This is a genomic window from Shewanella sp. 8A (assembly GCF_023475945.1).
GTDB classification, from domain to species: Bacteria; Pseudomonadota; Gammaproteobacteria; order Enterobacterales; family Shewanellaceae; genus Shewanella; species Shewanella xiamenensis.
In genome coordinates, this window is sequence record NZ_JAMDJP010000008.1 from 57,672 (window position 1) to 115,342 (window position 57,671).

A 57,671-nucleotide genomic window follows, 5' to 3' on the forward strand; every position below is an offset into this window, starting at 1 on the left:
TCTGCTTGGATTTTTAAACTCAAAGGTTTCACGTTATTTTCTAGCAGCAATGTCACCTACTTTAGATTTCAATGGTGGGGTTGTTTCTCGACTTCCGCTTATAGAAATAGAACGCAAGTTAATATTCATTGATACATTGGTTTTTGAGGCGAGAAATGACTGGGATTCAAATGAGATGTCATGGGGCTTTTCTAAGCATTATTTGTTAGGGATAGATAATAAGACTTCTACGCTTAAAATCATCTATCAAAAATTAGTCACTAAATGGATTTTAACTATTCAGAAAGTGCAGCGTCTGGAAGAGGAAAACAACCGTATTTTTATTGATGCTTATGGCCTGCAGGATGAGCTGACGCCCGAAGTACCCTTAAGCGAAATCACCCTGACCTGCAACGCCCACTACCGCTATGGCGAAAATCTCACCGATGACGAGCGTGAGGCGCGCTTGCAGTCCGACACCATCAGCGAACTGATTTCCTACGGCATTGGCTGCATGATGGGCCGCTATTCTCTGGATCGCGACGGGCTGGTCTACGCTCATGCCGGTAATGAGGGCTTTAAGGCGTTGGTAGAGGAGGGGGCCTATGCCACCTTTGCCGCCGATGACGATGGCATCTTGCCGTTAACCAGCGAAAACTGGTTTGCCGACGATGTGGCGGCGCGCATCGAGCAGTTTGTCGCCAGCGTGTGGGGCAAAGAGCTGCTCGAGGAAAACCTTAACTTTATTGCCGAAAGCCTTAATCTTTACGCCATCAAGCCGGTGAAAAAGGGCGGCGAAACCGCCCGCGAGACTATCCGCCGCTACCTCTCGAACCAGTTCTTTAAAGACCATTTGAAGACCTACAAGAAGCGCCCCATCTACTGGCTCTTTAGCTCGGGCAAGGAGAAGGCCTTCGAGTGTCTGGTCTATCTGCATCGTTATAACGAGTCCACGCTGCCACGGATGCGCACCGAATACGTCACTCCGCTGCTGGGGCAAATGGCAAGTCGCATTGAGCGTAAGCGCATGGAGCAAACCGAAGCCAGCACCGCGGAGGCTAAGCGCATCGCCAAAGAGATCGACAGCCTCACCAAGCAGCTCAGTGAACTGCGCGCCTTTGATGACCAGCTTAAACACCACGCCGATATGCGCATCACCCTGGATCTCGATGACGGGGTCAAAGTGAACTACGGCAAGTTCGGCACCCTGCTCAGTGACGTCAAAGCCATCACCGGCGATAAGGGCGAGTGATGTGTTTAGCGTTAAGGCGACAGTTTGCTATGCGTTGAGTATTAAACAGAATGTGTTATCTCCAAGGAAAATCACCAAAAAGGAAGCGATATGAGTGGGTTAAAATGTAAGACTGTGGGTATGGTGTTATTGTCACTGGTGCTGTTAAGTGCATGTGATATGCAAAAAAAGCTGACACCAGAGGAACAGCAGCAAGTAAGTGGCCTAAAACAGGAATTACAGAAGGTAGACACTGAAATCGGCATAGAAACCACAGAACTAGCGCAGTACTCAGGTGGATTGATTAAGAATATTAAACAAGCTCGGCTTGAGACACTTAAGTTAACCCGCGATATTGTGAATCAACGTATTCAAGCGATTGAGTCTGGGGCTAAGGTCACCATTACCGTGCCTGTTACTCAGCCGTCAATTGAGCGAGCAACTGCATTATTGTCAGAGATTGACCAAGCAAAAGCGCAATTGACCGTTGCAAAGGAAAATGCCAGCCGCTATAGCGGTGGTTTAGTTGCGGCATTGAGTCTTTCTACTGTGGCAACGCAGGAGCAAACGTTGGCGATGTTAGAGCAGCAATATTTGGTGGCTAAATATGGCTTGAGTTTTGCGCCATTCACCCCAGCGGAGAATATTGCCAAAAGTGCATCTTCAACTTCTTCATCGGGTTCGGTCGCGGGCAATTATGGTGCGGATAGCTCTGGTGCAAATAGCTCTGGTGCGGTAGCTTCGCCGCTCCCTGATACCGCACAGGCCAATGCTCAAATCCCAGAGGCTCAATCTTCCCATGAGCAAGCTATGTTGGTCGCAGATGGACCTTTTGGTTTAGCCATGGGGATGACTAAAGAGATGTTTAATGGGCGATTAACTCAGGCTAAGACGGGGCTCTATTTTTTGGATAAACCACCTATTCCGCATGATCAATTTGAATCTTATGTTGTTAAAATAGGCGAAAAATCAGGTTTATGTTGGATTAAAGGGATTGGAAAAAGCGTTGCCTCTAATAGTTATGGAATGCAGCTAAAAGGGGCGTTCGATGAGTTTGAGACTAAGTTAGATAAACGCTATGGCGTGCATGAGCGTACTGACTTTTTAATGCCAGCATCTATTTGGAAAGATCCTCAGGATTGGATGATGGGGTTACTAAAGGCTGATCGATACTTATTGTCTGTTTGGAAAGGTGATAAAAAACCACTGCCCAATGATCTTTCATCAATTGGATTGTTAGCACAAGCCGAGTCTTCGAGTTCTGGGTATTTAGCATTGGAATACAGTTTTTCCAATAAAGAGGCTTGTGATACGGAAATTAAACAAGTCGATGATTCTGGTCTTTAACGCGTTAGCAGTTTTACAGTAAACTATTGGATTTAAAATGGATATTACCCAGTTACAAACGGGTTTAAACAAAAAATTCGAAGCCAGCCGGATTGTGTTTTGGCACGATCCTGACCAGAGCTTTACCGCGGTGCTTAACGAGTTGTCGCTGTGGCATCAAGATGCACCTGTGTGTGTGCTGAATATGGCCGAGGAGTCACAGCTGGCGGTGCGCTGCCGGATTGACTTGTCGAATGTATCGGCGTTACAGAATTCGCAGGATTTGCACCAACAGCCATCTTCATTTTCACAGGCACAAGCACAGCCACAGGCGTTTTTGCTGTATTGGCCGAGTGCTGAGCCCGTTGCTGCCGAGGATTGGCTGCTGGATATGCGCTGCTACAGCGAGACCTTTTATGCCGATGCGGCGTCGATCATTTTAAATGAGCTTGGGCTGCATGATATGTCACTGCGGGAGCACATTGCGGCGCGGCAGATTTTTTTTGCCAGCCAAGAGCGGCTTAAAACCTTAAAGGCCAGAGTGGATGGCCGTAGCGGCCAAGAAACGCCATTATCGCTGGACATGAAAATCATCAGTGTGCTGCTGGGGTGTAAGCCCAATTACCCAGATATGCTGATGACGCTGGGCAGCCTGATGGTGGATGAAGATTCATCGGCCATTGAGAAAGAGTTGGCCCTGCTTGAAAAGCATTGTGTGCTGATAAGCTTTTGGGCACTGATGGCGGAGCATTTTGATTACCTTGGCGTGACGGATGACACGGCAACGCCAAGCCTGAATGACTTACTGCGCCGAATGCTGGTGAGCGAGTGTTATGAGCTGATGGACGGCGCACGGCCACAATGGATGAAAGGCCAACTGCTGGCTAACCCATCGGGACGCGCCAATGCCATGACTTTGCTAGGCTTATGGCGAGATTCGAGCCGCTATAGTGAGGATTACCGCCAATTGTCGGCGAAGATCGCTAAGCAGTTAGAGCTGAGTAACCGTTTAACGACCTTAGACACCTCGCAGTTGCTGGCGGTAGAAACCTTTGAAGCGGTCGAACAATGGCTGATTCGGGCGTTAGTGGAGGATTTGCAGGCGGGGGGATTGGCGTTTTCTCGAGCCGATTTTGCCATGTTACTGTCGCGCCGTCGCCAAATGTACTGGGCGCGAAGCACACCTAAATACCGCTATTTATACCAAGCACTTAGCCATGCAGAGCAGCTGTTTGAGTTAAGACGGCGCTTTGTGGATGGCTTCCATTACCCTAGCGCTCAGGCCATGTATTTGGCCTACGAGAAAGAACTGTTTCTGTTTGATGCCTCCTATCGATTATTTAACGAGGCGGTAGATGAGTTGCAGGGGCAGGCGGTGGAGATCCTCGCCAGCCTCGATGCCGCGATTGAAGACCTGTATGTGAATTGGTATTTGTACCAGCTGGGACTGTGCTGGGATGGGCTACTTGCCAAAGAGCAGCGCCTCGATCACTGGCAGTTGGGTATTCCCTCGCAGCAGCACTTTTTTGAAACCTCGGTCCGCACCCGTTTGGCGCAACCAGGGGTTCGCCGCCAGTTTGTGATTATCAGTGATGCGCTGCGCTACGAAGTGGCCCATGAGCTGCAGAGCGAGATTAATCAAGCCAAACGCTTTACGGCGCAACTTAAAAGCCAGCTGGGGGTACTGCCCAGTTACACTCAGCTTGGGATGGCAGCATTGTTACCCCATAAGCAATTAGACTATACAAGCGACGGTACTACGGTACTGGTGGATGGTAAAAGCAGTGCTGGGCTGGCTAATCGCGGCAGTATTTTGGCCAGCGTTGGCGGGCTGGCTATTTCTGCCAAGGATCTGCTTGGTTGGACCCGTGCTCAGGCCGTTGAAGCTGTGGGTGAGGCCAATGTGATTTACATTTATCACGATGTGATTGATGCGATTGGCGATAAAGCGGCAACGGAACACCAAACCTTTAGCGCAGTGCGTAAAGCGATTGAGGAACTGCAAGCGCTGGTGACAAAAGTGATTAATGGTTTAGGGGTGACCCGAGTGCTGGTGACGGCTGACCATGGCTTTTTGTTCCAGCAGGCAAGCCCAGAAGCTGCAGTTAAGTCAGGCTTACTGCATGAGCCCGCTGGCACGGTTGAAGCCAAAAAACGCTATTTACTGGGGCGCAATTTGCCACAAAACGATGAGGTTTGGCATGGCCGGTTGGCACAGATTATTGGTGGCACCACTAATATGGAATGTTATCTACCGCGCGGCGTAAGCCGATTCCATTTTGTCGGTGGGGCGCGTTTTGTCCACGGTGGCGCTATGTTACAAGAAATTTGTGTGCCTATTGTTGAGGTGCAGGAGCTGCGTGGTAAAAAGTTACAGCAAAATGAAAAGCAAAAAGTGGGTGTTGTGCCTGCGCATCAACCCATTAAGTTGGTGAATGCCATTGATAAAGTTCGCTTTTTACAAACAGATGCCGTGGGTGAAAAGTTTATACCACGCAATGTGCGCTTTGGTCTTGTGGATGACACAGGTTTAAACGTGTCGGCTATCGAACGGGTGATGTTTGAGTCTACATCTTCAAGCCTCGATGAACGAGTTCAGGACGTGAGACTTAAGTTAACTGGCCAGCAGTATGACCGTAAGGTGCATTATCAGTTAGTGATCACCGATGATGATGAGGGCATTGAACTTGCCCGTTACCCTGTGACCATTGACTTGGCTTTTAGTAATGATTTTGGTTTTTAAGGTCAATTAAAAACCAATCAATCACTAATATCTTATTGATATATAAAAATTAACAACAGGGCAGTTAGTGCCCGCAAGGTGAACGGCATGTCGACACTTGAAAATCACAATCCTGACGGCGAGTTTTTAGGTAAGGCCGATCAAGCAGAGCCTGTATCTGTTACCCATGTGACCAATAATGTGGTGATCCAGCAAATGGATGTGTATCAGAGCGGCGCCGCTGGCCTCGATGGGCAACATACACAAGATCCAGAGGCAATGCCCAGTATTGGGGCGCCGAAATCGGCAGCGGATGAAATTGCTGAACTGAATTCGGCAGATCTCGATACTCGCCTTAATCGTTTTTTTAAGGGTAAAGTGGTTCGTAAAGACCTAACCAAGCAATTAAAAGAGGGCGCTAACGTGCCAGTGTATGTGTTGGAGTACTTGCTTGGGATGTACTGCGCCTCTGACGATGATGAGGTGGTGCGCGAGGGACTTGAAAACGTTAAGAAGATCTTGGCGGAAAACTACGTGCGTCCCGACGAGGCTGAAAAGGTTAAATCGCTGATCCGCGAGCGTGGTAGCTTTAAGGTGATTGATAAGGTGGGGGTAAAACTCAACCAGAAAAAGGATGTCTACGAGGCGCAGTTATCCAACCTAGGCATTAAGGATGCGGTGATCCCATCGAACATTGTTAAGCAGAATGAGAAGCTGCTGACGGGTGGGATCTGGTGCATCATCACCCTCAATTATTTTTATGAAGAAGGCCAAAAAACCTCACCGTTTTCAGTGGCTATGCTCAAGCCCATTCAAATGCCGTCGATGGATATGGAGGAGCTGTTTGCCGCTCGCGCGAAGTTTTCAACCGATCAGTGGCTAGATGTGCTCATTCGCTCCATAGGTATGGAACCCACGAACCTAAAGCAACGGGTTAAGTGGCATTTATTGACGCGGATGATCCCCTTTGTTGAAAACAACTATAACGTGTGTGAGCTCGGCCCCCGTGGTACAGGTAAAAGTCATGTGTATAAGGAGTGCTCGCCCAACTCCCTGTTAGTTTCCGGCGGGCAAACCACGGTTGCCAATTTGTTTTATAACATGAGTTCTCGACAAGTCGGCTTAGTGGGCATGTGGGATGTGGTGGCTTTTGACGAGGTGGCGGGGATCACTTTTAAAGATAAAGACGGCGTGCAAATCATGAAGGATTACATGGCGTCGGGCTCCTTCTCCCGCGGTCGTGATTCGATTGAGGCGAAAGCGTCGATGGTGTTTGTTGGCAATATCAACCAGAGTGTCGAAACCCTGGTCAAGACCAGCCATCTGCTGGCGCCGTTCCCGGAGGCAATGATCGACACGGCCTTCTTTGATCGTTTTCATGCCTATATTCCCGGTTGGGATATTCCCAAGATGCGGCCGGAGTTTTTTACCAACAGCTATGGCCTGATCACCGATTACCTTGCTGAATATATGCGCGAGATGCGTAAACGTAGTTTTTCTGATGCCATTGATCGCTATTTTAAGTTAGGTAATAACTTGAACCAGCGCGATGTGATTGCCGTGCGTCGTACTGTGTCTGGATTATTGAAGCTGCTGCATCCCCATGGTGTATTTGATAAAGAAGATGTGCGCCGTTGTTTGACCTACGCACTGGAGCTACGTCGGCGTATCAAGGAGCAGCTCAAGAAACTCGGCGGGATGGAGTTTTTTGATGTGCATTTTAGTTACCTTGATAATCAGACTCTCGAAGAGTTTTTTGTCAATGTACCAGAGCAGGGCGGCAGCCAGCTGATCCCCGAAGGGTTGGGTAAACCTGGTGTAGTGCATATGGTGACGAAAGGGGGCACGGGTCAACTGGGGCTTTATCGTTTTGAAACTCAAATGACGCCAGGTAATGGCAGGCACTCAACCTCAGGCCTTGGCTCAAATACGCCTGCAAAGGAAGCCATTCGAGTCGGGTTTGATTACTTTAAGGGTAACCTGAATCGAATTAGTGCCACCGCTAAGTTTTCAGAGCATGAATACCATCTTCATGTCGTAGAGCTTCACAACTCAGGCCCAAGCACTAAAACCAGCCTTGCTGCGCTGGTGGCATTTTGTTCCATCTTGATGAGCAAACCTGTGCAGGAGCAAATGGTGGTTCTTGGGGACATGACGCTCGGTGGTGTGGTCAATCCGGTAGAAGATCTGGCAGGCAGTTTACAGTTGGCCATGGACAGCGGCGGCAAGCGAGTATTACTGCCCATGGCCTCCGCCTCGGATATTCCAACCGTACCGGCGGAGATCTTCTCCAAGTTTCAAATCAGCTTTTATGCCGATCCTGTGGATGCAGTTTATAAAGCACTGGGAGTGAATTAGCCATTTGAGGTGATGCCGACCAGATAAGACAGATAATCTTTAGGTTCTTATATCTCAGATTGTCAAACTAGGCCTGGGGTCTGTCATGTTTAAAAGATCTTCATTGGCTTCGTCTATCGCGTTAACAAGAGAGCTCAGTTTAGGCTAATGGTCCTGCGATGTTGGCAAATCTGGTTGGTTGAATAGAACGTTAAAAGTTTCAAAAGGAGTATTAATGGAATTATCGACCTTTTCTGATTTACAAGTTGCGCTTGATCATTTTAATAATGACTATCCTAGACCACATGGTAAAGTTGAATTGACCGATCTCTTGGATATATCTGTCGAAAAGAATGCAACTTGGCCTAGTAACGAAAGCCCTGGAGTGTATATTTTTTTGAATAGAGAGAAAAAGCTCACTTATATTGGTAAGGCTTCGTTTGGTAACTGCATTGGTGCTAGATTAAATTCAAGATTTTACACAACCTGGGTCCCCAAAAAATCTGAGTCTGAAGGTTGTGTTTATATCACGACGATTCCTCTACCCAGAGAGTTTGCATTTGAAGCTCCAGCAATAGAGGAATACTTGCTTGGGGCATTAAGAACTAGGTCTAATCATATCGGAAGTCGTTAACTAAATCACATGCAGTGGGACTCAGCACATAGATCGAGTTGAGTCATGTGCAATTCATACCACCAGCAATTCACTTCAGGTTTAAGGTTAACTCGCTAAGGAGTAAGCTAATCTCTAAATCAGTAGAGTTAAACTTGCCAGCCGCATGATTACTGCTAAAATAACTGTATATTTAACCAGTGGTGTTAGTTATGCGTATCATACCAATCTATGCAAGTGCAGGGCTCACAGGGTTTGAAAGCCCTGCAGAAGAGTATCGCCAGCTTGGCCTGAGTTTAGATCAACTCCTGATTATTCATCCAAACGCGACCTTTATGGGGTTTGCTCGGGGGGATTCAATGCAGGGCGTTGGCATTTATTTTGGTGACTTGTTGATAGTCGATCGTCATGAAACGGCCCGTGATGGTGATGTGATTGTTGCCAATTATAACGGCGAGTTTGTGTGTAAAATTATCGATAAAACTCGCCGCTTACTGCTATCCGCAAATGAGCAGTTTCAACCTAAACCAATCCATGATTACGACACCTTTAACATCGAAGGCGTAGTCGTGAGTTCAATTCGTTTTCATCGACAAAATCCAACACTCGCTAATCTAAAATGTTTGCTTTAGTCGATGCCAACAGCTTTTATTGCAGCGCCGAGCAGGTGTTTCGCCCTGACTGGCGCGGCAAACCTATCATTATCCTTAGCAATAATGACGGTTGTATTGTGGCGGCTAATCGTCAGGCTAAGGAGTTGGGGATCCCCAAGTTTGCACCTTACTTTGAATTTAAGGACCAGTGCCAAAAATTAGGGGTAATTGCCTGCTCAAGCAATTATGAACTCTATGCAGATCTATCCACCAAGATGATGAATATCATTGGCCGTTTTGCACCTGAGCAGCATGTCTACTCTATTGATGAAAGTTTTTTGTCTTTTAAGCATTGCCCCGCAATCAAGTCGTTATTTGAACAAGGGCAGTTAATTCGCCGTGCAGTGTGGAAAGAAGCCCGCTTACCCGTCTGTGTTGGTATAGGTGCTACCTTAACGCTGGCCAAGCTGGCAAATCACGCCGCCAAAAAATTACCCGGTTATAACGGTGTTTGCGTAATAAATAATGAGCCAGACCGACTCGCTATTTTAAAGTCGGTAGAAGTGGGCGAGGTATGGGGGATTGGTCGCCGCATCAGTAAAAAGCTGGCACTAATGGAAATTAATACCGCTTATGATCTGGCAAGAATGCCGGCAGGACTCGCCCGCAAACAATTTAATATCGAGATTGAACGCACCGTAAGAGAACTCAACGGCCAAGCATGTAAACAATGGGATGAGGCAAGGGCAGATAAAAAGCAGATATTCTCGACTCGCAGTGTGGGTGAACGCATCACTGATTACCAACAACTCCACCAAGCCTTAAGCAAGCATATTGGCATTGCGGCCGTTAAAGCCAGAAAGCAAGGTTCGTTATGTAAAACCATGCTGTTGTTCGCCAATAACTCACCCTATGATGAGCATCCAACAGGGGCCAAGATATTAGTAAATTTTCCCTGTGCCACCAATTGCAGCGCCGAGCTCACCCACGCAATGAGCGCGGCCGCTCCTAAATTGTTTAGGCAAGGGGTACGCTATTATAAAATCGGTGTGGGCTTGTTAGATTTAGTCAGCGAAAAACACAATCAGTTTGATTTATTTAATGCACCTACCGCCAACCCTCAATTAATGCAGGCCCTCGATAGCATTAATCATCGCTATGGCACCGATACTTTATTCCTTGCCGCCCAAGGTATCGATCAAAAGTGGGCCATGCGCCGCGAACTACTTACCCCGCAGTACACAACAGACTGGGGATGTTTGCCACAGATTAAGTGCTAGAGTCAGGCTGAGGTTACCTTCAAGGAAAGTAACACGAGTCTTGAATTACAACACTATCGGCTTTTAATTACCGCTAAAAGACACCTTTGATACTGGCTGATGCACAAAGCAGTTATTCGTGAAAAATAATGAATAAATTATGAGTTTAAGATATAATTATTAAAATTATTGCATAATTACAAGTGTTTAACTGTTGAAATTTTTTCATGTCATAACAGTTATCTAAGTTGTTGCAGATTTTGGGAGGTATTAATGATTATCAAGCGTCGCAAGGTCAAATCGACCGCTTTCTCTGATTTTGTGCGTAACGCATCATCTAGGGAGAAAAGTGATTTTTTTGAAAAAGTTATCGAAGAGGCGATTCAAAAGCAAAAAGAGGTGATAGCCAAAGCGAATGAGATCGATGGTTAGGTAATGTGTTTGTGTTACCTCAATGTGGTTACAGTGTAGTGCTGAAAAATGTATATGCAGCAAAGATGGAAACGTTTTAATTTATAGTGCAAATATTTATTAAAAATATGATCTTAGTGAGTAGTAAAGGTTAAGCCTTATTGTGTAGCATGGGTCACATACAAGCTTGCGTAAGGATTACCATGCCAGTTCTTCCCTCCTGCAGACATTTATTTGTTCGCATTGCCTCTGGCAAAAATCAGTGGTGTTCAGAAGTGATGTCATTACGCGTGGCTACAACTGATTTGATATATGTCCTAAGTGTCGTGCTGGATGAGTACATCAACGCCCAGAAACAGGCCAATGGATTTGATCTGCGCTACACCGAAACCATGTCACCATCCGAAAAAGATTGGCGGGATTGCTCCAACGTACTCTCACGCCGTGATTTTACTGAACTGAAGACATCCGGGTGGAGTGAAAGCAAATGAGTTCTGGAAAAATGGTGACTTACGATCAGCTTATGCTGCCTTTAATGAGGGCGCTGGTTAACTTGGGAGGCTCAGGTAGCATTGATGAGATTTATGAGTCAGTGGTCGAGCTTGAGAAGTTCGATGAAGAAACGTTGGCCATTTTGCACAACCCCGAAAAAAGCAGCCAAACAGAAATCGGTTATCGCTTGGCCTGGGCACGTACTTATCTGAAAAAAGCCGGTTACCTTGAGAATTCGTCGCGCGGTGTCTGGGCGCTTACGGAGAAAGCGAAGCTAGCGCCTGACATTGATAGCCGAGAAATTGTGAATTCTGTGCGGTCACTGGATAAAAAGGTCAGCCAAGACAGCAATGATCCAGTCGATCCAGCCACATCTTTCGATGAATCACCGGAAGAAGTCCTGGCCTGGCGTGAGAGGTTACATCATATCTTGATTGATGAGATGAGCCCTGACGCTTTTGAGCGGCTTACACAGCGGATGCTCAGAGAATCAGGTTTTGTTCACGTTGAAGTGACTGGTAGGACTGGTGATGGCGGTATCGATGGGAAAGGTATTGCTCGTATTAATGGACTGATGAGTTTCCATATTGCATTCCAGTGCAAGAAATATAAGGGATCAGTTGGGGCACCTGAGATTAGAAATTTTCGGGGGGCTATAGTTGGTCGAGCAGACCGAGGAATGTTTATCACAACAGGCAGTTTTACCAAAGCGGCGGTAGAGGAAGCTAATCGTGATGGCGCTGCCCCCATTGATCTTGTAGACGGCGACCAGCTTGCTGACAAGTTGAAAGAGTTGGCTTTAGGGATAAAGACAGAACTTGTGGAAAAAATTACCGTAGAATCTCATTGGTTTTTAAGCATATAGTAATTCGGAACAAAATATTGTTACTGCTACGTTAGTATTGAAACGGATAATGCGAATCCAGCGCTAGAAAATGACATTATTGCAATTATAGAACAGTGGAAGTGATTAGTTCTTACATGATCTGTACTAGCTTAGATGTATTTAGTTAGAGAGTATAATTCTCCAATGTGGTGAGTCAGGACAAGGAGCTTCGATGCCAACAGTAGGATGGGTTCAAGAGTCGGCAACAGACCGGTATTACGAAGGGCGTTTAACTTCACACGCTGTGGATCTTAGCCCGCAGCTCTTTTGTCGAGAGTGTGGCGCGGCATTTTTTTCAATCGCAGAACGTGACAAGCATGAATTGATCCATCCTGTTGCTAATCCTGTGCTGAAAATATTGGGTCGCGAAGTGATAAGCGGTACTTTCAGGCTCACCCATGCTGTTATACCAGAAGATATTGAACTTGCTTTTGTTGAGCAGGTAAGAGTAAACGATGTTGTGCTGTCCACTCCTGCGGCGTTAGTGGATGTGATATGCGAAACACAACGGGGTTTTTTTGATATTGAGCTGTTTCGTCAAGGCCAACCTCCAAAAAAGTTTAGGCTTGATCTATGCCACGTATCTGATGCGCAGTTGCAGGCAGTCGATGGCATCTTCGTGAGATGTTTAAGTTCTGAGCTCGTTGATGGCAATTCCATTGGACGATTTGAGCAAGAAACAAACTCATGTAGCGAGGCACTCTGGTACCGAGATGGTCTGGTTCAGTACCTTTTAGGAGTGTTAGCGAAAGACCATCGAACTGAACAATTAACCTACAACCAGTTCAATCAGCGCTTTAATAGAGCATTACAGAATTTGCAGCCGTACAACACGCCGCTTGCCAATTCATTGAGAAGGCTTATTGAGTTCAATTCAAATGATTTTAGTGTGGGTAGGGCAACGTTAATTCCTACATTGGATGTGGCTTTTGCCTTATTCAGAGGGGAATCATATAAAACAGTTCGTCATGATGGAAAACTAAACAATGTACTTCCCGTTGATCACGCGACGAGTGAGATTTTGAATGATTTAGTACCTTATTTTGAGGACTATAGCCTGAGTGAACTGGAGCAGAGAACACGGGGTATCAATCCAATAAGTAGTTCATTACAGGACCGACAGAAATTACATTATTTGTGTTATCGCAAGGCATTGGCTGAAGGCAACGTGATTGCTAAGAGAGCTTACGCCAGAAAATTGAAACATGATGATGCATTTAGCCACATGGTGCAGGAGTCAGAATAAATTGAGTAAAAACCAAGATAAACATCAAAGCGGAACTTTGTCGCTAAAACGAGATCCGGAGCGGAGCACGACGGCCTCAACACCAGGGTCAGCAATTCCTGCTTCCGGTGTTTCGGCTAGTGAACCAGACGCAGTTCCGATTGCACAAAGCGTGGAAACTGTGAAAGCCGATTCGATGGTACATGGTGCGAAAACGGTGAAGTCGGATAAAAAAGACCCGCTGAAAGAAGAGTTAGGTTCGTTAGGGAAGCTGCTATCTCTCGTTTTTGTTCCAGAAATAAAAGATGGCAAGGAAAAAGTAGCTCTGTTCACTCAAAAATTGCAGGCAGCTCTGCAGCAGGTGAAAACTGCGGATGATTTGACGCAGGCTGTTATTGATGCTTGTACCAGGTCGATTCTTATCAGTGATCCTGATTTTTCGAAACTGCTTCAAGTGTTACTACTTACTCAGAATATTGATGCTACAGTACGGCATAAAGTTCTCGGATTCTGCGTTGAGGCCGTCAGTGCAAACTGGATTGAAAGCCATAGAGGAAACACAAACCTTTTTATCGATGTAGCTGGCGATATTGATCTGAACAACCCAGGATTACTGGCACTATTAACTCGTGCTATAACAGAATGCTATAAAAAACGCATAGACATACTCAAACAGAGTCTGAAAGACGAGGCTCGTGAAAGGCACGAGTTCAGGTCTTTAAGTCCGGTTCAGTTGCAAGGCCAGTGTGAAAACCTTATTACAATTGCTTATTTGTGGGCAGTAGAGACCGGCAAGTGTTCGTCAGAGAAAGCCATCAATCAATTTGAAAAGCGCTTAGCAATAAACGTTAGCGAATTTAACGCCGATAAACGCGCCTGTTTCTTTTTGGCTGAGCAGATGAGAGACACTAAAAGCGGCATTGCTGAAACCATTAGTTTCTTTCAGCGACAAATTAAGGAAATCAAGGATAAATCTCACTTTTACGAAGGTACCCGTGACGCTTTGCAGAGGGATGTGACTACGCTTTCTCAGCAAAATCAAGAGATACAGTCTCATGTGGTTTCTCTTCAGTGTCAAATTAATGAATTAAAGCAACAGCTTGACAAAGAGAAGATGATTGCTCATGAGCAGCAGCTGGATGAGCAAGCCGAAAGAGTGCATCTGAGAGATGATGTCGGCAAGGCTAAGGCAAAGGCCTACAATCTATTGCGTGAAGAAGTTGTAATGCCGTTGGAATTATCTTTAAAAGCGTTACAAAGGGAGGTGCCTAAAGTTGCTAACGCTGAGCACCAAATCGAGCTGGTACTTGAAAGTATTGAGAGAGAAATAGAATGGTTCAAAAAATAGGCATTGATTTTGGAACCACGAATAGCCTGATATCAGTAATTACCAGAAAAAATCAGGTTCGTTCTTTTGATTCGTTAGCTCGACCTCATCCCTCAGTAGTTCGCTATGAGGGCGAAAGGGTAATTTGCGGTAGACGTGCCAAGGAAAAGCTGGAACAGGCTGGGGTGGGTATTTTAGGCAATACGGTCCGCGGTCCGAAAAAGCTGCTGGGACAAGAGTCTATTAATATTGAAGGCCGATTGATGAGCCCGAAGGAAGTAGTAACAGAATACATTCGTTACCTTGTCCAACATGCCAAGGATGAGATGCACAATGATCCGGATATAAGTGCAGATCTACAGAATGCGGTAGTGACTATCCCGGTTGCGATGGATGGCCGGCAGCGGCAAGTGCTGCGAGAGGCTTGTCTTAATGCTGGGGTCTACATTGAGACTTTTGTCCATGAACCCTTGGCTGCATTGTATGGTTATTTTAAAGGGCTCGCAGATCCTGAAGATGCTTTACGACGCTATGAAGGGCAGATGCTGCTTGTTTTTGACTGGGGAGGCGGGACGCTCGACCTAACTCTTTGCAAAGTGGTCAATGGCGTCATCATGCAGATTTTGAACCGAGGGAATAATCAGGTCGGTGGTGATTATCTCGATGAGATTATTCTCAAGCATATAGAACAAAAGCACGCAGAGACTCATCACTGGGACGATGAGAGTATGCTGGAAGTGAACCCTGGGATGCGTGCCAGACTGCTTGAACAATGTGAGAAGGCTAAGATCACACTCTCTAGTAGAGATGAGACCAACATATTCCTTCCTGATTACTACCATGGTAAAGGCGAGCAAACTGAAATCGACTACTGGCTTACTCGCAGTGAATTGGAGGACATTACCAAGCGGCTGGTTCGTCAGGGGATCAACGAAATTGATGTGTTGTTAGATACAAATCATGCGGATATTGACCGACAAACCATAGCCTTGTGTTTGGCTACGGGGGGGGTGGTGAATATGCCAACAATTAAACATCAGTTAACTGAGCTGTTTGGTATTGCGTCTTTAAAAGTTGCCGAAAATGGTGATCGCATAATCTCGGAAGGTGCGGCCTGGGTTGCAGCGGATAATCTTGATTTGACTCTGGCAAAGCCAATCGAGTTATTGGAAGCAAGAAACTCACTCATTAACGTGTTGCATGAGGGAACTGTGCTACCTCGGCGGGGTAAGAGTATAGCTGCAAGGCAATCTTTATACTGCACCGACCCAAGAGACGGAAAAGTTAGCATAGTGCTTAAGCGCCCACAAATGGTTGGTAAATGTGGTGCTGCTGATCCTAGAACCAACTTTGGCGAATTATCCGTCGAAGTAAACCCGGAATTCCCTCCGCTAGAGGAACGAATCGAGCTGAATGTGAATATTGATCAGAATCTCATTGTCCATGTTAGTGCTATCGCAAGTGATGCTGGTATGGAACGGCAAACAGAATTCTACGATTTGGAGTTTGGATTGGCGGTAAAGATTCAAAACGTTGTGGAAAAAAAAAAGCGTCTCACATTAAGAAAGAAGGACCGACTGCCACCTGGATTAATGATACGAGCAAATATCACTATCGATAGCAATGCTTGGGATTTGGTACCGGGAGAAGTTTTGAAGGATTACAACGATGAGCATGTATACCACCGTAAAACGATGACTGATGTTCAGCGACAAGAGTATGTTCGCTATCAGCCCTGCTCACTATGTGGGACACCTTGGGGTAGGAATTGTTGTGAGAAACAAGTCGTAAAGGGTGTCGTGTCATAGATTGATGGTCTGCCCTTATGCGAAGTCGTACGTATGGAATTACCATAAAGTAAGCAGTTCAAGTTTTTGCCAGTGTGTCTAATGTGTACTAGCTCAGACCTAATTTGACAGTCGCCCATTCTTTAGGGAGAAACTGTCAGTTTAGATTTGAGCTAAATTCTTTCTGCCCAAACCGTATTCCCGTCGATTAACCTGTCATAGGTGTTCTCCATCGCTGGCTCAGTTCAGTATTCCAGATAGCCAAAGCGAATGAGAACGATGGTTAGTTATATGGCATGTTTATTGTTACACACTTAAAATTAAACACATGCAAGCAGTATCTCATGCTTGCCTTTTAGTGATAAAGTGCCGTTACTCAAGCAATGTAAGATCTTGGCATTGAGCCATCAAAATAAATCACAGATGTGTGCAAAACAGTTAAATATGGCGACTAGTGTTAGTTGTAGTTAAATTTTTATTGACTTCCCAATAATTTGGTAAAAACCAATTAATTCAATTGGTTATGTTGTTATTTTGAACTAAAATTGAGGAGTCGGATTCCCAGGGTAAGTCATTGGTCTAATTGAAGAAATTATCAAAAATCGGAAGTAATGCAAAAAGTAATGCAGCCCTGTGTTACGTCATTATTAACGATACTTTTCAATGCGTTATGCCATGAAGTAGACTCCCTCTCTCACCGCCACATTCTAAGAACCCGATCACATGGTCGGTTTTTTCTTTTCTATCATAACCTATGAATTATAGTTGCTAAATCCAATGGCTCACCAACCTTTGGCACCTTAAGGTGGTACAAAAGGGTGGTACAAAACGATGGCATTTATGACTCAACCATACCGCGATCTAAAGTCTGGGATCTGGAAAATCCGTAAGGAAATTTCAGTGCATTTACGTCCGTTCCTTGATGACAAATTCGAGCTTAAGTGAAGTCTAGAGACTAATGATGCCTATACTGCCAAAACAACAGCGGGTGGTGTGATTGTGGAGTTTGAGTCAGCTATAGCTTTGTTACGTCAAGAAAAAGAGCAGAAATAACACCAGTACTGTTAGTTTGAGGGGGCAAAGCCATCAGGAGGATTACCATGGACGTGGCGGTCGATCTCGATAAACAAAACGCCTTCAATTGCAGGCGTTCTTCGATGGGTTTAGTCGGTGCTCAATTGTCATTAAAAAAGGCTATTTCTTAACCCATTTGCCTTGAGCATTTTGCACATAGTTGCCTTTGTCTGTAGCAGCGATGGCTTTTTCACCAGCTAATTTGGCGACATCTGCGGCAGAAATATTATTCTTTTTGGCGATGGTTTCGTAGTGGGCGCGGCGCTTGTTGTTGACTTCATCCATCACGGCTTTGGCATCGCTATTATTTTGCACTAGACCTAAATAGCCATTGAGTTGCTCACCTAAGTAACCTTGGGATTTGGCTTCCTGCAATGACATGGCAAAGGCGTTTAAGCTGAATAAACCTAGGCCGAGCAACAGGAGTAATGTTGGCTTTTGTAGCAGGGTCTTGAGTGACATTGATTTCATCGTATATTCCTTAATTCTTTGTGATTAGAACAACTTATCATCTGACAGAAGCTGGTCTAGCTCCTTGTCCACTTTGATTTTTATCTCGTGTTCAATTTTCACATTGAGATTAATCACAATCGGTTTATCCGGCGGCTCAATTTTTACTGTAGGCGCACAGCCTTGCAATGTGCCCAGTAGCAGCAATGCACCTAAACCGACTTGCTGTAATTGAATGATCTTCACTGAGGGTTCCTTTTACTTCACGGATTTTTCGATTCTATCCTGCAGATCGTTACCAATCTGAAGGCTCCTGAATAATTGCAGCATGTTCTCTTCATGAGAGTAATTCAAGTGGATAGGGCGTTCAATCCCTTTGCTGCGACCTTTGACTTCCACTAATAGGTTGGCATCACCAGTTTGATCCATATCGAAACTACTGGATAACTGGCTGTATTCTAAGTGTTCGAGTGCCGAAAATACAAAGTCGAGATAAGGCTGTGATTGACGCATTTGATCGACCGCCGGATTGCCAGATATGGCAATTAAACCGCCAGGCGCGCGGGCCGCTAATTGGCCGCCGCTGATCGACACTTTACCATCGACTAAGTCCACGGGTAACACGCCATCGAATATGCCATCGGCATAGATGCCTATTTGGGGTTGAATTCGCAGTACTTCTTCAAGATTCATGCCCTGCAATAACAAGTAAGCGTGGGATTTATCCTGTAGTTTTAAATTAAAATCCGGTAGTAAAAATTGGCCGTTCAATACTTTACCCTTGGCGGTCATCGACACGTCGGTATCACTTAAGCCCGTGAGTTGTTGCAGCCAATTATCGGGAAGCTTCTCTGCATCTTTGCCTAGGACAATATCGGCCTCTACTTCGATATCGGTCAAGGGGAAGCCGGGATCAAACAAGTTAAAGTTTATCATGGTCTGCGGGCAGTTCAGTCGACTTAAACTGCTGAAATCACCTGATGCTTGCGGCGTTTTATAGGATTGTCCCCAAGTGAACTCGCATTGGGCCTGTAATTTACCGCCCTCGAAGAGAATGTCTTTGTAAAAACCTTCCAGCTCGGTCATCGATTGGGTAATTTGCATCGCAAATTGGGTTTGTTCGGGCTGATGTGTCAGTTTAAATTGTGCCTGTAATTGGTTATGCCCGGTCATATTAAACTCAGTGGGTAACGGCTGGGTTTGATTAAGCAAAGATAGTGCCTCTGTCATGCTGGTATCGGCAACCCACTGGCCAGTTAACAGCAGCGGCAAGTTTGCATTGGCGAACTGCAATTGGTGATGGCTTTGTAGTTGAACATTGCCGACTTGCCAGTGTTCATCGCCGATAAGCGTGCTATTTTTCCAATGTAAATCTTGCTCTAGGACTAAGTTATCCAGCTTAAGCACAGTTTGTTTACGTGTACGTCCCTTCGTCGAGAGCTGCTTTTCAATTGATAACTGTTTGGTTTGCCAGTGGAGTGTATTTTTGATTTGGCTCGATTGAATCGCTGTTAAAAAAGGGTCTTGGCTCGAAAAGTTCACTGCCACGCCCTGTGATACTCCAAGGGAAAAATCCTGCACTGTTATATCGCTGCGGCTACTCAGACTGGTTTTCGTGCTGTTATTTAAGGTCTGCGTTTGGTGTTGTGCATGGGTATTGTCTATTGCAAGTGTTTCTACCGCTTGGCTAAAACGCAGTTGTGCCAGCGCGAGTGACACTGGGGGCAAGTTAAGCGCAAATTGACTCCCCGCCGTGGTAGTCGCATCCTGTGCTGAAAATGATGTCGAGCTAAATGTGAGTGGAGCCTTGGCGTTTAGTTCAATATTGCCTAAGCCCAACTGGGTTTGTTTATTTTGAGGATCAGATGCTCGTGTTGCCTTATCTAGCTGAATATCCCTAAGTGTTAATTGCAGTGTATCCGTTGACTCAGTAGAGAAGGGCGCTGTCTTAAGTTGCCAATCGATGCCTTGGACTGACTGTTTAAGATCCATCGTTCCGGCAGTTTGCAAAGCGCCAGAGCCCCAATTTAACGCTTGAGGTGCATCTTGCCAGCGCTTGTGTAAGTCAAGGTCACGTAAGTTGAGCGGAGTATTTTGTTGAAGCGCGATGTGCCACTGCGTTTGCAACATCCAAGCATCCGACTCTTTGGTTAAGTTATTGTTATTTAAACTAGTGTTGGAGAGGCGAATGTGCGTCTCGAGTTTACTGCCTAAGGTGGATAATTCCACCGTGGGTAAGGTTAACGGCTCATCTGATTTTGCTAATGCATAATGCAGCGGCTCAGTCATCAAGAATGCCAGTCCAATGGGGGACTCGGTGCTTTTAAGCCCTGTGAGTAAAGTGTTAAGCGTTTGATAGTCAGCAGCGTCTAACTGCAAAGAGTGATTTAGGGCATCTAATAACAGCGCTTGTTGGGCGGCATTGGGCGTTAACGCAAGGCTAAAAGGCTCGAGTGTTAGATTCAGTGCTGCTAATGAACCACTGAGATTAAACGCCAGTGTTGGTTGTGGTGCTAAGGTGAAGTCTGCAAAATGCGCCAAAGTGACACTCGGCTGGATAAACTGATGCTCACTCTTTATATCGCCCGTCGGGAGCTTGAAAGTACTTTGCGAGACTAACTGACCACTCAGTGTCATGCCAAGCGCTTGCCATTGTTGATCCCATTGTATCAATTGGCTAAGAATACTGGTTGGCGTTTGGCGCAGGCTAATTTGATGCAGGCTCTCCAGCAGCGGCGCGATGTTCAGTTCACTTTTTAACGTCCATTCATCGCTGCCGAGTGTTGCAGCTAAGCTGATAAGCGACTCGTCTTCATGGCTGAAGGCGGTAGTTAATTGTCCATAATGATTAAGGCTAAGTTTTTCCATCACCAGTTGATAGGCGCTGTGATTGGCTTGTGCCTTTAGCTTCAGTGTGGTTTTACCTATCTCAATTAAGGGTAATGAGTTGATGTTTAGCGCTATTGCGGGCGTTTGTTCATCGGCAATGTTGGGGCTTCGCTCAAAGAGTGATTGACCGAGCTCCACTTCAATCTCACCTGTACTAATGCGTTTGATTTTTTGGCTCAAGACATCAAGCTGGCCCAACTGGAGTAGTTCTGCAATACTTTGGGGCCAGCTTAATGCCAGTTGAATATCCAGATTTTTTACCACTAAGTGCGAGTCATGCACGCGCAGGTTGGCAGAACTGACTTGCCAATGTGCTAAGCCCATTTTTCCTAAGCGAATATCGGTCAGCTCACTGTCCATGCCGCTTAAGGCATAATTGGCGGCACGCAGAATAAGGGTTTCGGTCTCACTATTGACAATCCATACAGTAAGCGCAATACCCACTAACATACCTGCCACTGTGGTGGCGATAAGGCTTTGTTTGACGCGCTTTTTGATTGTTGTTTTGCGTCTAGGCACGCCAGTTCCTACCGCTTGGGAATGTGACGTAGCAGTCGAGCTTGCCTGCGGTGCGGGTTCGGCGCTAGCCTTTTTCAGTGGTATTGGCGTCTTAACCATGTGAGTCGAATATCATCCTTATCATCAATGCGCTGTCGTTCACTCTAGTGCTGGCGATTGGAATACCAGCGATAAAGGGGCGTGGGATGAACGCCAGTTTAACACTCCACTACGTGGCTGACTAATTTTGCGATGGGTCTTGCTATGGGCAAATGAGGTTGAGTGCCTACTCAATCATCTTGATTTTACAGGCACTTATTCTGTAGTGACCTAAACCGATGTTAACCGAATAATTGGGCGCCAATGACGGCAAGGCCTGAGACGAGTGCAAGCACTAAGCCTAATGTTCCCCCTGCGACGCGGTAGCCTTGGGGAAGATTGGCGTTATCCCGTTGTTTTCTTTGTACCCATACCATGGAAACAGGTAAAAAAATCGCGAGGATCACTAGGGCAATTGCCGCATAACCTAGTGCGGTAATAAATCCCTGTGGGTAAAAAAGGGCAAAGCCTAATGGCGGCACAAAAGTGATCGCCGCGGTAATACTGCGACCCGTCGCATTATCTTCTTGCCTTAAGTTGGCGGCTATAAAGTCAAATAGACCTAGGCTAACCCCTAAAAAGGAGGTTGCCAGCGCCAGATCGGCAAACACACTGATCGCTGAGCTTAAGGATTGACTGTGCAGTACACTGGCTAACTGATTGATAAAGCCTGAAAGACTCTGATTTGTCATCAGTTGGCTTTGGCTGAGCACGCCTTGGCTGCCCAGTTGCCACAGCAGGTAAATCAGCAGCGGTAATGCCGAGCCGAGCAACATGATTTTGCGCAGGCTGTTAACCTCAACGCCTAAGTAGCGCACCACGGATGGAATCGAACCATGAAAACCAAACGAGGTAAAAATCACTGGGATGGCCGACACAATAAGCCCTTGCTCCAGCGGCAATTCGAGTAAATGTGTGCCTTCCACCTGCGGCAGTAATAACGCCAGCATCAAGATCAACGCAATGATTTTTAAGCTAAAGAGCAGGCGGTTAATTAAATCGACGCAGTGGGTGCCTAAGCCCACAATCGTACCAACTAGGAGGGTAAATAAGATGGCGCCCGCCTGTGGCGGCAGTGCTAACCCTAACCAAGAGTTGAGTTTTTGATGAACTTGCTCACCACCACCCGCGATGTAGGCGGCGCACAGGGCGTAGAGTAAAAACATCAGGGGACACTGGCAACCACTTGGCCCTTAGCACCCAAAAGCGTGCGGGCTAATTGGTTGAGGCTGGCATCACTCGGGGCAAATTGGTGAATTTCGACCATAAGTAGGGCGGTGTAGGCCATTAATGCCCAGAGGATCAGCATAATCATGCTCGACATGCCAAAGCCTAAGCCTGCAGATGCGATGGGGAGTGCGAGCATGCCCGCGCCAATGGTGGTGCCTGCGATCAGCAGCAAACTGCCGAAAAATTTATTTTGTGTCATAACTTACGCTCAAACGTCTTAATTAATGGCTCGAATATCTCAGCTAAAAGAGATAAAGGCTTAAGCAGAATGGCGGCGCGATACAGCGGCTGAGAGCTGTACCAGTACCAGTACAAAGCGTTGGGTTCGTGGCGCAATCTGCGGATCGTTGGGGATATGGCCACAATGGAAGGTCAGGCGAGTGTGCCTATCTATGCCATTGCGGCTACAGATAGGGATAATAAGCTGTTGTAATACACATAAAACGCGCCTTTGATTGGGGTTAATTCGACACTTAAATTACATCTAATGACTTAATCACATCTAATTGCTTGGTCACATCACATAACGAAGGCAATTCGGCCTGTTTTTAAAATTTGTCTTAAATGTTAATAAGTTGAGTCAACGCCTCGATGCAGGTATCGAGTACGCTGGCTACGATAGGCAGTTAAGATGTACTTGTCAACCATTACAACAGTATTTTGCTGATTTTTTGTCAATTACGGTGTGATGGCTGATGAGAAACTGTGCGGTTTTAGGATTCACTATTTTGGGGGGAAGGATTGTAAGGCGCATGATAGAGCGTGGGATGTGGTGTTGGCTAACACTGCGTAAATAGAAGGTTGTCTGCCGCAGACCAAAAAGGCTTGCGGCAGATACTGGTGCAGTAGTGCTTAGTTTTTAGTTTATTTTTGCAGTGCTTTTTGATGGCGAGCGAGTAGATTAGCCGTGATATCACTTAAGCTCAGTTGTTGATCTTCAAGTAGCACTAATAAGTGGTACATGAGATCTGATGCCTCATTAATCAGCTCTTCTTTATCGTGAGTCGCAGCGGCCAAGGCGGTTTCTAGTCCTTCTTCACCGACTTTTTGGGCGATGCGTTTGGTGCCGCGCGCAAATAAGGAGGCGGTATAGCTCGATTCTGGACTTTGCCCTTTACGTGAGGCGATAAGTTCGGCCAGATTGTTCAAAAACGGGTGAGCTTGACCATCGAGCCAGCAGCTTTCGGTGCCTTTATGGCAGGTTGGGCCATTGGGTAATACCTGCACCAGCAGGCTGTCGTTATCACAGTCTTTATCGATGGCGACCAGTTTTAGGGTATGGCCCGAGGTTTCGCCCTTGGTCCATAAACGTTGCTTAGATCGGCTAAAAAACGTCACATCACCGGTTGCCAGAGTCTGTTCCAGTGCGGCTTTATCCATATACCCGAGCATTAATACCTTGCCTGATAAGTGGTTTTGGATAACAGCAGGGATAAGTCCATCCTGTTTGTCCCAATCCAGCTTGCTAAAATCCGACTTAGTGTTTGTTTGCGTTGACATAGTATTTACTCTTAATCTATTTGTAGAACCTAGAACCTAGAACCTAGAACCTAGAACCTAGAACCTAGAACCTAGAACCTAGAACCTAGAACCTAGAACCTAGAACCTAGAACCTAGAACCTAGAACCTAGAACCGCTCTAGCGTCTAATCGCGATGCCTTCGGCCGCTAAATACTGTTTTAACTCGACGATATTGATAATGGCTTTATGGAACACGCTGGCCGCCAGCGCTGCATCCACCTTAGCCTCGATAAACACATCGCGAAAATGGGCCATCGTACCCGCGCCGCCCGAGGCGATTAAAGGCACGTCGCACAGCTGGCGTATTAGGCTTAACTGTTTGATATCATAACCACCGCGTACGCCATCTTGGTTCATCACGTTGAGCACGATTTCGCCGCAGCCGCGTTTTTGCACTTCTTCAACCCAGTCTTGGGTGTACCAAGCGGTTTCTTTGGTGGCGGCTTCATCGCCGGTGAATTGCTTCACTTTATAACTGTCGCTTGCCGCATCATAAAACGAGTCTATGCCAATAACGATGCATTGACGGCCAAATTCATCCTGTAGGCGTGAGATTAAACTCGGATCGCTAAGAGCTGGAGAGTTGACCGAAATTTTATCCGCGCCAAAGGCCAGTAACTCACGGGCCTGACTGATGGTTTTAATGCCGCCAGCGACGCAGAAGGGGATATCGATTTGCTCCGCCACTCGGCTCACCCAAGACTTATCGACTACACGGTCGTGGGCACTGGCGGTGATATCGTAAAACACCAATTCGTCGGCGCCCTCTGCGGCGTAACGCGCCGCGAGTGGCACTATGTCGCCAACAATTTCATGGTTGCGAAACTGTACGCCTTTGACAACGCAGCCATCTTTCACATCTAAACAGGGGACTATTCGTTTGGCCAGCATTGGATTGCCTCCGCCACATTAAACTGATTGATAAGTAAAGCTTTACCGATAATGATCCCCGCAGCACCACTGTCTCTGACGGCGGCAACATCCTCAAGGGTGGCAATGCCGCCAGAGGCTTGCCACGCGATATTGGGATAGCGGCTGGATAGCTCGCGGTAGAGCTCGGTATTGGCGCCTGTGAGGGTGCCATCACGGCTGATGTCAGTCACCAGCGCATGTTTAAGCCCAACTTGGCTAAAGTCTTCAACGATAGATTCTAAACTCTTACCGCCACCGCTTTGCCAGCCAGAAACCGCAACGATTTTCTCGCCGCTCTGATTGATATTGATATCCAGAGCGAGGCAAATTGCCTCGCTGCCAAACTTGTTAAACCAGCCTTTGACTAACTCGGGCTCTTTGACGGCGAGCGAGCCTATCACCACACGTTTTACCCCAAGGGATAATAACTCGGCGACTTGCTCTTCAGTGCGGATCCCGCCGCCCACTTGAATATTGGCACTTAGCCCCGCTGTCAGCTTGGCAATCAAAGTCGTTTGGCGTTTAGCGGGTTCTTTGGCGCCAGTTAAATCCACAATATGCAGCCATTTCGCACCTTGGTCTTGGTAAGATTGCAACTGGGCCAGTGGGCTTAAATCGAAGGTGGTCTGCTGCCCATAATCCCCTTGGTAGAGCCTAACTACCTGGCCATCAATTAAATCAATTGCTGGAATGATCATCTGTTGTCCTTAATTCCTTGTGTGCATTTGCTGCCGCGCTTTATTGCTGTATGTTGTGGCTGAAAAAAGCTGGCTCAGCCAAACTTAGCGCCCCCAAACTTAGCTCAGTCAAAACTTAATAAGCGATTTATTTACTGCATTTTTAAAAAGTTACCTAGGATTTGTGCGCCCACGGCGGCGCTCTTCTCGGGGTGAAATTGCACGCCCATAAAGTTGTCTTTACCGATGGCGGCGCTAAAGTCCTCACCATAACGGCATTGTGCCAAGGTGTAGTCGCTTAATGGTGCGCGGTAGCTGTGCACAAAATACACGTAACTGCCGGCTGGAACATCGGCAAACAGCGGGTGAACCTGAGACGGATTGCTAAAGGTCAGTTGGTTCCAACCCATGTGCGGCAGAGGTAAACCTTCGGCCTTAAGCGTTTGACGGTCTAGCTCGTCAATTTCGGTTGGAATAATGCCTAAGCATTGGCAATCCAGCGCTTGGCCGCCGCGTTCTTTAGAGAGCAGGGTAAGCATTTGCATCCCTAAACAGACGCCCAGCACGGGTTGAGTTAACCCTTGAATTAATTCGACTAAGGCTTTTTCCGTTAATGAAGCCATGGCGGTGCCAGCGCTGCCGACACCTGGCAGTACTACACGTTTGGCGGCTTTAATGCTGGCTTTGTCATCGGTGACTAACACCTTAGCGCCGAGGCGCTCAAAGGCGAAACGGACCGAGCTTAAGTTGGCGCAACCTGTGTCTATGATGACAACATCAAATTCATCTATGTTTGCTGACATTGGGTTTTCCTATTGATGGGTCAGTGGGGAAGTGGTTTGTCGCCGCATTTCCGAAACTGCCCCTCGTTAAAATCATCAGGCTTTATGTTATTTGCTCACGTACCTATTTTCAGTCAAGAAGCAGATAACAAATGTTTTAGCACGGTGTTAGAGCACGCCTTTACTCGATGGCAACACATCACCTTCGACTTTTACGGCCTGACGCAGCGCGCGGCCCAGTACTTTAAATAGCACTTCGACCTTGTGGTGATCGTTGTCTCCCTCGGCGGCTACATGCAGGGTGCAGCGTAGGCCATCGGCAAAAGATCGGAAAAAGTGCGGTACCATTTCGGTTGCCATTTCACCGACTTTTTCACGTTCAAATTGGGCGGCGAATTTAATAAAAGGCCTGCCGGAAAGATCCAGTAAGCATTCGCCCTTGGCCTCATCCATCGGTAAACTAAAGCCAAAACGGGCAATACCGCGTTTATCGCCAAGCGCTTGGCGCAGTGCATCCCCAATAGCCAATGCGGTGTCTTCAACGCTGTGGTGATCGTCTATCTCGAGATCGCCATCGACATTCACCTCCATTTTGAAATTCCCGTGGGTGGCGATTTGATCCAACATATGGTCGAAGAAACCAATGCCAGTGTTAATGGCGCCTTTGCTGGGATTGTCGAGATCGACAGTCACGCGAATATCGGTTTCCTTGGTGGTGCGTACCACAGTCGCGGTGCGGCCCTTATTGAGTAAGGCATTGGCAATCGCGTCCCAGCCTAGGCTGCCACGCTGATATTGAAAGCTTTTAATCCCCATGGCATTACCCAGTTCCACATCTGTGTGTCTGTCACCAATCACCGCGGACTGGGTAAAATCGATGGTGCCTTGGGTCAAAAAGTCTTTTACAAGTCCTAGTTTGGGTTTGCGGCAGCTGCAATTTTCATCGTTAAAATGCGGGCAGATGAGCACATCTTCAAACTTAACCCCTTGGCTAGACAGGATTTGCATCATCATATTGTGCGGCGCATCGAAATCTTCCTGCGGGAAGGAAGGGGTACCGAGTCCATCCTGATTGCTGACCATTACCAACTTAAAACCGGCTTTTTGCAGGCGCAATAAGGCGGGGATCACTTGGGGCTCGAATACCAGTTTGGCGAGGCTATCGACCTGTTTGTCGGTGATGGGCTCTTCAATCAAGGTGCCATCACGGTCGATAAAAAGTATTTTCTGGGCGACATTTGGGGTAAATACTGGGTTCATGCTGCTACCTTTCAATTCAGTTTGTTATCTTTATAAAATCAGTCTATTAGGCCAATGCTGTTACAATACTTGCACCCAAAGCTCACAGCTTTTGCGATTCAAAGAGTGACACTAAGCGGTCGGTGTCAGACTGAGAGCTAAAGCTAAAACGAATGGCTTTAGCTAGCCTTGGGTCCTTATAGGCCCGCGCGACAATGCCATTGTCGATAAGCAGTTGTGCCACTGTTGCTACGTCGTCAAACTCGGCTAAGACATAGTTGCCATTGGGTTTTAGCACGGCGCCGCCCCATTGCTCGCAGTACAAATTCAGCGCCGCCGCGAGTCGCTCTCCCTGAGTATTGAGCGCTTTGACTTGGGTTTTCATCCGCGCAATCCCAGCCGCTGACAGCGCTTGCACGGCCACTTCACTCACGGGAAGTGGCACGGGATAGGGCGCAATTACCCGCATGATGATTTCGATAATTTCTTCATTGGCCAGTAAAAAGCCGCAGCGCGCGCCTGCTAAGGCAAAGGCTTTTGAGAGGGTGCGCAGTACAACGAGATTTGGGTAAGTCTCAAGTAAATCCGCCACGCTATATTCTGGGCAAAACTCGATATAAGCCTCATCGACGACAACAATGGCATCGGGCAGGGCTTGGATGGCTTGCTCTATGCGCGCCTTGTCAATCACAGTGCCGGTTGGGTTATTAGGATTGCAGATAAACACTAACTTAGCGCCGCGCGTGGCCGTTGCAAAGTCGGCAGGGAGACCGTATTCAGCCGTTAAGCTTAATGCCTTAACGCCCACATTAAAGGTTTGCGCGCTAATGGCGTACATGCCGTAAGTGGGCCCAAAGGTCGCAATGGAATCGATGCCTGGGACACAAAAGGCCCGGATCAGCAGTTCGATGGCCTCATCGGCGCCGCGACTGGCGACAATTTTGCTCTCCGCTACACCGCTGTATTGGCTGTAGGCATTGATTAACGCGGGCGGTTGGCACTCTGGGTAACGATTTAACTTAGTTAAATCGAGTTCGGCAACGGCTACATTATTGAAGGGCGATTCGTTAGCGTTGATCCAAATATCCCCACGACCACCTAGCCTGCGAGCACTTTGGTAAGGCGTTAACTTGAGCAGTTCGGGCCGCGCAAGACGTGCGGCAAGGGTTGTTGGCTCGATGCTTGTGTTATCGAGAGTATTGTTATCGAGAGTGTTGCTGGCGCTATTGGCGCTCGAAACCTTTGTTACTGGCACATTGCTCGTTGGCGCTTGGCTAATTGGCACTTGGCTCATCCTATATCATCCTAAGTCTTGCTACGGCTTTCATTAACGCTGAAGCGTACTGTTATTTCGTCTTGCTACTATCAGTCCTTAAGACTGGCTAAGCGTATCGCGACCGCATTTTTATGAGCATCGAGTAACTCATTGCTGGCAAGGGTCATTACCGCTTGCCCGAGTCCGAGTAGGCCCTTAGCACTGAGTTCTTGCACCGTAAAGCGGCGGCTAAAGTCTGCCAAGGAGAGGCTCGATACCGCGCGGCTGTAACCGTAAGTCGGCAATACATGGTTAGTTCCACTGGCATAATCTCCAACCGATTCAGGTGTATAGGCGCCTAAAAACACTGAGCCTGCGGCACGAATATGCTTGAGTACGTCCCGTGGGAAGCGGGTTTGAATAATTAAGTGTTCAGGCCCGTAACGATTCGATACCTGTGCTGCTTCCAGCATATCTTTGACTAAAATGGTGCGGCTACTGTTTAGCGCGGTTGCGGCAATCTCTTGGCGTGGCAGAGCGGCCAGTTGTGACTCGAGTGCTTGATTCACAGCTTGTGCTAATGGCTCCGAATCCGTGACTAAAATGACCTGCGAATCTGGGCCGTGCTCTGCTTGCGAGAGTAAATCTGCGGCAATAAACTGCGCATTGGCATCGCTATCGGCAATCACTAATACCTCAGAAGGGCCTGCGGGCATATCAATAGACACAGTGCAGCGACCGTCCTGCGAGACTAAGCGCTTGGCTTCGGTGACATAACGATTGCCTGGGCCAAAAATCTTATCGACGCTGGGAATCGTTTCAGTGCCAAAGGCCAGTGCGGCAATGGCCTGCGCGCCGCCCACTTGATAGATTTCGGTGATCCCACAGGCGTTTGCCGCATACACAATTGCATCGTTAATCGGCGGCGGACTCACCAATACGCGTTTTTCGCAGCCAGCAATTTTGGCAGGTAGGGCCAACATCAGTACGGTTGAGATTAATGGGGCGCTACCACCGGGAATATATAAACCGACTTTTTCAATCGGTTCGCTACGAAGCTCGCAGCGAACCCCCGCTTGGGTTTCAATGTCGATGGGGCGAAATTGCTGCGCGCTGTGGAACACATCAATATTGGCCATCGCTTGGGCAATGGCGGCTTTAAGTTCGGTCGAGACTCGTGCGCTGGCGGCGCTAATCTCGCTTTCACTTAAACGCAGACTGTCGATATTGGCGCTACTGATATTTACAAGCTTGGCGCCATCAAACTTTTGATTAAACTCTTTTAGCGCCGCATCGCCACGGCTAGCCACGGCATCAACAATGGCCCGAACACTTTGTTCTAAGCCGCTGTCACCAATTAAAGGTGAGCGTTGGAGCGCGGCTTTTTGTTCATCGACGGATAACGCTGCCCAAGTCAAAATATCCATAGATCACCCCATCATTTTTTCAATTGGCATGACGAGGATTGAGCTGGCACCGAGCGCGGTGAGTTCTTCCATGGTGTCCCAGAATAAATCTTCGGTACTCACGGCGTGAATGGCCACTCGATTAGTATCGTCGTTTAATGGCAATACAGTAGGATTTTCGGCACCGGGCAGCAGGGCGACAATTTGATCTAAAGTTTCAGTGGGCGCGTGCAGCAAAATATATTTACTTTCGCGGGCGCGGATCACGCCGTTTACGCGGGATAAAATGCGATCGATTAAGGCTTGTTTGCTCGGCGTTTGGGTTTGGGTTGATTGAATAATGCAGGCCATGGAGCGGTATATGACTTCAGTCTCGTATAAACCATTGGCTTCAAGGGTTGCGCCAGTGGAGACTAAGTCACAAATGCCATCGGCAAGCCCTGCACGCGGCGCAACTTCAACCGAGCCTTTTAACATACAGTCGCGATAATTTATGCCTTTTTGTTGCATAAAACGGCGCAATAGATTGGGGTAGGAGGTGGCAATTCTCAAGCCTTCTAGGGATGAGGCATTGGCATAGCTAAATTCGGTTGGTACGGCTAACGAGAGACGGCAGGCGCCAAAATCTAATTGGCGTAATTTTACATATTCAGCTGGCTTATTTAGGGTTTGACGCTCAATTTGCTCTTCTTCGAGCACGTTCTCACCAATAATGCCTAAATCGACCACGCCATCCATCACCAGTCCTGGAATATCATCGTCACGTACTCTGAGTAAATCGATAGGCATGTTATCTGCGTGTGCGATAAGACGTTGTTCGTTAATGGAAAACTTAACACCGCAGCTCTTGAGTAATTGCTGAGAGTCGGTCGATAGGCGACCCGATTTTTGAATGGCAATACGTAAACGGTTTGATTCAGTCATAATTTTATCTCGCTCAAAGTTAACAAATTCAAAATGATATTCTTTCGTTTCACGCTTTAACTGGTTTATCGGCACCGCCAGTAAATGTGGCGGTTAACATATTGAAATTAATTACTAATTATCTATTAAATCGTTAGTTAAAAAGCCCAAAAGCAAAAACCCCCGGAATTCCTTCCAGGGGTTTATGATCATCTTTGAATCAGTCCGCCAGAAGGATATAGTCCTTCGGCAGTGAGCGTCCGAAGGCTACCGCATATGGTGGTGATGATGGTGGATAGCGTTCAGTAATGGGCTCATATGACTCTCTATACTCTATTCTGTTGAATTCGGTGTTGATGGATACTTATCCATCGAACGTTTTTTTAAGCTAACCGCTTTCTGTGCCGTTTGCAACAGCTAATTTTAACTAAATAAGAATATTTATGCGCTTTATGAAAATGTTTCATCTTGGTGGTCGCAGGACGATAATCTGCTTATCGCAAGGAGGGGCGAATACTTGAGGTTATTTAGGGGATGGGCACAAAGCCGATGCTGCGTTTAGACAAATTCGGCTGGCGGTAAGTATGGTAAATCTTGTCTAACAGCGTTCAATCTAGACTGGCGGTTGTGGCTAAGTGTCAGTCACAGCGCTAATGCAGGATTAGCGCGTGACATCCCTTTTACCCTGTTAAATATTCTCCAAACAGGCGATCAACTGTTTGTTGGCAATATTTGTCTTCACCACGCCAATATTCGGCAAATACCCAGTCATTTTTGCCTTGGCGTTGTCTATCGACAGTATTGGGTTTTAATATTCCCAGACTGGCTAATATTTCGATTAATATTTGTCGCTCAGCTTTACTCGACTTAATCACATTCGCTAATCTTTTCTCTAGTGTGCTGGGATAATCGCTCGGCTCAGACGTTTCGATAGTCGTTAATATCGCTCTAAAACAGGCAATATCATCTGACGTTGGCTCTGGAATATCGGCATTAATAAATTGGTTTAAATCAAAATAGGTATACAAAATATCCCCATGGCGCACGCCGCCCCATTTTATACGCTCGAAATTGAATACGTTAATATCCATCTCGATATAGGATTCGCTTCCTCGGATGCCATATTGACTGTCTCGGCAAATGCCGCAGGTATAGGAATGTGCAGTTGGTTTGCCATCCATATAAGAAGAGCCTGAAATGACAGGTGTGTATTGATGAGATGGGATTTTTTGGGCGATCGCATAGGATGCAAGGGATGAGCGCCAATCCAATCGCCGAGAGGTTAGACTGCTTAAAAATCCTTTTGTTACTTGTGCTTGCGAAATGCCTTTTACTAGCGTTGTGGTGGCAAGGATACATTCATCGTGGCAGATAGTTAAAGGATCAAACATTAATCCTTTCGATTTGGCATAGATAAAGTCGGGATCGGAGATACTTCTGTTTTTTACGTCAATCCAACCATTCTTCCAATAGGTGGAGAATAAAATCCTTTTTGCTTTTTTATCCATAGCTGATTCTATTTTATCCTTTAACAATTGTTTTAATTTATCTTATAAAAGCGCAATTAAAGCGGTTAGCTCTCTACATTTATATAAGCATCGTTTTGATAGTAATAACTGACAGCATGAATTATGTCATGCAAGGTAGCATGTGGCAGCTGTTGCACTAAATTAGCCTTGATGCTTTGCAAATCCGCAATGCTTAAAAAGTATTGATAACTTTGAGTTTGCGGGTAGAGAGGCTCATCCTGTTGGTCGCGTTCTTCTTCAAGCTCATCGTCAATGATTAACATTGTCATTGTGGGGTTCAATGGTTTCTCTAAGACTTTATACACATCCAAGTGCCACGAAAAAGAACCAAGTTGGGATAATAGGGTTTCCAAGGTTAATGTTAATCGCATGAAATATCCTTTTGAGCGAGCATCATTTACATCATTTGGACGAGTTAATTAAACCGACAGAATCAGGCTCAAGGCCTCCACAGACCCTGCATTAATTCGGTTAACGCAAATGATGAGAAAATAAACAGTAAATTAATCAAAGCCCGCATAATCCAAGGTAATGTACCGTAGGAAAGGCGATATTTATTTGAGGCAATCACTATAACTCCCATGATGCCAAACCAAGGTGTAAAAAAGAATATGGTTTGCCATTTAACCAGAGCAACGGCGAGATCGTGTAGCGCACCGCTGACCAAAAAGGTGACAAGTACGGCGAGCCACATCGGCAGAAACTGACTGCTAGGACGCATGACATTACGTGATAAATAATAACCCCAAATCGGATTCCAATAATGCCAAAAAATGGGGAATGACTTAGCACCCAGGGCGCGTGATAGCATATTCCTCATCGAGTGACTGGCACCCAGTGGAACACCATTTCGCTTTTTCACATATTGTGACAAGGATAAGGTCGTTGGCATGGTTAATCTCCGCCTAATGCTTACCACTGAGTGCGTAGCTTTTTACAAGTCTCGTAATATCAGACCTCATGTTCAGATAATTGTTATAGCTTTATTCTTTAATTCCATGCTTTGCGAGAAAAGGTCTAATACGCTCAATTAATTTAGATTGTTTTGCTTGTGCTTCTTGCATGGCGATTTGTGCTCCAGTTTGCATCAATTGTGGCGTTTTTTCTAAGAGTTTTTTACCTGTAGAAGTTTGATAAAATTGGGTTATTTTAATGATTTCTTCATTTGTGAAAGCCTCAGAGTACTGTTTTTTTAATTCGTTTATCACTCTGGGACGATCAACATCTTCATTAAACCATGCTCTATAAATACCCTTAAGTTCTTCTTTAGCCTTATTATCTAATTTATAGTTGGTGGCTATTTGGTCTACTATTGGTAACATAGCTTCAAATCCACCAGCCATTTGTTTATCGATTGACATCACTCTAAACATTTCATCTATTGGTGCTTCTTGCGCTACTACGGGAGTAGATAAAATAAATAACATTAACGGTAATAATTGGAACTTTTTCATTTTATATCCTTAATCATCTCAACGTTTATAACGTAAACCTAATTGAGTTATATATCCATAATTGAAGCTTCGTGCAAAATTAAGTCATTAGCACAATCATTAACGCAACTTAGCAGCTTATCTCTTAGCAAGCAATCGGGGAAAAGTTGAGTTAAGCCTTTGGTTGTTAAATCATTTAAACTACGCTACTCCATGTTTTAGCTCAAGAAGCTCGGCGCTAGATTAAAACTATTGGTATTATCAGGCGGGCTTAATTACACTGCGGCAACAGCGTTATGCTCCTTAGCGAAGGCTAACGCCTTAACCCACAACTCGCTTTTTTGAATCGTTTTTATAGGAACTCGCTCGCCATTGACTCACTCTCGACGCTCAGCTCCGCGGCAAGCTAAACATCAGCAATCAAATCAGCAGTCGCTTGATGCTCCTCGTTCGATGAGCAGATTGACGAATGAGGTGCTGCGTGCTTTTGCCAACGATGGTGTGCTCGCTACGCATATTCAAGGGTTCAGTGCGCGTCAGAGTCAGGTTGAGATGGCGCAAATCATCAGTGAAGCGATTGCGAGTAAGGGCAATGCACTGATCGAAGCGGGTACAGGGGTCGGTAAAACCTTCGCCTATTTAATTCCCGCTATGTTAAGTGGTAAGCAAGTGATTGTCAGTACTGGCAGTAAAAACTTGCAGGAACAATTGTTTTTAAAGGATTTACCCGCATTGACATCTATGCTTGGGATTGCGCCCAAGCTTGCGCTATTAAAAGGTCGCAATAACTATTTGTGTCAGTATCGGCTTGATAGGCAGATGCAGGAGGCCAGCCATATTGAAGCGCGATTATTAGACGATTTACTCAAAATCAACCAATGGGCGGGCATGAGTAAAGACGGCGATATTGGTGGCTTAACCTCAGTGCCTGAAAATTCTCCCGCGCTTCCCTTCGTCGTCAGTACCAAAGAGACCTGTCTTGGCCAGCGCTGCGAATTTTATGATGCCTGTTTTACCCGTAAGGCTCGCAGCCGCGCGATGGATGCGAAAATCATCGTCGTAAATCATCACTTATTCTTTGCAGACAGTGTGTTAAAGGACACAGGCTTTGCTGAATTATTACCCGATCCCGATGTGGTGATCTTCGATGAAGCGCATTTGCTGCCGGATATCTGCGTCAGTTATTTTGGCCAGCAATCCTCGAGTCGCACTATTGATGACTACCTGCAAAAGTTATTGCAGATTTATCAAACTGAGCTCAGCGATACGGGGCAGATTGCCCAATTTTGTCAGCGTTGTTTAGCCAAATTGAGTGACTGGCATAATGGATTGTTTTCGATTGCCGAGTCGGATTGGCGTATGCTGCTTGGCAATAAGTCAATTGCGCTAGCATCATGGGATTTACTCGCAGAGTTAACCGCGCTGCAAAAACTCTTGCTCGCCCATGTGGGGCGCAGTGAGTTATTAGATGATATTGCCGTTAAACTGGCGGACCTTAACCATAAGCTCAATCAGTTTTTCCAATGTGACAATCCACAGGCTGCCTATAGTGTTGAATTTGGTAGCCGTTTTGTGATGCTACGGATTTCACCGATTAATATTGCCCGCGAATGTCAGCAGTTATTTGTGGCCAATACCAGTTGGATTTTTACCTCGGCAACCTTACAAGTGAACCGCAGCTTAGCGCATTTTGCCAAGGAGTTAGGGATCAGTGAGGCCAAGGCGCATATTTTGGATAGTCCCTTTGATTATCCGCGTCAGGCGTTATTTTGTGTGCCGAGGCAACTGGGCAATGTGGCGAATCAGCAGCAAGCAGTCAAACAGTTAGTCGATGTATGTGTGAAAGCGATTGAGGCAGCGCAGGGGCGAACCTTTATTTTGTTTACCAGCCATAAAATGCTTGAGCAAACGGCGTTGGCATTGCGAACTCGGACTCAATATCCGTTGCTGGTGCAGGGCCAAGCGGGTAAACAGAGTTTGCTCACAAAGTTTCGCCAACTGGGCAATGCGGTATTACTTGGTACCAGCAGTTTTTGGGAGGGGGTAGATGTGCGTGGCAAGTTATTAAGCTGCGTGATTATTGATAAATTGCCGTTTGTCTCGCCCGATGAGCCGCTTTACCGTGCCCGCGCCGACAATATTAGCCGTCAGGGCGGCGATCCTTTTACTCAAGTGTCATTACCTCAGGCGATTATTGCACTCAAACAAGGAGTTGGACGTTTGATCCGTGACGAAAAGGACTGCGGCGTATTAATCCTGTGTGATAATCGGATTGTGAATCGCGCCTACGGACAGGCATTTTTAAACTCCCTGCCGCCGATGGCGCGCACCCGTAATTTAGATAAAGCCTTGGCGTTCTTGAGAACAATACCTTGACACTCGTCTTATGGTTTACTTGGGATGCTTAAATTTGTTTTATTTTTATGGAATATGAGCGAAGTATTCAGTTGTTAGATATACATTAAGGCGATACAAATGGGGATAAAAAATGCCACCTGTGAGCAATAGATGGCAAACACCCTTGGAGGTGGGTCAAGTGGCATCCTGCCAAATGGTTCCATTCAAAACAAGTTATTCTTCGGCTTTTGGCTTTAGATTTTTAGTGAGTTAATGGCATGCTTTGCAGGCATCAGCAGGTGCTTTTTCTTCATGAGCGATATGGCAATTTGTGCATGTTAAAACGCCATCATGCTTAGTATGAGCTTCACCTGCGAGTGTTTTCATTTCGCCATGGCATGATACACATTGCTCATTTTCAAAAACATAATCCGCAGAAGGTGTTTTATCCTTATGGCATGATTCACAGTCTGATCTTTCTGAATGGCTGTCGGCAAGTGATGCCGCCATTAAACTAGTAGAGAAACACAGTGCACACATGAGCATCATCTTTTTAAGCATGTTATTTTCCTTCTTTTATTGTGGGTTAAATTATCATTCTCAAGCCAGCAAATAAGCTCTTATTCGATTATAAAGAGCTAGTGGTGCAATATAAGCAATGTGCAAACATTGCTTTTTTAAATGTCTAATTAGTATTTCTCTTGAAGCATATGCCGCTGTTTTATTAATGTGTACTGAAGTACATTAGGCTTAACAGAGTTTATTAAGCTTAAATTAATAGTTTTTTGAGATTTAACTTGGCTTCTTGAATGTATAATAGATTTTTAAGGTGACAAAATGTTGATCGTTATCAAAGGTGAATGGATGAATACTTTTTTAGTTTAAAAGTATGATCAATATTTTATTGTGGGGGCGATAAATTCGATAATCCAAATCTAAATTTTAAAATTTAGATTTTATTTTAGTTTATTTAGCAATTCTAAATTATAGAAATGAATTAATTAGGGATTAACCAGATGACGATTCGTTATTTAAGCAACAAGGGTGCTTGGCTCCCTTGTTGCTTAGCACTTCAACGATTAGATTTTTAAACCCACCATCAGCTGGTCCAATTGTCCCGCGGTGGCTTGCAACTCATCACAACCCGATACCGATTGGTTCGCCGATTGCTCGACATCGTGGGATTGATTGCGAATTTCCATCAGATTGGTCGCGATTTCGTTCGCTACGGCTGATTGTTCTTCCGCAGACGTGGCAATCAACACACTCATTTCGAACACGCGGCTGCTATGGTGGGCAATCGACTCGAGATCTTTACCCGTTTGCAGTACATGCTGTTTGCCTTCACTTGCTTGACTCACGGTGCGAGACATCACTTGGGTGAGGTTACGTGTGCCTTGTTGCAGCGACTCAATCATGGATTTAATTTCTACCGTTGCAGCTTGCGTGCGGCCAGCAAGGGTTCGTACCTCATCGGCCACTACCGCAAAACCGCGACCCTGTTCGCCGGCACGCGCCGCTTCAATCGCGGCATTGAGGGCGAGTAGGTTAGTTTGTTGCGAGATAGCATTAATGGTTGAAACGACTTCATCAATCTTACTGGCGTTGTCGTTGAGGGTATTGACGGCATTCGATGCAGCAGAAATTTCATCCGACAGTACATCAATTGCGCTTACTGTGGTTTCAATATCCTTAGAGCCCGCATTGACCTGTTGATTCGCCTCTTGGGTTTCGGCGGAGGATTGTTCGGCATTGCGTGCCACTTCTTTTACCGCGGCAGTCATTTCTTCCATCGCCGTGGCTAAGGAGTCGAGGTGCTGACGTTGATTGACCGCAAGGGCTTGTCCTTGCTGAGCCGTACTTCTAAAAGATGAAACCACTTCGCGGATCTTGCTGGTGGATTCTGCTATCTGCTTCACCAAGTTGTGCTGGCGCTCGACTAGCGTGTCGATACTGATAGCTAAGATGCTGAACTCATCTTTGACTTCGAAGAAGTTTAATCGGCCAGTTAAATCCCCAGACGCCGCGCGTTTAAGTGCCATGACTGTGGTGTAGAGTGCACCGCCAACGAAGGTAGAGATGTAGTAGCTAAACAGGAAGAGCACGAATAACAGCACTGCCATCAGGCTGTAGACTAAGATATTGTCATCTGCTAAAAGGGCGTTAAGTTGACGATCATCGACGGGAATGATGGTCAGCATATTTTGATCATTAACCGAGCTAACAGCCCGATTAGGTGAACTGCTGGTATCAATACCACCACCGCTGCGCGCAAGGGTTTGTGCGCGGCTATCAGCCTCAGAAACTGTAACAATCTGAACATTCTGTAAGCCTTGGCTCAGCTGATTAGGTAAATTTTGGCGTTCTTGCTCGGGTAGCTTGCTAGAAATCTGGGCGGCGAGTTGATTGATTTTCTGGGAAGTGTCTTGGAGCCCATGCAAATGGCTTTCAAGCAGGGTATCCCTAAACTGAGTATTTAAAAATACCGCTAATCCCACAATCATAAACATGGGAACTAGGGCGAGAATTGCAAATTTGGTTTTTAAGGTCATGTGGATAAGGTATTGATCTATCCAGCGAAATTTAACTTCTTTCATTAGCGCCTCGATAAATTGGGCTGTGACCAAATGGATATCGGTCGATTTGCCATAGACTTTATGTTTTTCTGCTTAGTAAGCTGTTGCTTGTATTATTGTTGTCCAATTGCGGCATTTTTGTTTGTTTTGCAGCAATTTTGGCAAGGTACAAACATAAGTTTACAGTTTAGTTACATGTGTCGCCAGTGGTTAGTGCGTGATCACGTGACTGCTGTAAAAATCGACAAATGTCTTTCCAAGGCGATCAACTTGGAAGGTTTGTTGGGATAACACATGAATTTGCATGATAAAAACCCCGAATAAGCCCTAGTAATATGCCGCTCGCTCGCGTAAAATTTCTCTCCTTTTATTTCGTTATAGCTAGCAAAGCGTCTGGCATTAACGCCCGATAACCTGAGCACCGAAATAGCCTGAAAGTTTGGCGCCCATAGCACTTGTTTATCAAGCGCGACTATGCAGTGGAAGAGAAAATGCAGCAGTTAACTGAGATCGTAGAACAAGCCTTAGTCATTATTGACCAGGCCAGTGATCTAAAAGCACTGGATGATATCCGTGTCGATTACCTAGGTAAGAAAGGTAAGATCACCGACATGATGAAAATGATGGGCAGCTTAAGTCCTGAAGAAAAACCCGCTTTTGGTCAGGCGGTCAATGATGCGAAACAGGCCATTCAACAGAAATTAACTGAGCGCATCGAAGTCCTGAGAAGTGCAGAGCTTGAAGCCAAATTAATTGCCGAAAAGATTGATGTGACGCTACCTGGCCGCACTATCGAAATCGGTGGTTTACACCCAGTGACGCGCACCATTGAACGTATCGAAACCTTTTTTGGGGAATTAGGGTTTTCGGTAAAACAAGGCCCTGAAATCGAAGATGATTTCCATAATTTCGACGCCTTGAATATCTCTGAGCACCACCCAGCGCGTGCCGACCACGATACGTTTTATTTTAATCCTAAGCTGATGCTGCGTACCCAAACCTCGGGCGTGCAAATTCGTACTATGGAAACGGAAAAGCCGCCACTGCGGATTATTTCACCGGGTCGTGTGTATCGTAACGATTACGACCAAACTCACACACCAATGTTCCACCAAGTGGAAGGTTTGCTGGTAGATGAAAACGTTAACTTCGCCGAATTAAAAGGCGTGTTGCATGATTTCCTGCGTAACTTCTTTGAGGAAGATTTGCAGGTGCGTTTCCGTCCTTCTTACTTCCCATTCACTGAGCCTTCAGCCGAAGTGGACGTAATGGGTAAAAACGGCAAATGGTTAGAAGTGTTAGGCTGCGGTATGGTGCACCCAAATGTGCTGCGTAGCGTTGGCATCGATCCAGAAAAATACTCTGGTTTTGCTTTTGGTATGGGCGTTGAGCGTTTAACTATGCTGCGTTACGGCGTAAACGATCTACGAGCGTTTTTCGAAAACGACCTGCGTTTCCTGAAGCAATTTAAATAACGGAGCTGTATAGCATGAAATTTAGCGAATCTTGGCTTCGTGAGTGGGTCAATCCTGCCGTTAGCCGTGAAGCATTATCCCACCAGATCACTATGGCTGGACTCGAAGTCGATGGCGTTGATGCCGTGGCTGCCGAGTTCAACGGCGTTGTGGTTGGTGAAGTGGTCGAATGTGGCCAGCACCCCGATGCAGACAAACTGCGCGTGACTAAAGTCAGTGTCGGCAGTGGCGAGCTTATCGATATCGTCTGTGGCGCACCTAACTGCCGTCAAGGCTTAAAAGTGGCCGTAGCAATGGTCGGTGCCGTACTGCCAGGCGATTTTAAAATTAAGAAGGCTAAGCTGCGTGGTATGCCTTCAGAAGGCATGCTGTGTTCATACAGCGAGCTGGGTATTGACATCGACAGCGATGGCATTATCGAACTGCCATTAGATGCGCCATTAGGCACGGATTTACGTGAGTATCTCCAGCTTGATGATGCTGTGATTGAAGTGGATTTAACCGCTAACCGTGCCGATTGTTTAGGTATGGTAGGTTTGGCCCGTGAAGTCGGCGTGTTAAACCGTCAAGCGGTAACTGAGCCACAATGGCAAGCCGTGACGCCAAGCACTGATACCAAAGTGGCTATTAATGTCAAAGAAACCGCAGCTTGCCCACGCTACTTAGGTCGTGTGGTGAAGAATGTGAACGTGAAAGCGGCTACGCCATTATGGATGCAGGAAAAACTGCGTCGCAGTGGTATCCGCTCAATCGATCCTATCGTGGATATCACTAACTTTGTGTTGGTTGAATTCGGTCAACCGATGCACGCCTTCGACCTTGCCAAACTGACTGGCGATATCCAAGTGCGTTTAGGTAATGGTGAAGAGAAAATCACCCTGCTCGATGGCAGCGAAGTGACTATTCCAAACGACACTCTAGTGATTGCCGACGATGCGCGTCCATTAGCCCTTGCTGGTGTGTTTGGCGGTGAATATTCGGGTGTGAGCGACACTACCCAAGACATACTGCTTGAATGTGCGTTCTTCGCGCCGTTAGCGATTATGGGTAAATCACGCCGTTTAGGTTTGCATACCGATTCATCACACCGCTTCGAGCGTGGTGTTGACCCAGAGATGCAACACAAAGTCATGGACCGTGCGACTCGCTTAGTACTGGATATTTGTGGCGGTGAAGCGGGCCCTGTGGTTGAAGCCAAATCTGACGCTGACTTACCAAAACCTGTGCAAATCTTATTGCGTCGCAGCAAGTTAGATAAAATTCTCGGTCACCATGTTCCCGATAGCGACGTGGTTGAAATCCTCGAGCGTTTAGGTTTTAGCGTAGTCGCAGGTGAGGGGTGCTGGCAGGTTACGACCGCCACTTACCGCTTCGATATGGCGATTGAGGAAGACTTAATCGAAGAAGTGGCCCGTATCTACGGTTACAACAACATTCCAAACGTTGCGCCCGTGGCGTCACTGCGGATGTCAGACCATAAAGAAACCGACTTAAGCCTCAAGCGCGTACGTTCGCTGTTAGTGGCCCGTGGTTTCCAAGAAGCTGTGACTTACAGTTTCGTCGATCCTAAGCTGCAAAATCTGGTTCACCCAGGTGAGCAAGCCATGGTGTTACCGAACCCGATTTCTAGCGAAATGTCGGCCATGCGGTTGTCGATGTTCACTGGATTATTGACTGCGGTTGGCTACAACCAAAGTCGTCAACAGGGTCGCGTGAGACTTTTTGAAACTGGCCTGCGCTTTGTTCCTGATATTCATGCAGAATCCGGTGTAAGACAGCAAGCTATGCTCGGTTGCGTCATTACAGGGCTTCAAAATGACGAACATTGGTCAATGGAATCGAAAACCGTTGATTTTTTCGACCTTAAAGGTGATTTAGAAGCAATTATCGGCTTGACAGTTTCCGCATCAGAATTTAGCTTTAGAGTAGCGACGCATTCTGCTCTTCATCCAGGGCAATGTGCTGAAATATTGAGAAATGATCGAGTGATCGGTCATATAGGTGCTATCCATCCTAGTTTGGAGAAGCCTTTTGGACTCAATGGTAAAACCATCGTTTTTGAGTTGGAATTGGATGCTTTATTGCATACCAGTTTACCGCTAGCCCAAGCTGTATCTAAGTTCCCGGCTAATCGTCGTGACATCGCAGTAGTCGTAGATGAAAGTGTATCTGCAGGCGATGTAATGAAATTGATAAGAAAAGTTGGCGAAAATCAGTTGGTTGGCATAAACTTGTTCGATGTATACTTAGGTAAAGGTGTTGAGCCCGGCAAGAAGAGCTTGGCGATAGCACTTACATTACAAGACACTACTCGTACACTTGAGGAAAAAGAGATCGCTGAAACTGTAGATTCAGTTGTTTCTGCCCTGAAGACCGAGTTCAACGCATCGTTGAGGGATTAAAGTATGGCACTTACCAAAGCCGAAATGGCAGAACATCTTTTTGAAACACTCGGTATAAACAAGCGTGTAGCCAAAGAGATGGTTGAGTCGTTCTTTGAAGAAATTCGAGGCGCACTTGAAAGTGGTGAGCAGGTCAAGTTATCTGGCTTTGGCAACTTTGACCTTAGGGATAAGAATCAAAGACCGGGAAGGAACCCAAAAACAGGCGAGGATATCCCGATTTCCGCTCGCCGTGTCGTGACCTTCCGTCCCGGCCAGAAACTGAAAACTCGCGTAGAAGCTTCTAACGCGGGCAAGTAATTTTAGATGTTCGACAGTAAAGCCACTCCTTCGTGAGTGGCTTTACTATTTTCTTTTTATGGTGAATGACTCTTCCACTGTCTGAGGTGATTTCTTTGTCAAGACAGCCCAAACATTTTGACCGACGTTTTCAATTGGCGTTATTGCACCCTAAATATTGGGTTACTTGGTTGGCGATCGGTCTATTAGTGATTTTTGGGATCATGCCCGCGTGGCTGCGTGATCCTATTGCTAGAATCTTGGCCAAACTGGTGGCGCCTATTGCGAAAAAGCCGATAGGTATTGCCAGGGCGAACTTAAAGGCGTGTTTCCCTGAAAAATCCGCCGCAGAAATAGAAGCCTTAATTGATGACAATGTGCAGAACTTCGTATTAGTGCTGTTATCGCAAGGTGAGCTGTTGGTACGATCTAGGGCGCATTTACGCCGCCGTGTGAATCTGATGGGCTTTGAGCATGTACAAGCGGCACAAGCAGTAGGGCAGCCGGTGATATTTATCATGCCGCATGTTTGGCCAATAGATTATGCCGGGCTGAGGTTAAATCTCGAGCTACCCATGGTGACTATGGCCAAGGCCCATAAAAATGGCTTATTCAATTGGTTTAGTAATCGGGTGCGAAGCAGTTGTGGTGGCCACGTTTATATGCGAGAGGCCGGAATTCGCGCCTTATTAGCAGAGCTTAAGCAGAACAATAGCTTTTTCTACCTGCCCGATGAGGATTTAGGCCCAGATCAGAGTGTGTTTACCCCGTTTTTAGGCACAGTCAAAGCGACATTACCCGTGGTTGGCCGATTAGCTCAGGCGGGAAATGCCCAAGTGCTGCCGGTGAAAATTGGTTATAACCAAGCTTCACGCCAGTTTGATTTAACTGTGATGCCCGCCATTGCCGCCGAAGACATGGTCGGTAAGGAAAACGAGGCGTTAGCACTGAATAAAGCGGTTGAGCAAGTGATACTCGCTTATCCAGAGCAGTATATGTGGTTCCTAAGATTGCTAAAGACTCGCCCTGAAGGGCAAGCCTCAATTTATCAGTAAGCGTTTATCGTTTATTGTAAACCCGAATAAAAATGGCTTTTAGTGTGTAGACTTAAAGCCATTTTTATCACTGAAGCCGTGCTTATAATCGATTAAATATCCTCTGCCTGCTCCATTTCGAGCTGCATCAGTAGCATATCTTCACCCTCTAATACCCGCGTATGATAACTGTTACAGGCGGGGCACACGATTGAACGCTCATCGAGCACCGACTCTTGTTGGCAATCTGCACATTTGATCACCAGTGGCTGTAGTGTCATGCAAAGCTCGGCTTCGCGGCAGATCCCATCGAGTTTAAAGGTCTCAAACGCCGTTTGAAGTAGGGAGGGTTCGACACCGCTCATTACGCCGAGTTTGATTGCTACCCGAGTAATTTTAGTTGCTTGATTTGCCCGTGCATGTTGTTCGCACTGTTCAATTAAGGCGCTTACTATAGAATACTCGTGCATTAACAAATCCTTGGTAGCAGTTCACCTTGAGGCAAGTCTAAGTAACGTTTGGTATTCCATGGCGTTCTTAAGATCACTTTTCCGGGTAGTTCGTCGCTGACGGTACCGATGATGGCCGCGCTTTCGCAGTGACCAAATCGTTGCATAATTTCCAACGCACCAAGGGCGATATCGTTGGGAACAGCCAAGATAAAGGTGCCTTCATTGGCTAAATCCATTGGCTCAAAGCCATAGAGTTCACATAAGCCTTTGACCTCATCACAAACCGGGATGCTCGCCTCATTGACTGTGATGCCGACATTGGCGGCAACGGCCCATTCATTTAATACGGCAGATAGCCCGCCACGGGTTGCATCGCGCATAGCATGCAGTGGAATATTCGCAGCGATCAATTGCTCCACGACTGGCCAGAGCGTGGCACAATCGCTTTGTAGCATGGACTCGAGGGTAAGACCCTCACGCGCCATCAAAATAGCCGCGCCATGGCAGCCCACATCACGGGAGACAATAATCGCATCGCCGGGCGCGACATTGGCCGCCGAGATATTCGGACGTAAAATACGCCCAACGCCTGAAGTATTGATAAATAAGCCATCGGCGCAGCCCTTAGGTACTACTTTGGTGTCGCCACAAACAATTCTAGCCCCACTTTGTTTCAGCTCTTTGGCCATACTGCGTACAATTGTGGTTAAGTCTTTGAGCGAAAAACCTTCTTCGATGATCACGCTACAGCTTAAATATTGAGGCTCAGCACCCATCATGGCGAGATCGTTAACAGTGCCAGCAATCGCCAGCTTACCGATATCACCACCGGCAAAAAACAACGGAGATACAGTGAAAGAGTCCGTCGTAAAGGCCGTCGCACCCTGTAATTCAAGTTTTGCAGCGTCTTCTTCGCTACGCAAAATCGGGTTATCGAATTCGGCAAAAAACAGATCGCGGATGAGTTTATTCATCTCTTTACCGCCACCACCGTGGCTGAGTTGAATCGCTTTCTCTTTGGTTGATACATCAGCCATGATGTTGCTCCTTGCTATCGATGCCTTGATAGCGGTAATAAGCATTACAAGCGCCTTCGGAGCTGACCATGCAGCTACCGAGAGGGGTTTCGGGATTGCAGCCGCGGCCAAAGACTTTGCAGTCCTTCGGTTTGGCGAGTCCACGTAGAATATCGCCGCACTGGCAAGCCTTATGATCATCAATCTCTTTGACGGGCAATCTGTCTTTAAAGCGCAGCTCTGCGTCCCTGTGGGCGTATTCATCCCTTAATTGCAGCGCCGAGTTGGGGATTGGTCCAAGCCCGCGCCAACGAAATTGCGGTCTGATCTGGAAAAACTGTTCAACTTTTGCCTGTGCGGCAAGATTACCTTGCTCAGATACAGCGCGGCTGTATTGGATATCGAGTTCTGCCTTGCCTGCGGCCTTTTGACGCACGATGCGCAGGATAGACTCCATTACATCCACGGGCTCAAAACCTGAGACCACTACCGGTGTGCCGTATTGCTCTACGGCTGGGCGATAGATTTTGGCGCCACTGATCACACTGACGTGTGCTGGGCCAATAAAGGCATTGACCCTCGCATTAGGATCGTGCATCACGGCATCAATTGCGGGTGGGACTAATACATGGTTGATATGAAAAAACAAATTCGCCAGCTTTTCCTGCTCGGCCAGTTGCAACAATATTGCCGTCATTGGGGTGGAAGTTTCAAATCCAATGGCGAAAAACACCACGGTTTTATTTGGATTATCACGGGCAATTTTGAGCGTGTCTAAAGGATCATAGATAGGCCGAATATCACAGCCTTTGGCTCTGAAACTGGCAAGTGAACCTTGGGAGCCGGGGACGCGGATCATATCGCCTAGCGTCACTAATATCACATCTTCCTGCTGGGCAAGCACTGCGGCTTGATCGATCCGCTCTTTAGGCATAATGCATACAGGGCAACCGGGGCCGTGGATAAACTCAATGTTATCCGGCAGCAAATCTAGTAAGCCGTATTTCATTATGGTGTGGGTATGGCCGCCACACACTTCCATAATGTTGATTTGTTGATCGAGTGAGTGAGCGACCTGGGCAATATCCTTTGCAAGCGAGGCAATGGTTTGGGGATCGCGAAAGCCTTGATAAAGTTGTTTTAATTCAAGCATGTTCAATCCTTGTCGCAGTGTATCGTCTGTGGTTTGCGATAGTTTACAACTGCGGCTGTTGCTTAATGCGTGGTTTCATTTTCAAGTTTTGCGACTATCTCTTGATATAATTCAAGGCTTTGCAGAGCATCATTGCGATCAATTTTATTCATCACAAAACCGATATGAATGAGCACATAATCACCAATAGCCAAGGGTTCAGTCATAAGATGGCTGCTGACATCGCGTCTTACGCCTAAGGTATCGACGGTTACAGATTGGCGCTCGTTATCAACTGCTACCACTTGTGAGGGGATTGATAGGCACATTATTGTGGCTCTCCCACAGTGTTTCGGCGCAGATTTTCATTTAGCCAAGCGGCGACGGCATGCATGGAATCGCCATTTTTAATTGAGACTTCGAGTATTTGAGTGTCCGGATTGAGTTTTTTAAGCTGGGCTTTGGCCTCGTCGACACTGAAATCGAAGTAGGGTAATAGGTCACATTTTGTGATCAGAACCAGGTCAGCACGGCGGAACATTACTGGATATTTTTCAATCTTATCATCGCCTTCGGGAACGGAGAGCAGCACGATATTTTTATGGGTGCCCACATCATAACTGGCGGGGCAGACGAGGTTGCCCACGTTTTCCACAAAGCAAATATCTAACCCTTCCAGCGGCAAGTGATGCAAAGCACCATGCACCATAAAGGCGTCTAGGTGGCATGCACTGCCAGTTTGAATTTGATGGGCTGTAATGCCCTTTGCGATTAAACGGTCAGCATCACGGGAGGTCTCTAAATCGCCTTCAATAACGGCGTAATTAAGTTTTGTGTACTCTTTTAAGTGCTCAAGCAAGGTCGTTTTGCCGCTACCTGGGCTACTCATTAGATTGAAGGCGGTAATATGGTGAGCCTCGAAATGGGCACGGTTGTGGGCAGCTTCTACATCATTTTTATCGAGAATTTTATGGATCACCGACAAGGTTTTTTTATCGTTAAGCTGAGGATTGGTATGCAATTCCTGATGTTTATGTCTGTGTTCGTGGGAATGACCTGTATGGTGATCATGCCCTTGTTGAATCGCAGAGTGGCGGGGTAGAGAGCAGCCGCAGTCTTTACACATCTTGTCATTCTCCTTGTTCTCGTCACAGATTTGAGCTGTTGTCCGAACAATATGGTGATGCTATCGAATAGGGTTAATTTGATTACGCTAATGTTAAGTGTGATACAAATCCTTAAAGGAATCTTTGATGTTCGTCAGGTTATTAGGTCGTTTTGACCCTGATCAATCAGATTTTGGCCATTTGGTCACGGCGCATATCAAGCTCTACGCAGATATGTCATAGCAGCGGTTTATTGGTGGTTTTTATATTGCCTCTTGATGAATTCCATACCAAAGCTGGCCAAGGGCGATACCGCCATCGTTAACGGGGATATGTTTGTTGGGGAGCACGGTATTGCCTTGCAGATGAAGTTTACTGAGGCAATATTCGAGCAGATATTGGTTTTGAAATACTCCGCCACATAGCGCAATGGGCAGTGATGGATAGCGCGCAGCATAACTACAAATAGCATCTCCAAGACTATGCAAAAACGCGCGGGCGATAATGCTTTGCCTCTGGGAGGAAAGTGGCGCCTCAGTGATGTGCACGATAAGCTGTTTAAACAGTTGGCTACTACACCAAACTTGCACTTGTTGCGGGTCATCCTCTGATGAACTCAGCGGTAAATTGAGGATAAGTGGCGGTAAATGTTGTTTATCGGCACGTCTTGCTGCGGCTTCTATCAGCATGCCCGCTTGGCCTTCAAATTGTGTGGTGTCAATCAATCCTAAGGCGCAGGCGAGGGCATCAAATAATCGGCCAACCGATGAGCTTTTAATCGTATTGCCACTTTGCCAGATCCGGTGCAAATTGCTTAACGTTAACGGTGTCAGGCTTTTTAGGATTGGTAAATCTAAGGTTTGTACCGCCGCTAAACTCATTTGTTCAAACAGCAGTGCCAGTAATAATCGCACAGGCTGTTTTATTGCTTGCTCACCGCCCAGTAGGGAGATGGCTTCAAAATGGGCTAAGCGCTCTGCTTTGTCTAACCTGGTTAATAACACCTCACCGCCCCAGAGACTGCCATCATCGCCAAGACCGGTACCGTCAAAACTAAAGCCTAATACCGGATCTTGATATTGATTGATGGCCATGACGCTAAGCACGTGGGCATGGTGATGTTGCACGCTTAAGGTTTGGATTGAACCAGAGGCTCCACTCTGTGTATCAAGGCTTTTCTGTTGCTGCGCTTCTGCCCAGCGCGATGGTGCGTAGTCTGGGTGCTTATCATGGACAATCAGCTCGGGACTGAAATGATACAGGCGCGCAAAGGTGCCTAAGGTGCGCTCGAAATACTGCTCGGCACTGACACTAAAAAGATCGCCAATATGCGGACTTAAAAATACATTTGCACCAAATCCGAAAGCGATAGCATTTTTTTGCTGTGCTCCCACGGCGAGGATTGAGCGTATTAGTGGCGCTGTTAATGGAAAACTTAATGGCGCATAACCCCGCGCTAGACGCAGCACTTGCACCTGCGGCGTATTGCCATTTGGCTGTTGAATAAGTTGCACAACACTGTCATCACAGCCGTTGAGTATTGGTCGGTTATGATCGACGATGGCATCCACCACATGCCCAAGTTGGCTGATAAGCGCATCGCAATCGGTGATAATGGGCTCGCCCGACACATTGGCGCTGGTGGCCACTAGCGGGCCATTAAATTGGCTAAGCAGTAAGTGATGCAGTGGCGTATAAGGTAAAAATACACCCAGCTTGGGGATATTAGGTGCGATTTCGGGGCTAAGGTCATGCTCATCCAACGCTTGCATCAATACGATGGGCCGTTCCGGCGAGCTTAAGGTTTGCCACTCCGCCTCCGTGCCCGTAACGTACTGTTTTGCCATTTCAATACTCGGCATCATTACCGCCAGCGGCTTCGCCTTACGCTGTTTTCGCTGCCGTAGTTGACTCACTGCGAAGCTGTTTCTCGCGTCACACATCAAGTGGAATCCGCCGAGCCCTTTAATGGCGAGGATGTGTCCTTGTGCAAGCTTATTGGCCGCAGCGGCCAATACCGCCATGCTGTTGTTTTGCGAGTGGAGCAAGGGCGTCAATGCGATTAGCTCACCCTTAGGTGTTTTTAAACTCAGGTGTGGGCCACATTTTGGGCAACTGACGGGCTGAGCGTGGTATCTGCGATTTAATGGATCTTGATAGGCCTTGGCGCAATCGGGGCACATGGCGAAATCCGCCATGGCGGTATGATGGCGATCATAGGGTAAGGCATTGATAATCGTGTATCTTGGGCCGCAATTGGTGCAATTAGTAAAGGCATAGCCAAAGTGGCGATCCTGTGGATTGCGCATATCGCCTAAGCAATCTTGGCAGGTACTTTTGTCGGCCGACACGGCAACCAGTGCTGCTAAGCTAGGGTCTTTTGTTTCATCACTTTGGCTATCGCTTTGAACAATCTCGAAGCGTGTCTCCGATAATTTTACCGCTAGCTGTCCATGGGTTATATGGTCGATACGTGCCAGTGGTGGCGGGTTAGTTGCTAACTCTTGGATAAAAATATCCAGTTTTGCGCTCGGTCCTTGCAGTTCTATCATCACGCCCTTGGCATTATTGAGTACTGTGCCAGTGAGTTGCAAATCGGTTGCCCAGCGGTAGACAAAAGGCCGAAAACCCACGCCTTGTACTATGCCAGTGATATGCAGTTGGCGACGTTCAATCATATCCTGTTGGTTAGCGGATGAGGCTGCTTGTTTCAATTTCAGTCTTCTTTTAGGTTTGTTCGCAACATTAGAAGATAACAATCTATCCTCTAATGTTGCGATATCTCTGGGGCAAACACGAATGTTAAGTATTTATCCAAGGGTGTTTAATTGCCGTTGCTTAACATACAGCGCGCCTACAGCAAGGTTATCTCCCTCTAAGTCGAGACTACGATTGACCAGTAACGGGAAGTTTTTACCTAAGCGTAAACTCATGCGTTTACAGAGGGTTTCATTAGCTAACTCATTACCCGCTAAAGCAATTGTCTGTACTCCAATATTTAAGTCTATATGCTCAAGCCAATTAGCAAGGTAATCGGCGAGGGAGTCCTGCATCGCAAAAGCCAGTTGGCTTGGGTCGCTGTGGCCAGCCACTCTAAAGCTCAGTAGTGTGCCAAGGGTTTTGCACCAATTAAGGCTCCGATGGGCTTCGCCTTTGGTGAGAGGGTAATCGATGCGCGGTGCATTCGCTCCCTGATAACGCATGGCCGCTGCCATGAGAGCATCGCTCAAATAGTCTTGTGACTGGGTTTCTTCCTGCGGATTCAAACCAATCAATATCGCGGCAATTGCCCATAGGCTCTGAAGATTATCGCGTCTGCCGTGGAGTTTTAGACTGAGCAGTTTTAAATAATCTTCAGGAAACAGACTTTTAAATTTTTGCGCCACCGCTTTTTGTGGGCTGCTGTCGAGCCTGTGGAAAATCTCATATCCATTATCGGGCAGCTCAGGCAGGGCAAAAAACAGTGAAGTGTCGCCTTTATTATCGCAGGTGACAATTTGGCTCTGATGATCATGGCTTAAGTAAATCACCGCCGCATTTTTGGCTTGCTTATGGCTGGTAAATTTACCATTTAGCAGTGCAGCAAAGAGCGCTGCATCGGTAATTGTATGATCTTCTTGATCACCTTCGTAATTCGTTTCACTCTCTACAGAGGATAAGACTTGTACGCTAAGCGTGCCTTGGTGCGAGCGTGTTTTTTTATGCGCTTGCCATTGTGCTTTAAAACCGAGAAAGCGAATGTCTTCCCTTAACGGCTCCGGCGCATTGAAATGTTTGCTGATGTTATTAGCATTATCTCCATCTTGGTGGGACAACTGGGCCCATGCGCCATCAACCCAAGCTAATTTGGGCCTATGGTGCTGACCTTGAAGATAAACCCAATCAATTCCTTTTTGCCGCAAAATTTCGCTAAGGACCGCTACCACGCGACTATAGCCAAAACAAATATCGTATAGCGGCGCAAATAGTTTTTGGTGATCTTGAATGGGTCTTGCGCAAATAAGTGGTTTTTCAATGCTGGATAGCGCAACGACTTGATGATCCTTTAAGCAAAAATGCGCATTTAAGGTGTTTGGATTACAGATCAGCAGTTGTGGTCTGCTGGCATCGCGAGCAAACGGTTCTAAGCTTAACGCTATACCTTCACAGCTTAACGCTAATGAGCCTTGGGTTATTAACTGCTCAGCCATGGCTTTAAGATCGGTTAGCGTGAGGGCTTTTTGGGCAGGGGTTAAGCGGGTTTCACCGTGGCAACAGGAACAGGTTAAATCAATAGCACCAAATTGCGCCGCTTGATTATCGCCAAACAGGGGATAACATTGCTGGCAAAAAGCGGCAACCGATTTATCCATTTGGGGATCATGAGTCTCCAATAAGGTACGCTGGCCTTGTGGCTCATCGATAACTTTAATGCCTGAGTCAACCAACCAAACAGACATTAAAAAGTCAGCGGCAATCGCATCGGCCAATTGCTCTAGCGGCGCTTGTTCACCTTGGGCTTCAATAAAATAGGTTTGTGGACCAAAATCATTGTGGTTGTCGCAACCAATGCTAATATTCAGCGCATCATAATTTAGGTATTGATTACATAAATGCGCATATAAGGGCACCTGACGTGAGCAGGTAAAATCAAATCTGATGTTTTTCATCTTCTATATTTTCACCAAGAGTGACACCACGTTTATAGGAGTCGGGGATCAGCGAGTCGATACTATGATCGGCAATGCGTGTCGCAGTGAATCCAAGGGAGGCTAAGTGGGATAACAGGGTGCGCTCCATCAAAGGAACTGCGGATGCAACTTTGGGGGTGAGGCCGAGAGTCATAGGTTCAAGCACGGTTGGAGTAACACCTAATACAAAGGTTTTTGGCCTGTCGCCAACCATTTCCATCATGTTTAGGGTTTGTAGCATTTCGACTTCATGGGCGCTGCCTTGCCAGTCAATTTCCTGCGGGGCTTTATCAAAGTCGAAGAAATAGACCTCACCCGCTTCGACGCCATTGGCGTTGACAGTATCGACCACGATCAAATAATCGTATTGGCAAATAATCGGAATGAGTCCCTGGGCCAAGGTGCCGCCATCGAGCATCTCGAGCTGATGGGACTCGTGCGTAAACTGATAATTCTCAGTGATGTAATTGACAAAATGTACGCCGATGCCTTCATCGGCGTACAGGACATTGCCAATACCCAGTAGCAATATCTTCATTGGACTCCTAGTGGTGTGAGTCTGGTTTCGGGTAGTCGTAACCAGAGACAATTGAGTCAACTGAGTTATGTTTGAAGCGTATCCCTGACCAAACCGCCATATAGACGTGGATAACCACAAAGATAACGAATGCCCAAGTGAGGTAGTGGTGCCAAATTCTCACCTGTGCCAGCCCACCCATTTGTGCGGTGATCCAAGCTGCACTGCTCCAAAGCATGCCACCTAAACCTTCATGGTAGACATTGGCATACAGTACGAGACCAGTAATACATATCACAAGCGCAACAAAGGAGATTGCTACATAGGTCACAAATTGCAGTGGCCCGTAAACGCCAGCTTTATGTAAATGTCCCATCCAAATGTAAGATTTTAGTTGGGTAATCCAGCTCTTAATGCTCATCACATCACGAAACGAGCGTCGCTCGATATCGCTACGACTGAAAAAATACAAGTAGAAGCGGGCCAAGGTGACTGCGGTTAAGATAAAACCGCAGATCAAATGGGCAAAACGGATCCAACCTTGTACTAATACATCCGTACTTTCGGGCGCCACAAGAAACGGCCAAGCAATATAGAATCCGGTGATCACCAGCACTAAAATCGTCAGTGCCCGTAACCAGTGGAAAATCCGTATCGCAGGACTAAAAACCAGTGTCCGAATGCGGGTTTCAGAATGGTTCATGTTGCGTTCCCTCCCTCGTTGTTATTGACCATTGGGGCTGACACGGAACTCGCTCAATGCCTGACCTTTAAAATCCATCACGTGTACAGAACACGCCATGCAAGGGTCAAATGAGTGAATAATACGTATCACCTCAAGGGGTTTAGTGGGATCTTCCAGTTTCAAACCAATCAGTGAGGCTTCATAGGGACCAATCTTGCCATTAGCATCCACGGGACCTGCGTTCCAGGTAGTAGGCACCACGGCTTGATAGTTCTCAATGACACCATTTTTGATTCGGATCCAGTGGCTTAGCATGCCGCGGGGCGCCTCAATCATGGCGTGACCCACATACTCTTTACTTGGATCGATATGGGGTTTCACATAGGTGGTTTCATCTGACTGAATGTTTGTTAACAAGGCATCGAAGGTTTTCAGACCTTCCTGCGCGACGATCACGGTTTGTAGCATCCGCGCAGCCGTACGGCCTAGGGTAGTAAAGAGTGCTTCTACTGGGAGACCTGTGCGTGCAAGCAAAGCATTGACGGCATCGACCACCACTTTATTGCCACGGGCATAACTGACTAATAAGCAAGACAGTGGGCCCACTTCGACAGGTTCACCTTGATAACGAGGTGATTTCACCCAAGAGTATTTACCATCACCATCTAAAGTTGGCAGTTTGCCATAAACCGTATCCCGCTCAACAAAGCCGGTATAGTTTGGAATGGTGGTGCCATCATACGGATGTTGCGGCGCATCAGCATTGTACCAAGCGTGGCTGACATCTTCGGCGATAAGATCAGGGTTAATATCACTCACACCTGCTAAATCGCCATTCATAATCACGCCTTGGTCGAACATATATTCGCCATTAGCGAGCACAAAGTCATGGGTAGCCATGAAGTTTTTAACATTGACGCCGCCTAGCACGCTAGGCTCAGTACCAAAGGCTTCGGCTGCCATCACGATATCAGCTTGATAAGCACGCAGGATAAAGTCTGTTACGATTGCGTGTTTTTGCTTCCATTCTTGCAGACGTGCAGGGCTCAACATATCGCGTACAGAAGTCACGCCACCGACAACTAATGATTGAGGATGTGGCTGTTTACCGCCGAATATTGCAAGCATTTCGGCAGCAACCCTTTGTACTTCAAGGGCTTTAAGGTAGTGAGATAGAGCAATCAGGTTTTGTTCAGGGGTAAACTTATAGGTGCCATTACCCCAATAAGCGTTGGCGAATGGACCAAGTTTTCCGGTTTCTACAAAGCCTTTTACGCGCTCTTGCACAGCCCTTAATTCACCTTCGCCAGCGGCGATAGGCTTATCGGTATATTTGAGGGCGACTTGGGCGGCCTTAGCGGGGTCTGCACTGAGTGCTGAAACCACATCAACCCAATCTAAGCCATGGAGATGATAGAAGTGCACTATATGGTCATGCATATAGAGCGATGTTTGCATTAGCGAGCGAAGATACTTTGCATTCAAGGGAATTTGAATCCCTAAGGCATTTTCCACCGCTTCGGTACCACAGCGATAGTGCGAATAAGTACATACACCACAGATACGTTGCACAATGAGGCCAACGTCCATAGGCGTACGGCCTTTGAGAATAACTTCAATACCACGCCATAATGTAGAGGATGACCATGCTTTGTTGATGACATTATTCTCATCAACTTCAACTTCGATACGTAAGTGACCCTCGATACGGGTGATAGGGTCGATAACAACGCGCTTGCTCATGGGTTATTCCTCCAGCGGCTTGGCAAAAATACTGGCAACAGCGTGGGCTCCAATGCCGACGACAGTCGCGCCTAAAATCACCGCACCGACGGTGTCTGCGGTTGCATCCAATCCATGGAGCAGTTGACGACCAAGGGGTTTCTCAAAGTCAGCCATATCATCCCAGAAATTAGGTTCTGAGCAGCCCATACAACCATGACCAGCTAACACAGGCCAACTGGTATGGTGATTGAAGCGTTCAGTGGGGCAGTTGTTATAGGTATAAGGTCCTTTACAGCCCACTTTATAGAGGCAGTAGCCTTCTTTTGCACCGTGATCGCCAAATTCTTCAACGAATTCACCGGCATCAAAACGGCCACGACGTTCACAGTTATCATGTACCCGTGCGCCATAAGCCCATTTTGGACGATTGAACATATCCAGTGCAGGTAATTTGCCGAACATGATGAAGTACATCAAAGTACCGACAATGTTCTTTTCACTTGGTGGGCAACCGCCTAAGTTAATCACGGGTTTGCTCACAACTTCGTGCACGCCCTTAGCCCCTGTGGGGTTCGGGTAGGCGGCTTGTACACCACCGAAGGATGCACAGGTGCCCACAGAGATAATCGCTGCGGCGCCTTCGGCGGCATGTTTGATTATTTCTAAGCCTGTATGGCCTTTACAGCCCACGGTCAAGAAGCTGCCGTTATTGGCGGTCGGTATCGCGCCTTCCACCGCGAGCAGGTAGCGACCCTTGTAGGTTTCTAAGGCGTGCTCGAGGTTTTCCTCTGCTTGCCAACCCGCAGCTGCCATCAAGGTTTCGTGATATTCCAAGGAGATATGATCGAAGATCAGCGAATCTAGATTGGGGGTGTCGGCACGAACTAAGGATTCGGAGCAACCAGTACATTCAGCCATATGTAACCAAATTAAGGGTACACGGTCGGCTAATTCGGCGGCCTCTGCAACTAAGTTACTAAAGGGGAGTGGTAGGGCGAGCATACCCGTTACCATCGCACTCCATTTCATGAAGTCACGGCGTGTGATGCCATGTTGTTGTAATTTATCGAGTAATGTTTGCTGTTGACGGGGAGCTAATTGGCGCAACGCATCTAAGCGCGCCTTTCCCTGTTCATAGAGGGCTGCATGTGTGTCCATGGGTCAACCTTTTGTTGTTGGAATGTAAATTGTTAAGGGTTTACATAATTGACACATGCAGTTTAGGCGCTAGGCACTAGAAAATTATTGATGCATATCAAGAATTTTTCAGAGATGTGATTAAACTGATTTTGACATTAAATTAACATGATTCAGATCTAATTTCGATTTTGCTAATGGGACAAAATGTCTCACTTTTAACATTTTTGCCGTTAGAGCTCACTTTCCAACCAATTGATGTCTCAGATGTCCATGTGGCATAAAGACTTTATTTATTCTTTTTAAGTTTAAGCAAACCTTAAGATTCAGTTAATAAATTCGAACTGTATTGTGATAAATGGATAGCCTATGAAAAAACTCGTGTTGTTCCTCGGATTATTTAGTGCAAGCGTACTTGCCGCTCCTTCACTTGAACACCTTGTCTTTGATGCACAAAATCAAACTGTTTCACTGAATGAATTTAAAGGAAAAGTCGTTTACGTCGATTTTTGGGCCTCTTGGTGTGGACCCTGCCGTAAGTCTTTTCCTTGGATGAATACCATGCAGCAAAAGTATCAAGAGCAAGGGTTAGCGGTGGTAGCCATTAACCTTGATACCGACAAAGCCCTTGCCGATGCATTTTTAAAGCAAGTACCAGCCCAATTTACGGTGCGCTTTAATCCTGAAGGCGATGTCGCACGTAGCTTCGATTTATTGGGTATGCCCAGTAGTTTTATCTTTAATCGCCAAGGCAAGTTAGTAAATCAGCATGTCGGTTTTTACCAAGACAATATTGCCGATTATGAACAAGAACTGGTGAATCTTTTGAAGGAGTGATCTATGCGCAAAATCACATTAGTTGCTGTCTCGTTAGTGATGCTAGGAGTGAGTGGTTGTTCAAGCTTAGGGGTTGAGCCGTGGGAAAGAGGGCAGTTTGCGCGTAGTGATATGGCGCTTGATAGCGAAAAGTTAGATCAGGCGTTAGATGATCATATTTACTTCAGTAAAGAAGGTAGTAGTGGTGGCCGAGCTTTTGCTGGTGG

The 57,671-nt window shown here is 46.6% G+C and carries 48 protein-coding genes and 1 pseudogene (2 of these 49 cut by a window edge); 20 read left to right on the forward strand and 29 right to left on the reverse strand.

All coding sequences use genetic code 11. The features are described 5' to 3' along the window. The 13 genes from pglX to M0413_RS08150 all read left to right on the forward strand — a co-directional run. On the forward strand, positions 1–1,231 hold the 3' portion of the coding sequence (pglX, locus tag M0413_RS08090) for a BREX-1 system adenine-specific DNA-methyltransferase PglX (RefSeq protein ID WP_249553746.1). Its footprint begins 572 nt before the window's first position; only the last 1,231 of its 1,803 coding nucleotides appear in the window; its start codon lies off the left edge, out of view; it ends in the stop codon at positions 1,229–1,231. 90 nt (positions 1,232–1,321) lie between these two features. Beyond that, complete coding sequence (locus M0413_RS08095; RefSeq protein ID WP_249553748.1) at positions 1,322–2,557, forward strand: hypothetical protein; 1,236 nt, start codon at positions 1,322–1,324, stop codon at positions 2,555–2,557. Between the two features lie 37 nt (positions 2,558–2,594). Continuing rightward, positions 2,595–5,279 carry a BREX-1 system phosphatase PglZ type A gene (pglZ, locus tag M0413_RS08100; RefSeq protein WP_249553750.1) on the forward strand — a complete coding sequence of 895 codons (2,685 nt, stop codon included), beginning with the start codon at positions 2,595–2,597 and terminating at the stop codon, positions 5,277–5,279. An 87-nt stretch (positions 5,280–5,366) separates the two neighbouring features. Further along, complete coding sequence (brxL, locus tag M0413_RS08105) at positions 5,367–7,616, forward strand: protease Lon-related BREX system protein BrxL (RefSeq protein WP_249553752.1); 2,250 nt, start codon at positions 5,367–5,369, stop codon at positions 7,614–7,616. Between the two features lie 214 nt (positions 7,617–7,830). Beyond that, positions 7,831–8,229 carry a GIY-YIG nuclease family protein gene (locus M0413_RS08110; protein WP_107947312.1) on the forward strand — a complete coding sequence of 133 codons (399 nt, stop codon included), beginning with the start codon at positions 7,831–7,833 and terminating at the stop codon, positions 8,227–8,229. Positions 8,230–8,420: 191 nt separating this feature from the next. Further along, complete coding sequence (locus tag M0413_RS08115; protein WP_107947314.1) at positions 8,421–8,840, forward strand: LexA family protein; 420 nt, start codon at positions 8,421–8,423, stop codon at positions 8,838–8,840. Then, positions 8,828–10,081 carry a Y-family DNA polymerase gene (locus M0413_RS08120; protein ID WP_107947316.1) on the forward strand — a complete coding sequence of 418 codons (1,254 nt, stop codon included), beginning with the start codon at positions 8,828–8,830 and terminating at the stop codon, positions 10,079–10,081. Before M0413_RS08115 ends, M0413_RS08120 begins: the two co-directional genes overlap by 13 nt. A 252-nt stretch (positions 10,082–10,333) precedes the next feature. Beyond that, positions 10,334–10,492 (forward strand): hypothetical protein, encoded by a 159-nt coding sequence (locus M0413_RS08125; RefSeq protein ID WP_199908802.1) that lies wholly within the window; start codon positions 10,334–10,336, stop codon positions 10,490–10,492. Between the two features lie 182 nt (positions 10,493–10,674). After that, positions 10,675–10,962: a hypothetical protein gene (locus tag M0413_RS08130; protein ID WP_107947318.1), complete on the forward strand. Its 288-nt coding sequence runs from the start codon at positions 10,675–10,677 to the stop codon at positions 10,960–10,962. Then, a complete protein-coding gene (locus M0413_RS08135) occupies positions 10,959–11,828 on the forward strand; it encodes a restriction endonuclease (RefSeq protein ID WP_107947320.1) in 870 nt (289 codons plus the stop codon). Before M0413_RS08130 ends, M0413_RS08135 begins: the two co-directional genes overlap by 4 nt. 193 nt (positions 11,829–12,021) lie before the next feature. Beyond that, positions 12,022–13,095, forward strand: coding sequence for a hypothetical protein (locus tag M0413_RS08140; protein WP_107947322.1), 1,074 nt, complete (start codon positions 12,022–12,024; stop codon positions 13,093–13,095). 1 nt (position 13,096) lies between these two features. Continuing rightward, positions 13,097–14,422: a hypothetical protein gene (locus tag M0413_RS08145; protein WP_107947324.1), complete on the forward strand. Its 1,326-nt coding sequence runs from the start codon at positions 13,097–13,099 to the stop codon at positions 14,420–14,422. Beyond that, on the forward strand, positions 14,407–16,209 hold the full coding sequence (locus M0413_RS08150; protein WP_249553754.1) for an Hsp70 family protein: 1,803 nt from the start codon (positions 14,407–14,409) through the stop codon (positions 16,207–16,209). Before M0413_RS08145 ends, M0413_RS08150 begins: the two co-directional genes overlap by 16 nt. Before the next feature lie 1,173 nt (positions 16,210–17,382). Here the strand turns inward: M0413_RS08150 and M0413_RS08155 are convergent. The 16 genes and pseudogenes from M0413_RS08155 to M0413_RS08230 form a co-directional block, all read right to left on the reverse strand. After that, the gene (locus tag M0413_RS08155) at positions 17,383–17,733 is read right to left on the reverse strand and encodes a YdbL family probable chaperone protein (RefSeq protein ID WP_203431807.1); all 351 of its coding nucleotides are present in this window, start codon (positions 17,731–17,733) and stop codon (positions 17,383–17,385) included. A gap of 24 nt (positions 17,734–17,757) precedes the next feature. Continuing rightward, on the reverse strand, positions 17,758–17,958 hold the full coding sequence (locus M0413_RS08160) for a YnbE family lipoprotein (protein WP_249553756.1): 201 nt from the start codon (positions 17,956–17,958) through the stop codon (positions 17,758–17,760). A gap of 12 nt (positions 17,959–17,970) precedes the next feature. After that, positions 17,971–21,219, reverse strand: coding sequence for an intermembrane phospholipid transport YdbH family protein (locus M0413_RS08165; RefSeq protein ID WP_249553758.1), 3,249 nt, complete (start codon positions 21,217–21,219; stop codon positions 17,971–17,973). Positions 21,220–21,440: 221 nt separating this feature from the next. Beyond that, a pseudogene (locus M0413_RS08170) lies at positions 21,441–22,627 on the reverse strand (aromatic amino acid transport family protein). A gap of 665 nt (positions 22,628–23,292) precedes the next feature. Continuing rightward, positions 23,293–23,928, reverse strand: coding sequence for a bifunctional phosphoribosyl-AMP cyclohydrolase/phosphoribosyl-ATP diphosphatase HisIE (gene hisIE, locus M0413_RS08175; protein WP_037427777.1), 636 nt, complete (start codon positions 23,926–23,928; stop codon positions 23,293–23,295). A 138-nt stretch (positions 23,929–24,066) separates the two neighbouring features. Next, on the reverse strand, positions 24,067–24,840 hold the full coding sequence (gene hisF / locus M0413_RS08180; RefSeq protein ID WP_218738573.1) for an imidazole glycerol phosphate synthase subunit HisF: 774 nt from the start codon (positions 24,838–24,840) through the stop codon (positions 24,067–24,069). Next, a complete protein-coding gene (gene hisA, locus M0413_RS08185; protein ID WP_249553760.1) occupies positions 24,822–25,559 on the reverse strand; it encodes a 1-(5-phosphoribosyl)-5-[(5-phosphoribosylamino)methylideneamino]imidazole-4-carboxamide isomerase in 738 nt (245 codons plus the stop codon). The genes hisF and hisA overlap by 19 nt, the downstream gene beginning before the upstream one ends. Before the next feature lie 131 nt (positions 25,560–25,690). Further along, entirely contained in the window at positions 25,691–26,341 is a 651-nt protein-coding gene (gene hisH, locus M0413_RS08190; protein ID WP_249553762.1) for an imidazole glycerol phosphate synthase subunit HisH, read from the reverse strand. Positions 26,342–26,488: 147 nt separating this feature from the next. Further along, positions 26,489–27,580, reverse strand: a complete 1,092-nt coding sequence (gene hisB / locus M0413_RS08195) for a bifunctional histidinol-phosphatase/imidazoleglycerol-phosphate dehydratase HisB (protein ID WP_249553764.1) — start codon at positions 27,578–27,580, stop codon at positions 26,489–26,491. An 82-nt stretch (positions 27,581–27,662) separates the two neighbouring features. Next, entirely contained in the window at positions 27,663–28,853 is a 1,191-nt protein-coding gene (gene hisC, locus M0413_RS08200; RefSeq protein ID WP_249553766.1) for a histidinol-phosphate transaminase, read from the reverse strand. A 71-nt stretch (positions 28,854–28,924) separates the two neighbouring features. Beyond that, on the reverse strand, positions 28,925–30,241 hold the full coding sequence (gene hisD, locus M0413_RS08205; RefSeq protein WP_249553768.1) for a histidinol dehydrogenase: 1,317 nt from the start codon (positions 30,239–30,241) through the stop codon (positions 28,925–28,927). 3 nt (positions 30,242–30,244) lie between these two features. Continuing rightward, positions 30,245–31,144 (reverse strand): ATP phosphoribosyltransferase, encoded by a 900-nt coding sequence (hisG, locus tag M0413_RS08210; protein WP_037418029.1) that lies wholly within the window; start codon positions 31,142–31,144, stop codon positions 30,245–30,247. 659 nt (positions 31,145–31,803) lie between these two features. After that, entirely contained in the window at positions 31,804–32,631 is an 828-nt protein-coding gene (locus M0413_RS08215) for a hypothetical protein (protein ID WP_249559024.1), read from the reverse strand. Between the two features lie 65 nt (positions 32,632–32,696). Then, entirely contained in the window at positions 32,697–33,023 is a 327-nt protein-coding gene (locus M0413_RS08220) for a DUF7716 domain-containing protein (RefSeq protein WP_249553772.1), read from the reverse strand. Positions 33,024–33,091: 68 nt separating this feature from the next. Further along, positions 33,092–33,544 (reverse strand): acyltransferase, encoded by a 453-nt coding sequence (locus tag M0413_RS08225; protein ID WP_047535512.1) that lies wholly within the window; start codon positions 33,542–33,544, stop codon positions 33,092–33,094. 91 nt (positions 33,545–33,635) lie between these two features. Continuing rightward, positions 33,636–34,106 (reverse strand): DUF2059 domain-containing protein, encoded by a 471-nt coding sequence (locus tag M0413_RS08230; RefSeq protein WP_037417916.1) that lies wholly within the window; start codon positions 34,104–34,106, stop codon positions 33,636–33,638. A gap of 432 nt (positions 34,107–34,538) precedes the next feature. Here M0413_RS08230 and yoaA point away from each other — a divergent pair, with 432 nt between their 5' ends. Next, positions 34,539–36,461, forward strand: coding sequence for a DNA repair helicase YoaA (yoaA, locus tag M0413_RS08235; protein ID WP_249553774.1), 1,923 nt, complete (start codon positions 34,539–34,541; stop codon positions 36,459–36,461). 231 nt (positions 36,462–36,692) lie between these two features. Here yoaA and M0413_RS08240 read toward each other — a convergent pair whose 3' ends face one another. Together M0413_RS08240 and M0413_RS08245 are read right to left on the reverse strand one after the other, a co-directional pair. Further along, positions 36,693–36,983, reverse strand: a complete 291-nt coding sequence (locus M0413_RS08240; protein WP_037417920.1) for a cytochrome c3 family protein — start codon at positions 36,981–36,983, stop codon at positions 36,693–36,695. 518 nt (positions 36,984–37,501) lie between these two features. Continuing rightward, positions 37,502–39,019: a methyl-accepting chemotaxis protein gene (locus tag M0413_RS08245; protein WP_037427754.1), complete on the reverse strand. Its 1,518-nt coding sequence runs from the start codon at positions 39,017–39,019 to the stop codon at positions 37,502–37,504. A 470-nt stretch (positions 39,020–39,489) separates the two neighbouring features. Here M0413_RS08245 and pheS point away from each other — a divergent pair, with 470 nt between their 5' ends. From pheS to lpxM, 4 genes are all read left to right on the forward strand, one after another. After that, positions 39,490–40,473: a phenylalanine--tRNA ligase subunit alpha gene (pheS, locus tag M0413_RS08250; protein ID WP_249553776.1), complete on the forward strand. Its 984-nt coding sequence runs from the start codon at positions 39,490–39,492 to the stop codon at positions 40,471–40,473. Positions 40,474–40,487: 14 nt separating this feature from the next. Beyond that, positions 40,488–42,875, forward strand: coding sequence for a phenylalanine--tRNA ligase subunit beta (gene pheT / locus M0413_RS08255; RefSeq protein WP_249553778.1), 2,388 nt, complete (start codon positions 40,488–40,490; stop codon positions 42,873–42,875). A gap of 3 nt (positions 42,876–42,878) precedes the next feature. After that, positions 42,879–43,175, forward strand: coding sequence for an integration host factor subunit alpha (gene ihfA, locus M0413_RS08260; RefSeq protein ID WP_011622581.1), 297 nt, complete (start codon positions 42,879–42,881; stop codon positions 43,173–43,175). 95 nt (positions 43,176–43,270) lie between these two features. Further along, positions 43,271–44,209 carry a lauroyl-Kdo(2)-lipid IV(A) myristoyltransferase gene (gene lpxM, locus M0413_RS08265; RefSeq protein WP_249553780.1) on the forward strand — a complete coding sequence of 313 codons (939 nt, stop codon included), beginning with the start codon at positions 43,271–43,273 and terminating at the stop codon, positions 44,207–44,209. A 92-nt stretch (positions 44,210–44,301) separates the two neighbouring features. On the opposite strand, the gene hypA is transcribed toward lpxM, so the two are convergent. The 11 genes from hypA to hyaA form a co-directional block, all read right to left on the reverse strand. After that, positions 44,302–44,658: a hydrogenase maturation nickel metallochaperone HypA gene (gene hypA, locus M0413_RS08270; protein WP_037417930.1), complete on the reverse strand. Its 357-nt coding sequence runs from the start codon at positions 44,656–44,658 to the stop codon at positions 44,302–44,304. Further along, positions 44,658–45,677 (reverse strand): hydrogenase expression/formation protein HypE, encoded by a 1,020-nt coding sequence (hypE, locus tag M0413_RS08275; RefSeq protein ID WP_249553782.1) that lies wholly within the window; start codon positions 45,675–45,677, stop codon positions 44,658–44,660. The genes hypA and hypE overlap by 1 nt, the downstream gene beginning before the upstream one ends. Continuing rightward, entirely contained in the window at positions 45,670–46,809 is a 1,140-nt protein-coding gene (gene hypD / locus M0413_RS08280; RefSeq protein WP_037417937.1) for a hydrogenase formation protein HypD, read from the reverse strand. Before hypD ends, hypE begins: the two co-directional genes overlap by 8 nt. Positions 46,810–46,871: 62 nt before the next feature. Beyond that, positions 46,872–47,117 (reverse strand): HypC/HybG/HupF family hydrogenase formation chaperone, encoded by a 246-nt coding sequence (locus tag M0413_RS08285; RefSeq protein ID WP_037417941.1) that lies wholly within the window; start codon positions 47,115–47,117, stop codon positions 46,872–46,874. Further along, on the reverse strand, positions 47,117–47,914 hold the full coding sequence (gene hypB / locus M0413_RS08290; RefSeq protein ID WP_169547686.1) for a hydrogenase nickel incorporation protein HypB: 798 nt from the start codon (positions 47,912–47,914) through the stop codon (positions 47,117–47,119). The genes M0413_RS08285 and hypB overlap by 1 nt, the downstream gene beginning before the upstream one ends. 243 nt (positions 47,915–48,157) lie before the next feature. Continuing rightward, entirely contained in the window at positions 48,158–50,572 is a 2,415-nt protein-coding gene (gene hypF, locus M0413_RS08295) for a carbamoyltransferase HypF (RefSeq protein ID WP_037418033.1), read from the reverse strand. A gap of 132 nt (positions 50,573–50,704) precedes the next feature. Continuing rightward, positions 50,705–52,543: a Kae1-like domain-containing protein gene (locus tag M0413_RS08300; RefSeq protein ID WP_144345445.1), complete on the reverse strand. Its 1,839-nt coding sequence runs from the start codon at positions 52,541–52,543 to the stop codon at positions 50,705–50,707. Continuing rightward, positions 52,524–53,102 (reverse strand): HyaD/HybD family hydrogenase maturation endopeptidase, encoded by a 579-nt coding sequence (locus M0413_RS08305; RefSeq protein ID WP_037417949.1) that lies wholly within the window; start codon positions 53,100–53,102, stop codon positions 52,524–52,526. The genes M0413_RS08300 and M0413_RS08305 overlap by 20 nt, the downstream gene beginning before the upstream one ends. A 7-nt stretch (positions 53,103–53,109) precedes the next feature. Next, positions 53,110–53,784: a Ni/Fe-hydrogenase, b-type cytochrome subunit gene (gene cybH, locus M0413_RS08310; RefSeq protein WP_037417952.1), complete on the reverse strand. Its 675-nt coding sequence runs from the start codon at positions 53,782–53,784 to the stop codon at positions 53,110–53,112. 21 nt (positions 53,785–53,805) lie between these two features. Further along, complete coding sequence (gene hyaB / locus M0413_RS08315) at positions 53,806–55,509, reverse strand: nickel-dependent hydrogenase large subunit (protein ID WP_037417953.1); 1,704 nt, start codon at positions 55,507–55,509, stop codon at positions 53,806–53,808. Positions 55,510–55,512: 3 nt separating this feature from the next. Then, a complete protein-coding gene (gene hyaA / locus M0413_RS08320) occupies positions 55,513–56,649 on the reverse strand; it encodes a nickel-dependent hydrogenase small subunit (protein WP_037427738.1) in 1,137 nt (378 codons plus the stop codon). Between the two features lie 348 nt (positions 56,650–56,997). On the opposite strand from hyaA, the gene M0413_RS08325 reads away from it, so the two are divergent. Continuing rightward, positions 56,998–57,465 (forward strand): TlpA disulfide reductase family protein, encoded by a 468-nt coding sequence (locus M0413_RS08325; RefSeq protein ID WP_037417957.1) that lies wholly within the window; start codon positions 56,998–57,000, stop codon positions 57,463–57,465. A 3-nt stretch (positions 57,466–57,468) separates the two neighbouring features. Then, on the forward strand, positions 57,469–57,671 hold the 5' portion of the coding sequence (locus tag M0413_RS08330) for a DUF4266 domain-containing protein (protein ID WP_037417959.1). The gene runs 19 nt beyond the window's last position; 203 of the gene's 222 nt are visible here — the first part of the coding sequence; the start codon lies at positions 57,469–57,471; its stop codon lies off the right edge, out of view.

Coding starts and splice junctions, on each gene's coding strand:
- M0413_RS08095 (WP_249553748.1), top strand. CDS start 1,322: ATGAGTGGGTTAAAATGTAAGACTGTGGGTATGGTGTTATTGTCACTG.
- pglZ (WP_249553750.1), top strand. CDS start 2,595: ATGGATATTACCCAGTTACAAACGGGTTTAAACAAAAAATTCGAAGCC.
- brxL (WP_249553752.1), top strand. CDS start 5,367: ATGTCGACACTTGAAAATCACAATCCTGACGGCGAGTTTTTAGGTAAG.
- M0413_RS08110 (WP_107947312.1), top strand. CDS start 7,831: ATGGAATTATCGACCTTTTCTGATTTACAAGTTGCGCTTGATCATTTT.
- M0413_RS08115 (WP_107947314.1), top strand. CDS start 8,421: ATGCGTATCATACCAATCTATGCAAGTGCAGGGCTCACAGGGTTTGAA.
- M0413_RS08120 (WP_107947316.1), top strand. CDS start 8,828: ATGTTTGCTTTAGTCGATGCCAACAGCTTTTATTGCAGCGCCGAGCAG.
- M0413_RS08125 (WP_199908802.1), top strand. CDS start 10,334: ATGATTATCAAGCGTCGCAAGGTCAAATCGACCGCTTTCTCTGATTTT.
- M0413_RS08130 (WP_107947318.1), top strand. CDS start 10,675: ATGCCAGTTCTTCCCTCCTGCAGACATTTATTTGTTCGCATTGCCTCT.
- M0413_RS08135 (WP_107947320.1), top strand. CDS start 10,959: ATGAGTTCTGGAAAAATGGTGACTTACGATCAGCTTATGCTGCCTTTA.
- M0413_RS08140 (WP_107947322.1), top strand. CDS start 12,022: ATGCCAACAGTAGGATGGGTTCAAGAGTCGGCAACAGACCGGTATTAC.
- M0413_RS08150 (WP_249553754.1), top strand. CDS start 14,407: ATGGTTCAAAAAATAGGCATTGATTTTGGAACCACGAATAGCCTGATA.
- M0413_RS08155 (WP_203431807.1), bottom strand. CDS start 17,733: ATGAAATCAATGTCACTCAAGACCCTGCTACAAAAGCCAACATTACTC.
- M0413_RS08165 (WP_249553758.1), bottom strand. CDS start 21,219: ATGGTTAAGACGCCAATACCACTGAAAAAGGCTAGCGCCGAACCCGCA.
- hisIE (WP_037427777.1), bottom strand. CDS start 23,928: ATGTCAACGCAAACAAACACTAAGTCGGATTTTAGCAAGCTGGATTGG.
- hisF (WP_218738573.1), bottom strand. CDS start 24,840: ATGCTGGCCAAACGAATAGTCCCCTGTTTAGATGTGAAAGATGGCTGC.
- hisA (WP_249553760.1), bottom strand. CDS start 25,559: ATGATCATTCCAGCAATTGATTTAATTGATGGCCAGGTAGTTAGGCTC.
- hisH (WP_249553762.1), bottom strand. CDS start 26,341: ATGTCAGCAAACATAGATGAATTTGATGTTGTCATCATAGACACAGGT.
- hisB (WP_249553764.1), bottom strand. CDS start 27,580: ATGAACCCAGTATTTACCCCAAATGTCGCCCAGAAAATACTTTTTATC.
- hisC (WP_249553766.1), bottom strand. CDS start 28,853: ATGAGCCAAGTGCCAATTAGCCAAGCGCCAACGAGCAATGTGCCAGTA.
- hisD (WP_249553768.1), bottom strand. CDS start 30,241: ATGGATATTTTGACTTGGGCAGCGTTATCCGTCGATGAACAAAAAGCC.
- hisG (WP_037418029.1), bottom strand. CDS start 31,144: ATGACTGAATCAAACCGTTTACGTATTGCCATTCAAAAATCGGGTCGC.
- M0413_RS08215 (WP_249559024.1), bottom strand. CDS start 32,631: ATGGATAAAAAAGCAAAAAGGATTTTATTCTCCACCTATTGGAAGAAT.
- M0413_RS08220 (WP_249553772.1), bottom strand. CDS start 33,023: ATGCGATTAACATTAACCTTGGAAACCCTATTATCCCAACTTGGTTCT.
- M0413_RS08225 (WP_047535512.1), bottom strand. CDS start 33,544: ATGCCAACGACCTTATCCTTGTCACAATATGTGAAAAAGCGAAATGGT.
- M0413_RS08230 (WP_037417916.1), bottom strand. CDS start 34,106: ATGAAAAAGTTCCAATTATTACCGTTAATGTTATTTATTTTATCTACT.
- yoaA (WP_249553774.1), top strand. CDS start 34,539: ATGAGCAGATTGACGAATGAGGTGCTGCGTGCTTTTGCCAACGATGGT.
- M0413_RS08240 (WP_037417920.1), bottom strand. CDS start 36,983: ATGCTTAAAAAGATGATGCTCATGTGTGCACTGTGTTTCTCTACTAGT.
- M0413_RS08245 (WP_037427754.1), bottom strand. CDS start 39,019: ATGAAAGAAGTTAAATTTCGCTGGATAGATCAATACCTTATCCACATG.
- pheS (WP_249553776.1), top strand. CDS start 39,490: ATGCAGCAGTTAACTGAGATCGTAGAACAAGCCTTAGTCATTATTGAC.
- pheT (WP_249553778.1), top strand. CDS start 40,488: ATGAAATTTAGCGAATCTTGGCTTCGTGAGTGGGTCAATCCTGCCGTT.
- ihfA (WP_011622581.1), top strand. CDS start 42,879: ATGGCACTTACCAAAGCCGAAATGGCAGAACATCTTTTTGAAACACTC.
- hypA (WP_037417930.1), bottom strand. CDS start 44,658: ATGCACGAGTATTCTATAGTAAGCGCCTTAATTGAACAGTGCGAACAA.
- hypE (WP_249553782.1), bottom strand. CDS start 45,677: ATGGCTGATGTATCAACCAAAGAGAAAGCGATTCAACTCAGCCACGGT.
- hypD (WP_037417937.1), bottom strand. CDS start 46,809: ATGCTTGAATTAAAACAACTTTATCAAGGCTTTCGCGATCCCCAAACC.
- M0413_RS08285 (WP_037417941.1), bottom strand. CDS start 47,117: ATGTGCCTATCAATCCCCTCACAAGTGGTAGCAGTTGATAACGAGCGC.
- hypB (WP_169547686.1), bottom strand. CDS start 47,914: ATGTGTAAAGACTGCGGCTGCTCTCTACCCCGCCACTCTGCGATTCAA.
- hypF (WP_037418033.1), bottom strand. CDS start 50,572: ATGATTGAACGTCGCCAACTGCATATCACTGGCATAGTACAAGGCGTG.
- M0413_RS08300 (WP_144345445.1), bottom strand. CDS start 52,543: ATGAAAAACATCAGATTTGATTTTACCTGCTCACGTCAGGTGCCCTTA.
- M0413_RS08305 (WP_037417949.1), bottom strand. CDS start 53,102: ATGAAGATATTGCTACTGGGTATTGGCAATGTCCTGTACGCCGATGAA.
- cybH (WP_037417952.1), bottom strand. CDS start 53,784: ATGAACCATTCTGAAACCCGCATTCGGACACTGGTTTTTAGTCCTGCG.
- hyaB (WP_037417953.1), bottom strand. CDS start 55,509: ATGAGCAAGCGCGTTGTTATCGACCCTATCACCCGTATCGAGGGTCAC.
- hyaA (WP_037427738.1), bottom strand. CDS start 56,649: ATGGACACACATGCAGCCCTCTATGAACAGGGAAAGGCGCGCTTAGAT.
- M0413_RS08325 (WP_037417957.1), top strand. CDS start 56,998: ATGAAAAAACTCGTGTTGTTCCTCGGATTATTTAGTGCAAGCGTACTT.